Source organism: Polaribacter sp. Z014, assembly GCF_023555435.1.
In the GTDB taxonomy this organism is placed as follows: domain Bacteria; phylum Bacteroidota; class Bacteroidia; order Flavobacteriales; family Flavobacteriaceae; genus Polaribacter.
In genome coordinates this window covers 230,686-288,356 of sequence record NZ_JALCZP010000003.1, presented here as the reverse complement: position 1 = coordinate 288,356, position 57,671 = coordinate 230,686, and the positions used below count along the sequence as shown (strand labels likewise).

The following is a 57,671-nucleotide window of genomic DNA, read 5'->3' as shown; positions in this document are numbered from 1 at the left end:
AAACTATTATGACGTATGGAGCCGGAGAAAGTAGCATTGCAGAAAGAATTGAAGAATTCGAAAATAATTTACCTTCTTATATTAAGTTGGCATATTTACCCTCATTTGGTAAAGTAAGGCTGCGTTTATCCGCCAAAGGCGAAGACAAAGAAATTTTAGAAACTGAGATAAATGAGAAAGTAGCTGAAATTTACCAATTACTGCCAGAAATTATTACGGGTTTAGATGATGATAGTTCTTTAGAAAAAAGAATAGGGGAGTTGTTACAAAAGAAAAATAAAACTATTTCTACCGCAGAAAGCTTAACAGGTGGGCAAATTTCTGCAAATTTAGTTTCTGTACCAGGTGCTTCTACTTATTATAAAGGTGGTTTTGTAACTTATTCTGCCGAAACAAAAATTAATTTATTAGGTGTTTCTGCAGAAACCATCAAAAAATATAGTGTTGTTAGTAAAGAAGTTGCTTTAGAAATGGCTAAAGGAGTTAAGGCTAAATTACAAACAAATTATGCAATTGCAGTAACGGGTAATGCGGGGCCAACAACAGATCTTACAGATAAAAGTGTAGGGATAGTTTACATTGCTGTTATTTCTGATGATAAAGAAATTGTAGAAGAATTTAATTTTGGCCAACCAAGAGAAAAGGTAATTAATAGAACGGTTAGTAAAGCGTTAGAAATAGTGTACAAAGAGTTAGTATTATAAATCTTTTAAGTCTTCTAATGTTTGGAAGGAAATAACATAAAATGAAAGATAAAGAAATTATAGAAACTTCTAATAGTCTTTTAGAAGTAGGTAGTTTGTTAATGGAGTCTGGAGCAAGTACTCATAGAATTAGGTTGACTATAGAACGTTTAGGAGCTGGTTTAGGGTATAGTAGCGAAACATTAATAACTCATAAAACGGTGTTTTTATTACTAAGAAATAACACAACGGACGAACTTTATAATAGTTTTAAAAAAACACCTCCGCACAGTGTAAATTTTACTCTAGTATCAGAAATAAGTAAATTAAGTTGGAAAGTTGTAGAAGGTAAATTATTATTAAAACAATTACAAAATGAGATTGTTAGAATAAAAAACATTCCTCGTTACTCTTTTATATCGGTTTTAATCTTTGTAAGCTTTGCAGATGCAGGGTTCTGTAGATTATTTGGAGGGATGTATTTAGATATGCTTATTGCTTTTGTAGCTACATTTTTTGGTTTTATTGTAAGGCATTATTCGGCAAAAATAAAATTTAATGTTTATTTAAGTATTGCTTTTGCTGCATTAACAGCCAGTTTAATTGCTGGTGGAAGTACTTTTTTAAATGATAGTAGCACAAATCATTTGGCTTTTGCTACCTCCGTTTTATTTCTAATTCCTGGCGTACCTTTAATCAATTCATTTTCTGATTTAATGGATGGTTATACCATGAACGGAATTGTTAGAGGTACTCATGCCATGTTAATAGCACTATTTATTTCATTAGGCATGTTTGTTGCCATGTTAATTTATAATTTTTAAAGATGAAAATTTTCCACTTTTTAGAAATGGCAGTTTGGTTGGCTGTTGCTTCTGTAGGTTTTGCTAAATTATTTAATGTACCTAAAAAAGCATTAATTATGGCAGCTGTGTTAGCAGCTATTGGCGGTACTTGTAAGTTAATTTTAATTCACTTTGGGGTACATATAACGCTAGCATCATTAGTAGGGGCTATTGTTGTTGGGTTTTTAAGTATTCCAGCAGCACATAAACAACATGTGCCACCTCTAATTTTATCTATTCCGGCAGTTATACCTATGATTCCAGGGGCTTTTGCGTATGAGGCTATGTTAGGTTTTTTTAAGCTTACAACAGAGTTAGATGCAAAAACATATCAAATTATATTAAATCATACTATAAATGATGGCTTAAAAGCTATTTTTATTATTTTTTCTCTAACGGCAGGCGTTTCTTTTCCCATGTTAATTAGCCGTAAAGAGTCTGCAAAAAACATACATTTTTAAGCAATTGAAATTATTTGATAAATAATAGTAAAATAGTTTTGTTCAGAATTAGAATTATCTGTATATTTGCACCTCGTTTAGAGATAACACTATAAATACTGTCGAAAAGATGTCTAGAGTTTGTGAATTAACAGGTAAAAAAGCAATGGTTGGGAACAATGTATCTCACGCTTTAAATAGAACTAAGAGAAAGTTTGACGCTAATCTAATGACCAAGCGTTTTTATATCCCAGAAGAAGATAAATGGATAACATTAAAAGTATCTGCTTCTGCATTAAAAAATATTAACAAGAAAGGAATTTCTACAGTTATAAAAGAAGCGAGAGCTAACGGATTTTTAACTAAATAAGCTTAAGCGATTTAAAATTTTATACAGATGGCAAAAAAAGGAAACAGAGTTCAGGTAATTTTAGAATGCACAGAGCATAAAGCTTCTGGTAAAGCAGGTACTTCTAGATACATTACAACAAAGAACAAAAAGAACACTCCAGATAGAATGGAAATTAAAAAATTCAATCCTATCTTAAAGAAAATGACTGTTCACAAAGAAATTAAATAATTAAACTATCTAGAACTCAGAATAGAGCACATAGATTTAAAAAACTTAGACAATGGCAAAAAAAACAGTAGCATCGTTACAAACATCTTCAAAAAGATTAAGTAAAGCTATCAAAATGGTAAAATCTCCAAAATCTGGAGCGTATACTTTCGTAGAAGCAATTATGGATCCATCAAAAGTAGATGCATTTTTAGCAAAAAAGTAATATTTACTATATAAAATATATAAAACTACTTTCTAATTTAGAAAGTAGTTTTTTTTGCGTCTTATAATTCCGTATTTTTGAGCGTTACCTAAAAAGGTCGCGCTTTACATTATATCTTTTCTTATGCTGTTATAGTTAAGATAATTTTGTGTTTTAATGAAAACCTTTTACTAATAAGTAAATAAGTTGCTTTTTAAGAGAAAAGGATGCCATTTCAATCGCTAACGCAAGCTTATTTAGTGACAATTTGACCAAACCCAACAAATGGCACGTTTTTTAACGTATTGCTATTATAGTATAAAAGATAAAAATGAGTTTTTTTAAAAAAATATTTTCAAAAGAAAAAAAAGAAACCTTAGACAAGGGGTTAGAAAAGTCTAAAGAAAGTTTCTTTGGTAAATTAACAAAAGCAGTTGCGGGTAAATCTAAAGTAGATGACGCGGTTTTAGATAACTTAGAAGAAATTTTAGTAGCCTCAGATGTTGGTGTAGATACAACTCTTAAGGTTATTGAAAGAATAGAAGCTAGAGTTGCCAAAGACAAATATGTTGGTACAGATGAGTTAAATAGAATTCTGCGCGAAGAAATTGCAGGCTTACTTTCTGAAACCAATGTAGGTAACGAAACCGAATTTGTAATTCCGGAAATACCTAAAGATAAAGACGGTAATAAAATGCCTTATGTCTTAATGGTAGTTGGTGTAAATGGAGTTGGTAAAACAACTACTATTGGTAAGTTAGCAGCACAATTTAAAAAACAAGGATTAAAAGTTGTTTTAGGAGCAGCCGATACTTTTAGAGCAGCAGCCATAGACCAATTACAAGTTTGGGCAGACAGAACAGATGTACCAATTGTACGTCAAGAAATGGGGTCTGATCCTGCTTCCGTTGCTTTTGATACCTTAAAATCTGCAGTAAATCAAGATGCAGATGTTGTAATTATAGACACCGCAGGTCGTTTACATAATAAAGTTAATTTAATGAATGAGTTAACGAAGATAAAACGTGTAATGCAAAAAGTGGTTGACAATTCTCCACATGATGTATTATTAGTTTTAGATGGTTCTACAGGTCAGAATGCCTTTGAGCAAGCTAAACAATTTACTTTGGCTACAGAAGTTACTTCTTTAGCAGTTACTAAATTAGATGGTACGGCAAAAGGTGGTGTTGTTATTGGTATTTCAGATCAATTTAAAATACCTGTAAAATATATTGGAGTAGGAGAAGGAGTTGATGATTTACAAGTGTTTAATAAACATGAATTTGTAGATTCATTTTTTAAATAAACCTTACTCATTAAAATAAGACATAATCTTGTGATACAGAAATTGTTTCAGTATTTCAATTTATTAGAATATAAGAATCTGGTGTAATTTTAGATTTAAAAAAAGCCTCACAATTTGTGAGGCTTTTTTAATAATAATAATTGTATTTTTTTAATCTGTTAAAAGACCTTCTACAGAAAGGTAACGTTCTCCTGTATCGTAATTCATAGTTAATATGATTTCTTCTCCTTGTAATGTTGGCAGTTGTTTTCTAACAGCAGCTAAAGAGGCTCCTGTAGAAATACCTACTAAAATTCCTTCCGTTTTTGCAATGTTTCTAACCTCTGCAAATGCTTCTTCATTTGTTATTTTAACAGCACCATCAATTATATTTCTATTGAAAGTTTCAGGAAAAAACCCTGGGCCAATTCCTTGTAATTTATGAGGTCCTGGTTCTCCTCCAGAAATAATAGCAGAGCCGCTAGGTTCTACAGCCAATACTTTTATACTTGGAAATTTTTCTTTTAAAACTTCAGCCATACCAGTAATATGTCCACCAGTTCCAACTCCTGTAATTAAGTAATCTAAACCTTCTGGAAAATCATTAACCACTTCTTGAGCAGTTGTTTCATGGTGTATTTTTGGGTTTGCTGGGTTTGTAAATTGAGATGGCATCCACGCATTTTTATTTTCTGCTACCATTTCGTTTGCCTTTGTAATAGTACCTCCCAAACCAAGTTCTTTTGGAGTAAGCACAAGATTTGCTCCATAAGCTTTCATTAATGCACGTCTTTCTATAGACATAGATTCGGGCATTACAAGGGTAAGTTTTAAGTTTTTTACCGCTGCAACCATGGCTAAACCAACACCAGTGTTACCAGAGGTTGGCTCTATGATTTCGGTATCTTTATTAATAAGGTTTTTACTTTCAGCATCTTCAATCATTGCCAATGCAATTCTGTCTTTTATACTTCCACCTGGATTCGCTTTTTCTAGTTTCATCCAAACATTTGCGTTTGGAAATAATTTTGCCAATCTTACAACGGGTGTATTCCCAATGCCTTCTAAGATATTATTTATTTTCATGTGGTTATTATATTTAGATTGTGTGATTATTTAAATGTGTTAGCTAAATTAATTTTTTATGCTGAAATAGCCTTATAAAAAATCCTAATTTAATGCTAAAATAGGAGGTTAGTTTATAATTTTAAGATTGCAGTCCTTGCGTTTTAAAACGATTTTTTTAAGGAAATTAAATTTATTTTTTATGGTTATATATGATGAGCCGTTTTTTCTTACAATTGGCTTTAAAATAATTGCATAATAAACAATTATAGTAAAATGTTTAATGAGTTTTATTATAAGAATTATCAGCATAAAAAAAGCCACACAAACGTGAGGCTTTTAGTGTAAGAAAACAGTAAGTAATTTATTGTTTTACTTTGTTTTTAAATTTATCAAAGGCATTAGATTCTTTCTTAGGCCAGCTATTGTTAGAGGTATCTACATCTGCTGTTTCAAAATCTGGATCTACGGTGATACTTTTAATTTCTTGACTTGATGCAAATACTCTTTTAACAGTATCATTTTTCATCCATATTTGAGCCGGAAATGTTTGTTTTTCAGTAGTACCATCTGCATAGGTTAACTCTATAATTAGTGGCATTATTAGTCCTCCTTGTTTTTTAAACTCTACAGAATAAATAAAAGAAGGTACTTCTTTACCTTCTGCATACGCATCCATTGCTTTAGGATTGGCATCTTCTTTTTTATCGGTAATGTAAACTAAGTCTCCTAAACCATCAAAATATTGCTTGTATTGTTCTTTTAGTTTTGCAACTCTTTCGTTAGGCTTGTCTGTTAAAAATAAAGGTTTTACTGTTTTAATAGCAATGTCATTTACATCTGTGGTATAAAACCAACCTCTCCAAAACCAGTCTAAGTCCATCGCAGATGCATCTTCCATAGATCTAAAGAAATCTGCAGGAGTAGGGTGTTTAAACATCCAACGTTTAGAATAAGTTCTAAATGCATGGTCAAACAATTCTGGTCCCATAATCGTTGTACGTAAAATATATAAAGCCGCCGCAGGTTTTGTATAAGCGTTAGGGCCAAATTGTTTTACATAATCTCCTTGAGACATAATCGGAGAGATGTTACTTTGGTCTCCGCTCATATATCTTGTAATTTCTTTTGCTGGGTTACTTGCAAATAAGTCATAATCATAACTGTACTCTGCTAAAATTTCAACAAAAGAGTTTAATCCTTCATCCATCCAAGTCCATTGTCTTTCATCAGAATTTACTATCATAGGAAAAAAGTTGTGGCCTACTTCATGTATAATTACACCTAACATTCCTTTTTTAGTTCTGTCAGAATATGTTCCATCTGGTTCTGGACGCCCAAAGTTGAAACAAATCATAGGATATTCCATTCCTTGTCTTTGGGAATGAACAGAAATAGCTTTAGGATACGGGTAATCGAATGTTAATTTAGAATATTCAATTAATGTATGTGCAACAGCTCTTGTAGAGTGCTCTTCCCATAAAGGGTTTCCTTCTTTAGGATATAAAGAAACAGCCATTACCGTTTTACCATTTATTTTGGTTGCCATGGCATCCCAGATGTATTTTCTAGAAGATGCAAATGCAAAGTCTCTTACTTTTTCTGCTTTAAATTTCCACGTTTTTGTATTTTTAGCACGTCCTTTTTCTGCTTTTTCAGCTTCCGCTTGCGTTACAATTATAACGGGTTTGTTATAAGATGTTCTTGCTTGTTCCCAACGTTTACGTTGTGTTTTAGATAATACATTTTTTTCGTTTTGTAAAACCCCAGTTGCATCTACAATATGATCAGCAGGCACTGTTAAGTTTACTTCATAGTCTCCAAATTCTAAAGCAAATTCACTACGACCCCAGAATTGCATATTTTGCCATCCTTCTACGTTGTTATACACGGCTAATCTTGGAAAAAATTGAGCAATTGTATAATTATTGTTTCCGTCAGGAAAAGTTTCTAAACCAGAACGTCCACCATCTTTGTTGATGTCGTTAATTTTGTAATTCCATTTTATGCTAAATTTAAAAGTATCTCCAGAAGCCAAAGGTGTTGGTAAATTAATACGCATCATGGTGCTGTTTATAAAGTGTGATAAAGGTTTACCATTACTTTCTACTTTTTCGATATGAAAACCAAAGCCTTTTCCTTCTTCCATAAAAGTACTTTTAAACTTATCCGGACTAATAAAAGGTGAAGCACCTGTAGATTTAGCTAAAGGGGTTTTAGAGTCGTCTGCTCTCATGTTTTGGTCTAACTGTACCCATAAATATTCTAATTGATCTTTAGAATTGTTGTGATATGTAATTGTTTCATCACCATAAATCTTATTAGTACTTTCTTCTAAACGAATGTCCATTACATAATCAACTTTTTGTTGACTGTATTGACTTCCAGGAGCACCAGATGCTGTGTGTTGATCATTAGGAGTTGCCAAAACATCTTTTAGTTGTCTAAATTTGTTTTGGTCTGTGTGCCCTTGTGGAGCGCTATTTTCTTCTTTTTTTTCTTGAGCAAAAATACCTGTTGCAACAAAAAATAGAGAAAACATCATTAAAGAGAGTTTTTTCATTTGATTTAATTTGAATTTAATTGTGGATAAAATTAGTGATTAGTGTATAGATAGGTGGGGAAATGTTAAAAAATTAACAAACTTTTATAAGAAAAAGCGATATGTTGATGTATCGCTTTTTTTGGTTAAAAATTATGGTTATCCCTTTATTTTGCTTTTAAATTTTTCGAACTTATTACTTTGTTCTTTTGGCCAGCTATTGTTAGAGGTATCTACATCGGCGGTTTCTAAATTAGGGTCTATAATAATTTTAGAAACTTCTTTGTTAGAAGAAAAAACTTTGGTGATTTCTTGATCATTAAGTCTCCAAATTTGTGCCGGATATACTTTTCTTTCAGTTGTACCATCTGTATAATTAAATTGTACAATAATTGGCATTACTAATCCACCTGGTTTGTTATAGGTAATTTCATAATGAAATTTAGATTTTTGGTTTTTCGCAGCTCCAAAACCTAAGCCTTCTGTGGTATCTTCAATAAAATCTACATTATCTCCATTTGCTTTTGTGTAGTATTTTTTCACACTTTTAATACCAATATCAGTTACATTTGTAGTGTAAAACCAACCTCTCCAAAACCAATCTAAATCTACACCAGAGGCATCTTCCATAGTTCTAAAGAAATCTGCAGGTGTTGGGTGTTTAAACATCCAACGTTTCGAGTAGGTTCTAAAAGCATGGTCAAACAATTCTTTTCCCATAATAGTTTCTCTTAAAATCCATAGAGCGGTAGCTGGTTTGGCATATGCATTGTTACCAAATTCATACACATTATCTCCTTTGGTCATAATAGGTGCAATCTTAGATTGATCTCCAGCCATATATTTTACAATATTTTTAGGATAGCCTCTTGTAATAGGAAAATCTTTATCATATTCTAATTCTGCTTGCATTTCTACATAAGAGTTTAGTCCTTCATCCATCCAAGTCCATTGTCTTTCATCAGAATTTACAATCATCGGAAAAAAGTTATGACCAACTTCATGAATAACTACTTTTATCATTCTGTATTTCACTCTGTCAGAATACGTACCATCTACATCTGGTCTTCCTGGGTTAAAACAAATTTGTGGGTATTCCATTCCCATTTGTCCATCTACAGAAATTGCTTTGTGGTACGGGTAATCAAAAGTATATTTAGAATATGTTTTTAAGGTTTGCGCAACTGCTCTTGTAGAATGTTTGCCATATAAAGGATTTGCTTCTTTAGAATATAAAGAATATGCCATTACCGTTTTACCGTTAATGTCTACTGCCATAGCATCCCAAATAAATTTTCTTGAAGATGCAAAAGCGTAATCTCTAACATTTTTAGCAACAAATTTCCAGGTTTTGGTTTCTTTAGATTTGCTTTTTTCAATTTTTGTAGCCTCTTTTTGAGTGCGAATAACAACAGGATTGTCAAAAGTTTGTCTAGCTTTTGCTAATCTTTTTAATTCTGTTTTTGTAAAAACTTCACTTTCGTTTTGTAAATTACCTGTTGCACCTAACATGTGGTCTTTAGGGGTTGTGATATTTACGGTAAAATCTCCAAATTCTAATGCAAATTCACTTCTTCCCCAAAACTGACCATTTTGCCATCCTTCTACGTTGTCATACACGCACATTCTTGGATAAAATTGTGCAATTACATAATTGTTGTTATTATTTTCTGTAAAATGCTCAAAACCAGATCTACCACCTTGAGTTCTATGATTATTAATATTGTACCACCAACTTACTTTAAAAGAAAAAGTTGTTCCAGCAGCCAAAGGTTGTGGTAAATTAATACGCATCATTGTTTGGTTAATGGTGTGTGATAATTTACTACCATTAATGTTTGATACACTCGTAATTTTAAAACCACCCTTAAAAGGTGTTTCTGGAAAACTACGATTAAAACTACTTTTAGATAAGGATTTAGAAATTTTATTTGGTTGAATATCTGGCGTTTTAGAATCTGCAGCTCTCATATTCTGATCTAACTGCACCCATAAATAAGTTAATGCATCTTTAGAATTATTATGATATATAATAGTTTCTTTACCCGTTATTTTTTGATTGTTGTCATCTAAAATAATATCCATTACATAATCTACTTTCTGTTGTGTATAATTTACACCAGGTGCTCCAGAAGCAGTTCTTTGACTATTAGGAGTTGCTAATTCGTCTTTAAGTTGTTTAAACTTATTCTGATTGATATGACCTTGCTGGGTAATATTTTTTTCTTGGGCAAATATATTTGTCCCAATAAAAAAAACACTAATTAGTAGTAATGTAATTTTTTTCATTTGTACCTGAATTGAATTAGCGTACAAATTAAGGATAAGTAGTTAAAAAAGTTAAAAAGAGTTAAAATTTTAACAAACCTTTATCGTTTTTAGCATTTAGTAAAATACTTTTGTGTTTTTCACCAACTTTAGACTTAATTAAATTTTGTTGTTGTGGAAAGTGATTTGTTAAAATTTTATTGGTAATTTCTATAGTATGCACTTGTTTTACATCTTCAATTTCCAAATAAAAATACACTAAATCTCCATCATATTCTTTACCAATATAATTAAAGTTCTTAGAAACAGTATCAATTTTTAAATGCAATTTTTCGTTTAAATATTTTATAAAATAAACATCATTGTCTTTTAATTCCTTTTTTGTGTCTAATTGTAAGTCTATATTATATTTCTTGTTTAAAGCATCTTCTATATCATCAATAAAAACATTAATTGTTATTTGTACAACTTGTTTTTCGTTTCTGTATTCAATCTGAGTTAAGCTTAAATAATACTTGTGAGCAGAGAAGGAGAGCAATGGAATTATAAATAAAAGTAAAAAAGTTTTTTTAGAATTCATATTGATATTAAAACAATTATTGCGCCAAATTACTCTTTTTTTATGATTTTTAAATACGGAATACTTTCTTTCTGAAAGATTTTTATAAGTTCTAAAACCTTGTTTTCTTTATGTAGCTGTTCTATGCCTAAAGGATTGCAGTATTCTGAAAAATGATTGTAATTTTTTTAGGAATTTTGAACAGCACCTAAAGAGTCGGTAACTTTGCCAGAAAGCAATATTTTTGTTTCTTGTGATAAAGAAGTAAAAGTTATGATGAGTATAAAAAGTAGAAGCAGTCTTTTTACCATACATTTTTAACTTATTCTTCTTTTAGGATTTTTAAATACGGGATACTTTCTTTCTGAAATATTTCTATCAGTTTTAAAATTTTATTTTCGTTATATATTTTATAGAGATCTAAATAATCACAATAGTCTAAAAAATGAAAATATTTTTCTTTCGGTATTTTTAATTTTTCAAAGAAAAAATCTTCTCCAAGTTCTGATAGTATTTTGTTTCTAAATGCTTTTTTACGATCGAATTTTTCATCAAGTAATTGTGATTTTTCAAATTTCTTAGAAGAAAACAGGCCTTGTATGAGTCCTCCTGCATTAATGCCAGAATAAGAATTAGCAACGGTATTTACTGGGGTAGATTTTACTCTATCATTAGCGTCTATTCTATGGTCTACTATAGAAAAATCTACATTAGAAAAATCCATATTGCTTTTTAATAAAGCATACTTTTCTTCAGTAGGTATGTTTTTAACATCTAAAGCCAATTTACCAGTTAAATTATTTCTTTTTAATTCAAATTCATCCAAAACATACGTATTAAATTTTAGTCTTACTATTAGGGCTTTGTTATCTATTATTTCTTTATTGATGGTTATTATTTGGGTAACGTGTTGTATCGTAGAAAACCTTAAAGAATCGCCCAAAGAAACATGAATTTGAAAACGACCATCATCATAAGAAAAAGTACCTTGATTTGTTTTTAGGTTGATGATATTTGCTCTTTTAACAACCCCCAAAGAGTCCAAAACTCTTCCAGCTATTAACGTTTGTCTTTCTTGGGCCAAAGAAGTTAGGGTTGTAAAAAATAAAAAAAGTTGAAATAGTTTTTTTTCCATTGAGTGGTGCTAATGATCGGTTAAATATAAATCTTCATTTACTATTTTGCGAGGAAAAAGTTTACTTTCCTTCATTAATAATTTTAGTACATCTAATTTATTATCTCTTTTAAAAATACGAATTATATTTTTATCGATGCAATCATTTAGAAATTGATTTATATAAACTTTTTGAATTTTTAAGTCTGTAATAAAAAAGTCATCAGTAAAATGTTTCCTAATTTTTTCTAGTTCAGTATCTTCTAAAGCCATTTCCTTTAGCTGTTTTTCTCTTTTCTTATTTCCGTTAATAGTATTTATTAAATTGCCTAAATTTATGGAAGCACCAGAGCGGAATTTCACAAGAGATTTATCTTCATTTATAGTGGTATTTGCATAAGGCAAATTCAGTTTTGCTGCATTTACAACAGGTCCTTTATAAGTGGTTATTTTTGGATCTCTATAAAAAATACTTTCTTGTTTTTCTAGTACAATTTCTTTTAAAACAATGGTATTTTCTTCTAGTTGAATGTTTAAGTTTCTAGCAGAAATTATGCTATCGGTAATTACAATTTGCTTGTGTTTGTATTTTAAATGAGAGTAAAATAAGGTATCTCCAATTTTAACAGGTATTTCAAAAAAACCATGATCGTTGGTAATCGTACCAATGTTGGAGTTTTTATTTACAATATGTACATCTGCAATAGCCAAACTATCTAAAACAGTTGTACCTGTAATAAAAGTCCTTTTTTCTTGAGCCTCTAAAATAGGAATGCTAATAAGAAAAGTGAATATGGCTAACAATTTTTTCATTCTTACAAAGAACGTCGTAAAGTGTCATAAAACTCTATTAAGAGAATTGTAAACTTGTGTTAAAAGAACGCTTAAAATTCTTATTTTTGGTATATGAAAAAAATGATTATTGCTAGTACATCTACAGTACATGGAAGTACTTATTTAGAATATTTATTACCTACTCTAAAATTACACTTTAAAGGAGTAAAAGAACTATTATTTATTCCGTATGCAAGACCAAGTGGAATTTCTTACGACACTTATACTGCGATAGCCAAAAAAGCTTTTTCTAATCTTAATATTGATGTAAAAGGGATTCATGAGTTTGAGAATCCTAAAGGTGCTATTAAAAATTCTGAAGCAATTTTTACAGGAGGAGGAAACACATTTGAGTTGGTAAATCAATTATACAAAAATGAGGTTTTAATTGTTTTAAAAGAAGTTATAGATAATGGTACTCCATATTTAGGCACAAGTGCCGGAAGTAATATTTGTGGTATAAATATGAAGAATACTAATGATATGCCAATTGTATATCCACCGAGTTTTACAACTTTGGGCTGTATTCCTTTTAATATAAATGCGCATTATTTAGATCCAATTGAAGGTTCTACTCACATGGGCGAAACGAGGGAAACTCGTATAAAAGAGTTTCATGTATTTAATGATACTCCGGTTTTAGGTTTGCGAGAAGGAAGTTGGCTAGAAGTTGCTAATGATGCTATTTTTTTAAGAGGGAAATTGACTGCTCGTTTGTTTGAACAAAATAAGCAGCCAATTGAATTAAAAAGTGGGGGACTAATTAATGAATTTTAAATATTTTATACCATTGCTCCGTTTGCACCAATAACTTGTCCGGAAATCCATTGAGATTCATCGCTAGCCAAAAACAAAACTACACGAGCTATATCAATAGGTTTTGCCAAGCGGTTAAAAGCGTTCATGGCACTTAATGTTTTAATAAATTCTGGCGACTTTCCTTTTAAAAATAAGGTTGTTTCTGTAGGGCCAGGAGCCAGGGCGTTTACAGAAATGCCTCTACCAATTTCTTTAGAAAATACACGTGTCATTTGTTCTACAGCAGCCTTGGTTGCAGAGTAAATAGCGTATGTTGGTAACATTAGTTTTACGGTGCTAGAAGAAATATTTATAATACTTCCATTATCTGCAAGTTTGCTTTCTGCTTCCTGTAATGTGTTAAAAAGTCCTTTAACATTTACATTAAAATGAGTATCAAAATCTTCTTCTGTGTTATCTTTTAGTTTTTTAGAATTCATAACACCTGCATTGTTGACTAATACATCTATTTTGCCATAAATTTCTATGGTTTTATCAAAAAGGAAAGTAACTTCTTTTCTTTTACTAACATCTGCTTTTATAGCAAATGCTTGCCCTCCGTTGGTAATAATAGTACTAACGGTCTCATTTGCTTCTGCTTCACTATTCGCATAATTAACAATTACTTTCGCTTTATTTTCAGCTAATAGTAGTGCTATTTCTTTACCAATTCCTTTGGATGAACCTGTTACAATAACTACTTTGTTTTTTAATTTCATTATTTAGTTTTTTATAATAGATACTATTTGGTATGTTTTTATTGAAAAAAAAATCAAGCTTTTAATTGATTGATGTACAATGATAACCCTAATAGGTATTCATTAAAAATTTCATCACTTTCATATAATTTACGTATTCCTCTTATACCTTCATAAGCACTTATTAAATAAATGGCAGTAGACGTACTTGAAATAGATTTTTTAATATAATTTTCTTTTTTTCCTTTTTCTATGAGATGTATTAGTGCAGATTTCCACTCTTCAATAATCGATTTTAATGCAATTTGATACACTTTTTCTGAATTTCCAATTTCATTGATAAAATTATTCATTGGACAACCCTGTTGTTTTTCTTCTAGAGAAAAAGATTTAATTCTGTCTAAAAAAGTGGAATTTAAAATTTTAATAGCATTACCAGAAGTGTAAAGAGGAGCAATCATACTGTTATAAGCTGTCTTTTGTAATTTTAGCTTAATTATAGCAACTCCTAATTCTTTTTTGTTTTTGTAATGATGATAAAAAGCTCCTTTTGTTAGCTTTGTTTTTAGCATTATTTTATCTACACTAGTGGCTTTAAAGCCATCTTTATAAAATAATTTAAAGGATTCATTAAGAATTAATTCTTTCGTAGATTCCGATTTTTGTTTCTGTAACATTTTTCGAATTTAATAAAAAATACTAAGTAGTATGTTTTATCAACCTTATTTAACATTTACTTATTTAATAGTAAATGTTAAATAAGGTTGATATACAAAATGAATGTAAGTGTATTAATAATTTACATAATCTACAATCTCTAAACCATAACCAATCATACCTACACGTTTTGTTTGTTGCGTATTTGTAATTAATTTTAATTGACGAATGTTTAAATCATGTAAAATCTGAGCTCCAATTCCGAAATCTTTGTTGTCCATTTTGATTTCTGGAGCTTTAATGTTCCCGTTTTTCTGATTCTCTTTTAAAACAGACAATCTACTTAATAAATTCTGAGAATGATTCTGTTGATTCACAAAAATAATAGCGCCTTTTCCTTCGTCATTAATCACCTGAAACATTTGGTCTAATTTCTTGTCGGCATTATTTGTTAAGGTTCCTAATATATCATTATTAACTAAAGTAGAATTTACTCTGGTTAAGGTTGCTTCATCTTTAGTCCAAGAACCTTTTGTTAAGGCAATATGAACTTGGTTATTTGTAGTTTGTTGGTAGGCTCTTACTCTAAAATCACCAAATCTAGTTTGTAGATTAAAGTCTTCTTTTATTTCAATTAAAGAATCATGCTCCATTCTGTAAGCCACTAAATCTTCAATAGAAACAATTTTAATATCGAATTTTTTAGCAACTTCTAAAAGTTGAGGTAAGCGTGCCATTGTTCCATCCTCATTCATTATTTCTACAATAAAACCAGCAGGTTGTAATCCTGCTAAACGGGCAAAATCTATAGCAGCTTCTGTGTGACCGGTTCTACGTAAAACGCCACCTTCTTTGGCTATTAAAGGAAAAACATGTCCTGGTCTTGCTAACTCAAAAGGTTTTGTGTTTTTGTCTACTAATGCCTTTACTGTTAAAGCTCTGTCTCCTGCAGAAATACCTGTTGTAACACCTTTACCGCGTAAATCTACAGAAACGGTAAAAGCGGTTTCCATAGGATCCGTATTGTTATTAACCATTACATGTAAGTCTAATTCTTTACAACGTGTTTCTGTTAATGGAGCACAAATTAAACCTCTACCATGTGTTGCCATGAAATTAATCATTTCTGGTGTTACTTTGTCTGCAGCGGCTAAAAAATCACCTTCATTTTCTCTGTTTTCATCATCTACAACAATAATAATCTTACCGTTTCTAATGTCTTCAATCGCTTCTGAAATAGAATTTAATTGCGTGCTTCTCTTGGTATTTTGAACTGTCATAATTAGTTATGCTTCTTTTTTTGAAAATATTTTTTTAAAGAAATTAATAATGGGTTGCGTAAAGGCATCTACATTAAAAATTCCTTTGTCTTTTGTTGCTCTTCTTGTTAAAAGAATTCCTATTGGAATCATTATAAAAGCTGCTATCCAAGATCCCAAAAAGGATGAAATAGAACTTTCTTCGGCTAAGTTTTTACCAAATGTATTACTAAAGAAATAGGTTACATAAATAGCGATAGCCAAGATCATAGGCATACCAAAACCTCCTTTTCTAATAATAGAACCTAATGGGGCTCCTATAAAAAATAGAATTAAACAGGATAACGAAAATGCAATTCTGTTATAGTATTCTGTATCAAAGAAATTTAAATTTTTTCTTTTGTACTTAATGGAAGTCATATTGTTTTTTATAGAACTTATTGCTCGTTCCGTCTTTGTTGTGGCAGAATTTAGAATATTAATTTTAGATTTTAAATCAAAGTTTTCTATAATATCTATGTTAATGTTTGCTGTTTTTAAAGAGTCTGGATAGTTGTATAAATCTCTAGCAGTGGTTGCAGCATATAGGTTTTTAGATTTTAAAAGAAGCACTTCATCATAACTTGCTTTTAAATCTGGAATGGTATCTCCTAATTGATTTAAACTTAGCATCATAAAGTTTTTTGTATGATTTGTTTTGTCTAAATCATTATCTCCTGTTACAGAAGAAATATCAATGTTAAATTCATATTCTTTAAAGGTAGCATTAGAGGCTGCCATCTTTTTTCTTTGCAAGTTGGTTTTGGCAGATTTTACATGTTCTTCATAATAGTAGCCATCGTATAACACTAAGGTCATATAACGGCTTCCTTCTTCAGAAATAATTTTACCACTTTCTGCGGTAATAACTTTTTGGTTTCCTTTTCCTGCTGTTAAATCGTAGATTAATACTTTCTTTAATAAACTTACTTCTGTTCCATTCTTACCTTCTTCATCATGCTTTTCATCAAATTTAATTTGAAAGCCAGGTAAATCACTATTAAAACTCCCTGGAACTAATGCCAAAGCAGGTTGTTTCTTTTTTATATTTAAATATAAATTTTTTTGTTTTAAGACTGCGTAAGGGTAAATGTTATTTAAAAATAAGAAGTTAACACCACTAAGAATCAATGTTAAAACTACCAAAGGTCTTACCAAACGTTGTAAAGAAATACCTGCAGATTTTGCTGCTGCAAACTCGTAATTTTCACCTAAATTACCCAATGCCATTATAGAAGATAATAGCACGCCAATAGGCAATGCTTGTGGTGTAATAATTAAGGTAGAGTAATATAAGAATTTTAAGATAAAAGGGACACTAATTCCTTTACCTGCAATGTTTTCGAAGGTTTGCCATAAAACTTGCATCACCAAAACAAAAAGCACAATTAGAAATGTAGCTACAAAAGGAACTAAAAATGTTTTTAGGATGTATCTATCTAAAATTTTCATCTCGGCAAAAGTAGTTTCTTATGATGAAAGAAGCTACTAATTTTCTGTTAATTGGACAATTATTAATCTATTGAAAAATTTAGCTTTTTGTATTTTTCTTCATCAACAGAGAAAAAACTATTAGATAGTGTTTGATTGCTTTTAAATTCTGTAATGGTAAATGTAGTTTTAGAAGTATTGCTACCTGTCTGGATTAACTTATAAATATGCTTTGTTTTTGCATCTATAGCCAATTCTACCTTTACAATATCAGAATCACTATCTATTGGGTTTAAGGTAACTAATTGTATTTTTCTGCCGTTTAAGTTCTTTAAATCTCCCATTTCAAAATTATAACCTTCTTTGTAAAAAGTTAATAATTTAGAAGGATAAATAAAACCATCATCTCCACTCATATCGCCATCTGTAATTGAAATTTCTTTTTCATCATTATTGATGACATACAGTTTTTTACCATCAAAAATAAATTGATTTCCTAAGTAATTTAGACTATATTTTTCTCCTTCTAAGGTTATTTGTCCTCTAATTGGTGGTTCATCACCTTCCATAATGCCTGCATCTTCATTACTTAATGTTTGACTAAAGCTAATAGACATGTTTTTATAAGCTCCCATTGTGGCAGAAACTTCATCTAAAAGAGATTTTGCTTTTTCTGCATTTTGAGAAAAAGTAATGGTAGTTAAAAATAAACTTAAAAATAATACTCCTATTTTTTTCATAATTTTATTTCTTGTCATCTCGATTGTTGTCGAGAGGCTATTGGTTCTTTTCGTTTTCTAATAATTGCTCTAAAGCTATAAAATCTGGCACTAAAACTTGTCTGGCTTTACTTCCTTCAAAACCACCAACAATACCGGCAGCTTCTAATTGATCTATTAACCTACCAGCTCTATTATATCCTAATTTTAATTTTCGTTGTAATAGAGATGCAGATCCTTGTTGTGCTGTCACAATAATTTCGGCAGCATCTTTAAAGAGTTTATCTCTATCGGCTATATCTATATCAAGACTCGTGCCACTTTCATCATCTACATATTCTGGTAATTGGTAGGCTTCTGCATATGCTTTTTGAGACCCAATAAAATCTGTAATTTTTTCAACTTCTGGTGTATCTACAAAGGCACATTGAATTCTGTTAAGGTTGTTACCTGCTGTATATAATAAATCTCCACGACCTATTAATTGATCAGCTCCACCAGCATCTAAAATGGTTCTAGAATCTATTTTAGAGGTAACTCTAAAAGCAATTCTTGCAGGGAAGTTGGCCTTAATAATACCGGTAATTACATTTACAGACGGTCTTTGTGTTGCTACAATTAAATGAATACCAATGGCTCTAGCCAACTGAGCTAAACGTGCAATTGGAGTTTCTACTTCCTTACCTGCAGTCATAATTAAATCTGCAAATTCATCAATAACCAAAACAATATAGGGTAAATATTGATGCCCATCATTAGGGTTTAATTTACGTTGTTTAAACTTAACATTGTATTCTTTAATATTACGAACCATTGCAGCTTTTAGCAAGTCGTAACGATTGTCCATTTCTATACAAAGCGAATTTAAAGTATGCACCACTTTTGTGGTATCGGTAATAATTGCATCTTCTACATCTGGCAATTTTGCTAAATAATGGCGCTCTATTTTATTAAATAAAGTAAGTTCTACTTTCTTTGGATCTACTAAAATAAATTTAACTTCTGCAGGGTGTTTTTTATATAAAAGTGATGTTAAAACCGCATTTAATCCAACAGATTTACCCTGTCCGGTTGCTCCAGCCATTAAAAGGTGAGGCATTTTAGCTAAATCTACTACAAAGGTTTCATTAGAAATGGTTTTACCCAAAGCAATTGGTAACTCCATGGTAGATTCTTGAAATTTCTTTGATGAAATTACAGAATGCATAGAAACGATGGTCGATTTTTTATTAGGTACTTCTATACCAATAGTTCCTTTACCAGGAATAGGCGCAATAATTCTAATTCCTAAAGCAGATAAAGAAAGCGCAATGTCGTCTTCTAAATTTTTAATTTTAGAAATTCTAATTCCGGCTTCTGGTACAATTTCATATAAGGTAATGGTTGGCCCAACAGTTGCCTTAATTTCTGCAATACCAATTTTGTAGTTCTTTAAAGTTTCTACAATTCTATCTTTATTAGCTTCTAATTCTTCTGGATCTATAGAAATAGATTCGTTGTATTGTTTTAAAAGATTAAAAGTCGGGAATTTGAAATTACCTAATTCTAGAGTAGGGTCAAACTCACCAAAATCCTTTACCAATTGATTAGATAAATTTTCTGTAGAATGTTCTTCGTCTCTGCCAATAGCTACATCAATCTCTACATCCATTTCTACTTCTTGTTCTTCTTCTACAGGAATTTCTGTTTTTAATATAGGACCCGTAGCTTTATCAACCTTTAAAGAAATTTCTTCTTTTTTAGCGGTTACATCTGAGTATTTGGTAATAGTTGGTTGTTGTTTTTCTAGTGATAATTCTACCACAGATTTTTCTTTTTTATCTGTTTTTAAGGAGATAGTCTCTGTGTTTTCTACTGTTTTAACAGGTGCGATTTCTTCTGTTTCTGTTTCACTTAAAATAGCCTCTTGCTCTCTTCTTATTTCTCTTTCTTCTCTTTTCTTTTTTAAATCTTCTATATATTTATCAAAAGTTACTTTATAACGTATTACTAAATAAGTAATTAAAAAGAAGGTTAAAAGTATTACCAAACCTGTATTGCCTATAAAGGCTTTTAAATAACTATTAATTTCAAAACCAACTACACCAGATAAAAGAGCGTAATTGCTTTTTACAAAACCAAGTGTTACAGAAATCCATAACATAGCGATTAAACCCCAATTCCAAGAAATAATTATGGCAGCAAACTTCTTTTTAATAAGGATATACGAACCAGTTAAAAGTATTTGAAAAGCAATGATAAAAGCCGCAATTCCGAAACCTTTATAAATAAAAAAGTTACTTAAATTTGCGCCAATTTTACCTAATAAATTTTTACTTCTAACCGTTTTATCTGCCAACTCTGTAAGTGTACTTTGATCTTCTTGCCAATTAAAGAAAAAAGAAATAAAAGCAATGCATAGAAAAGCCGAGAATAAAATTAAAAAAGATCCTAGAATTGTTTTAGCCTGTCTTGTTTTAAAAAAGGCAAAAATACTCGGAGTTTTTTCCGTAGAATTTAGGGGTGTTTTGGTACTTGTTTTCCTTTTAGCCATTAATAATTTTTGGTCTATTTTAGCAGTAAATATAAGTTTTACCTAAAATAATAAAGCTATTTTAGGTATGTATATAAAGCCTGCAATAATTAATGAGGTAAAAGCTGCAAAACTGGGTGCGCCTGCAGCGATATCTTTTATAAAGCCTATTTTTTCATGATAATCTGGATGCACAAAGTCTGCCACTTTTTCGATAGCGGTATTTAAAGCTTCAGCCACTAAAATGAGGCCAATTACTATAATTTGAAACATCCATTCTATACTAGAAATATTAAAATAAAATCCTAAAACAGTAGCAATTCCGGCAATAAAAAGTTGTGCTTTTATGCTGTCTTCCGTTGTTATTAAAAGCCACATTCCTCTCAATGCAAATTTAAAACTGCGAAGTCTTCCTCTTAAAAAGCTATCATTAGGATTTTTCATAAATTAAATTGCGTTTAAAGCAGCTGTATAATTAGGTTCATCAACAATCTCAGAAACTTGTTCTGTATACACTACATTTCCGTTTTCATCAACAATAACAATTGCTCTAGAATGTAAATGTGCTAAAGGTCCATTTGCTATTTCTAATTCGTAAGATTTTCCAAAGTTTCCATCAGCAAAATCAGACAACATTACTACATTATCAATACCTTCTGCACCACAAAAACGAGCTTGAGCAAATGGTAAATCTTTAGAGATACATAAAACAACAGTATTTTTTAAATCGGCTGCTTTTTTATTAAATTCTCTAACAGAGGTAGCGCAAGTACCAGTGTCTACACTTGGAAAAATATTTAAAATCACTTTTTTACCAGCAAAATCTGATAAGCTTTTTTGAGATAAATCTACAGCAGTTAGTTTAAAATCAGTAGCTTTAGTACCCACTTTTGGTAAATTACCAATTGTATTTATTGCGTTTCCTTTTAATGTGATATTTGCCATTTTTGTATGTTTTTTTAGAACATCAAAAGTAACATTTTTTATTTATAAAACTTTATCAGAAAATGGATAACTTCAAGATATAATCATCTTGCTTTAATACTTATCTTTGCAATCTTAAAAATTAGAAATTATCTTGAATATTACCCAATACACTTCAGAATTTAAATACAACTGGAAACTTGCAGCACCTGTAATGTTAGGTATGTTAGGACATACTTTTGTGAGTTTTGTTGATAATATTATGGTTGGCCAAATGGGAACAGCAGAATTAGCGGCGGTTTCTTTAGGGAATAGTTTTATGTTTATAGCCATGTCTATTGGTATTGGTTTTTCTACAGCTATTACACCTTTAATAGCAGAGGCAGATTCTTCAGATAATTTAGAACAAGCAAGGTCTATCTATAAAAGTGGATTGTTTTTATGTACAACATTAGGTATTGTACTTTTCTTGGGCGTTTTCTTTTCTAAGCCGATAATGTATTTAATGAAACAGCCAGAAGAGGTAGTGGAATTGGCAATTCCGTATTTAGATTTAGTAGCATTTTCATTAATTCCTTTGGTTATTTTTCAAGCAATTAAGCAATTTAGTGATGGAATGTCTATGACAAAATATCCAATGTATGCAACCTTAATAGCAAATGTAATAAATGTAGTTTTAAACTATTTATTAATTTTTGGTAAATTTGGTTTTCCAGAAATGGGTATTGTTGGTGCAGCTTATGGTACATTAATTTCTAGAGTTGTAATGGTTTTATACTTGTGGTTATTGCTCCGTTATAAAGAAAGATCAGCGCAAATTGTAAAAAATATAAAATTCTTTGTTTTAGATATTTTTGCGATAAAAAAAATTGTCAATTTAGGTTCTTTAAGTGCTATGCAAATGCTTTTTGAAGTTGCTATTTTTACTGCAGCAGTTTGGTTAAGTGGTATGTTGGGTAAAAACCCGCAAGCAGCAAATCAAATTGCGTTAAATTTATCTTCTATGACATTTATGGTTGCAACCGGTTTAAGTGTTGCTTCTATGGTAAGAGTTGGGAATCAGAAAGGATTACAAAATTATAAGGAGCTTCGTAGAATTGCTTTCTCAATCTTTTTATTAGGTGTGTTATTGGCTGTGTTCTTTGCTTTATTATTCTTTATTTTTCGTAATAGCCTACCAAATATATATGTAGACCTAAAAGATTCTGCAAACTATGCCGATAATATGGAGGTAGTTTCAATTGCTTCAAACTTATTGTTAGTCGCAGCCTTTTTTCAAATTTCAGATAGTATTCAAGTAGTGTTTTTAGGAGCTTTACGTGGCTTGCAAGATGTTAAAATACCTACAATTCTAACTTTTATTTCCTATTGGGTGGTTGGTTTTCCGGTTTCTTATTATTTGGGAAGTGAAGAAATGTACGGTAGTTTTGGTATTTGGTTAGGTTTGTTAGCAGGTTTAACAACAGCATCCATTTTATTATTTATCCGTTTTAATTCGTTAACTTTAAAGTTGATAAAGGGCAAACAAGATTTATTAAAAACAATATAAGGGGGCTAAACTTCTTTAGAATACAAGGGGTTAAACACCTTGCTTAAAAAAAAACATAAAAAATGACTTTACCTAAATTTTTATTAGCAGATAACAGTAACTTTCCGGATGATATTTTTGTATTACATACAGAATTTCCTCGTTTTTTAATCAATTTAAAAGATGATGAAATAGAATGGTTTGAAGATTTAACAGGGGAAAGTGAAGAGGATATTGCAACAGAATTAGCCGACCTAATGGATAAAGCAGGTGCTTTTTATGATGCAGAAATGAAAGATTACGAGTAGTCGTTTTTAGCCTTAAAGCTGCTGAATGCTTTAAGGACTTAGATAAATTTACTTTTTCTGATAAAAAAAAATAGGGGTTTATAGCCCCTTATTTTTTGGGACTTCTTTCTCTAAATGTACCTGCAAAAAGCAGTCCGCCAATGATTCCCATAAGAATAAAAGTAACTTGCTCAAATAAATTTACAGATCCCGTGGTTGTAGATGGGTTAAAAAAGGAATTACTTAAGCCCATAAAAGATTTACTTCCTGGTACAAGCATAATAATACCTTGAATTAAATAGACTGTTTTTGGAGTTTTTGAAATCAGACCAAATAAACGGCTAATTCCTACTACTGCTAAAGTTCCAATAAAAGTACTTATCAATACTCCGTATCCAGATAATAAAACAGTTATAAAAAAGGCTGTAATACCTGTAATCGCTCCAAATAGCATATTTTTTTTTCGAACTTGAAATATGGGTAAAAGAGTAATTGAAAATATAGGAATGGCCAAAAATATGGTCCATTTTGGCATTTCGGAAACATGATAGGTTAAATCAATATCAACGATAGAGGTCATTAAGGAGATGCCTAGTATTACTCCAAAAAATTGTTTAAATAATAAAAGAATTGAATCGAATAATTTTGCTCCACCAGAAACTAAACTTTTAGATGTTATTTCTTCTAAGGCCGTTGTAATAGCTAAACCTGGAATAAAAATAATAATAGAAGCCAATATGGTTAAACCTAAATTAAAGTTAGGAAAAATTAAAGATAAAGCACAACAAATAATAGTTACTAGTAAAGCACTTAATGATTCAAAAACATTTTCTAAATATTTAGATTTTGTTGATAAATACACTAAAAGGTATATAAATGCACCAAGTAATAATGAAAATATAAAAGAGATCCAATTGGTACCAATCATAATGCTAAAACAACCCGCAGAGAAAGCGTATGCTAAAGTTAAATGTAAATGATTTACAATTTTGGTTTTAGAGTGAATTATTGTCAATTCATTACTTATGGAATCATTGTCAATTTTTAAATCAATAACCTTATTGGTCAATTCTGCTATTCTAGAAAAAGCTCCTAAATTTAATGATCCCGGAGGAATACATTCTATATAATTATAAGAATTTTCATCTTCATAAAAAACATAATTTATCCATGTTGGAGAATCCATAAAACTACCTGTAATGCCTTGTGTCTTGGCTACTTCTGTAAGGTACGATTGAATTTTATAGGAAGGAATACCGTATATATGTAGTGCTTTTCCTAATTCAATGATGAAATAATATTTTTCTGGAACTTTCATTTTACGTATTAAATAATCTATTTGATTGATTATTAGAGCCAAAAAAAGGGCTTTGAAAAAAGCCCTTTTAGATATACTTTTTTTGAGAAATTATTTCGTTAACCAGTTTTTAGCATTTACAAATGCTTCTAACCAAGGTGTAACTTCATCTTTTCTATTTGTTGGATAATTTGCCCAATTCCATTGAAAAGTAGAACGCTCAATGTGAGGCATTGTTACTAAATGTCTTCCAGACTTATCACACATCATTGCTGTGTTAAAATCAGATCCATTTGGGTTATTCGGGTATCCTGCGTAACCATACTTGGCAACAATATTATAGTTTTCTTCAGATTCTGGTAAGTTAAATTTTCCTTCTCCATGAGAAATCCAAACACCTAATTCAGTTCCTGCTAAACTAGATAACATTACTGAATTGTTTTCTTGAATTTTTACAGAAGTAAAAGAACTTTCGTGCTTCTGAGAATCATTATGACCTAATTTTCCATGAACTTTATGTTCAGGATTAATCAATTCTAATTCCATCCATAATTGAGCACCATTACATATACCAACAGATAAAGTATCTTCTCTTTCAAAGAAATTCTTTAAAGTTGTATTTGCTTTTTCATTGTATTTAAATGCTCCTGCCCAACCTTTTGCAGAACCTAAAACATCAGAATTAGAGAAACCACCAACGGCACCAATAAACTGAATATCTTCTAACGTTTCACGACCAGAAATTAAATCTGTCATGTGTACATCTTTTACATCAAAACCAGCTAAATACATAGCATTTGCCATTTCACGTTCTGAGTTAGAACCTTTTTCACGGATAATTGCCGCTTTAGGTTTGTCTTTTCCAACTTTAGGAAGTTTACCAGTAAAGCTCTCTGGGAATTTATACGTTAAAGGCTGATTTTTATAATTATCAAAACGGTCTTGAGCTAAATTATTAGCCGTTTGTTTTTGATCTAATAAGAAAGAAGTTCTATACCAAACATCTCTCATTTCTGTAACATCAAAAGAGAAATTATCTTCGTTGTTTTTAATTGTAACTGTTCCTGAATTGTTTGCAGAACCAATATTGAAAAATTCAATATTATTTTTTGATAAAATACTGTCTACAGAAGCATCTGCTTGAAAAACAATACCTGAATTTTCTGAGAATAATACTTTTATAGCATCTTCTTCATTTAAAGAAGAGATGTTAAAGTCTGCTCCTAAATTTACATCAGCAAAACACATTTCTAATAAAGTAGTAATTAATCCACCAGAAGCAACATCGTGTCCTGCAGTAATTTTATCCGCTTTAATTAAATCTTGAATCGTGTTAAAAACAGTTTTTACATACGCAACGTTTGTAACATCTGGCGCTTCATTTCCGATGGCATTTAAAGTTTGGTTGAATGAACTTCCACCTAATTTAAATTCGTCTTGAGAAATATTGATATAATAGATATTTCCACCATCAACTTGTAAAAGAGGTTCTACAACTTTAGTAATCGCATTACAGTTTCCTGCTGCAGATATAATTACAGTTCCTGGCGCAATCACTTCACCATCGGTATATTTTTGTTTCATTGATAAAGAATCTTTTCCGGTAGGAACATTGATTCCTAAACCAATAGAAAATTCTGAAACCGCTTTTACAGCTTTGTATAAACGAGCATCTTCTCCTTCGTTTTTACAAGGCCACATCCAGTTTGCAGAAAGTGAAACACTTTTTAAGTTGTCTTTTAATGGTGCCCAAATTAAGTTGGTTAAAGATTCTGTGATGGCATTTCTAGATCCAGCTTCCGGACTAATTAATGCAGAAATAGGAGAGTGCCCAATTGAAGTAGCAACACCTTCTTTTCCTTTATAATCTAAGGCCATTACGCCAACGTTGTTTAACGGAATTTGTAACGGACCAACACATTGTTGTTTGGCAACTTTACCACCAACACAACGGTCTACTTTATTTGTTAACCAATCTTTACAAGCCACAGCTTCTAACTGTAAAACTTGTTTTAAATAGATTTCTAAATTCTTGGTTTTATAACGTGGATTTTTATATTTTCTGATAACCGTTTTATCTGTTAAAACAGTTTTTGGAGAAGAACCAAACATATCTTCTAAAGCTAAGTCCATTGGTTTTACACCTGTAGATTTAGACTCAAAAGTAAAACGATCATCACCTGTAACTACACCAACATCGTAAATAGGAGAACGTTCTCTATCTGCAATTTTGTGTAAAGTTTCTAAATGTTCCTCAGCAATTACTAATCCCATTCTTTCTTGAGATTCGTTACCAATAATTTCTTTTGCTGATAAAGTAGGGTCTCCAACAGGTAAAGCATCTAAATCGATTTTACCACCTGTATCTTCTACTAATTCTGATAAACAATTTAAATGTCCACCAGCTCCATGATCGTGAATAGAAACAATAAAGTTTTCTTCACTTTCTACCATTCCACGAACTGCATTTGCAGCACGTTTTTGCATTTCTGGGTTAGAACGTTGTACCGCGTTTAATTCAATTCCTGAATCTAATGCTCCAGTATCTGCAGATGAAACGGCAGCTCCTCCCATTCCAATTCTGTAGTTTTCACCACCAAGAATTACAATTTTATCACCTTCTTTTGGAGTGTCCTTTAAAGCTTGGTCTGCTTTTCCGTATCCAATTCCACCAGCTTGCATGATTACTTTATCGAAACCTAATTTTCTTGCAGGTGAATCACTTACAGAAGAATTTTCTTCGTGTTCAAAAGTTAAAACAGAACCTGTAATTAAAGGTTGTCCGAATTTGTTTCCAAAATCTGACGCTCCGTTTGATGCTTTTATTAAAATATCCATTGGAGTTTGGTATAACCAATCTCTAGCTTCAAATTTATTTTCCCAATATCTTGTATTTTTAACTGAATCTATAGAAGCTTCTAAACGAGAATACGAAGTCATATATACAGCTGTTCCTGCTAAAGGTAAAGAACCTTTTCCACCAGCCAATCTATCTCTAATTTCTCCACCAGAACCTGTTGCAGCTCCGTTAAAAGGCTCTACAGTTGTAGGGAAATTGTGTGTTTCTGCTTTTAATGATATTACAGATTCAAAATCTTGTGTTTGATAAAAATCTGGTTTATCCGCCGTTTTAGGCGCAAATTGTTCCACTTTAGGACCTTTTACAAAGGCAACATTATCTTTATATGCAGAAACAATATCGTTAGGAAATTGTTTAGACGTTTCTTTTATCATATTAAATAAAGAAGTAGGTTGTTCTACTCCGTCAATAATAAAAGTACCTCCAAATATTTTATGTCTACAGTGTTCTGAGTTTACTTGGCTAAAACCAAAAACTTCAGAATCTGTTAATTTTCTTCCTATTTTAGTAGCAACACCTTCTAAATATTCAACTTCCTCATCACTTAAAGACAATCCTTCTTGTGCATTGTAAGCAGCAATATCTTCAATATCTAAAATTGCTTCTGGCTGAATTTCAATGGTAAATGAATCTTGATGTAAACCATTGAACTTTTCAGAAATCATTGGGTCAAAATCGGTAAATTCTTCTGTAGATACAGTAAATTCTTCAATTCTTATGATGTCTGAAATACCCATATTCTGAGTGATTTCTACTGCATTTGTACTCCAAGGAGTAATCATTGCAGCTCTTGGGCCAACAAAAAAAGCATCGATTGATGTTTCTTCTATTTTTGGTTGATTGGCGAATAACCAAGTCAATTTAGAAACTGTTGTAGCGGTTAACTTTTTTGTTGTTTGAACAGCGAATATTTTGCTGTCTATATTTCCAAAGAAATGAATCATTATAGTGTTTTATTTGCGTATAGTTGTAAAAATGCAAATTTACTTTTTTTCAAGTTAAAACATAAGATTAATTTGCTTGAAATTATATAGTTACTACTTATTTTTTAACAAAAAAAAGACGGCTCATTAATTAGCCGTCTTTTTTTGATAAAATTAAGAAATAATGAATTATTTCTTAATCAGTTTTTTAGTAATAAATTGATTTTGAGTATTCAATTTAACTAAATAAACACCTTTAGAAAGATTAGAAATATCAATATTATTTTTAGTTTCTGTAATTTTAGTAGATTTTACTAGTTTACCTAAAACAGTGTAAACAGATACTTCAACATTTTTTCTAGTTTTAAAATACACTTTGTTACCTGTTACTGGGTTAGGGTACATGCTAAAAGAAATAAAGTCTGAAGTTTCTGTGCTAGCCGTTGCAGAATTGTAAACACCTATTCCGTCATAAGTTCCAACGTTAAATTGATCCCATTCTGCAGCAGTATAAGTTGTGTTTGGTTTGGTAACCGTTAACTTTCTTCTTAATGTCATGTTTCCAAAGTTTTTGGCAGTTTCGTTTAAAACTCCAATAATATCGATTAAAACTCCATTTTTAAATAAACCAACAGGATCGTTACCATTAAAATTTATTGGTGCTCCAAAGTTTGATGTTTGAAGGGTTAATAAATCGGCTTCTCTTGTTAAAGTAGCATCATCTGCTTGGAAATGTATTACAACAAAAATATCATTTGGGCTAAGTGTTCCACTTAAAGGGAATTCGTCTATCCAAGGACCAGATCCGTTAGATTGTTTTTTTATACTGTATGAAGATAAATCAATTGAGTTATCTGTAAGGTTGGCTATTTCTACAGCTTTATTGTTAGATGTTCCTTCTACATATTCAGAGAAAAATAATTCTGTATTGGTATTAACACCATCTGTAGTTGTTGCGGTTATTGCAGATGATTTAGCAGATTTGTTGTCTGCAGAATCTTTAGCTAAAACAGTTACACTATACGTAGTAGATATTGTTAAACCTGTAACATTGTAAAAATTATTAGTAGTGGTTCCATTAAAAGTACCATCAACAAAAACATCATAACCTGTAACACTAGCATTGTCTGTAGAAGCTGTCCAATTTACTTTAAAACTAGTTCCGCCTTCATTAGTAATTGTAATATTACTAGGTATAGTTGGAGGAGTAGTGTCTGATAATGTTGTAGCATTAACAGCTGCTGATTTAGCAGATTTATTACTAGCGATATCTTTTGCTAAAACGGTAATAGCATAACTTGTATTCGAGTTTAAACCAGAAACCGTATAATTTGTTGCTGAAGTTTGTCCTTTTAAATTACCATCTACAAAAATTTCATATTTAGTAACATTCACATTATCTGTAGAAGCTGTCCAATTAACATCAATAGTTGTTAAAGTAATATTACTTAAACTTACATTTGTTGGAGTAGTAGGTGCTTCACTATCATTAGAAGTATAAAGTCCCCAAGAATCTATCGCTGCATCTCCACCCCAAATTCTTGTTGCTAAATATGCATTATCTATAAAAGGATTTCTATTTCCTTGAGAATATTGTTGACCAGAAGTGTGATATATGTTTCTCTGTCTTTCAAAATCTGAAACAGGGTCTTCTACATTCCATTCTAAAAATAAATCGATCATATCATCTGGAGTAGAAGTAGAGTTACCAACACCAACACCAGTTGGTTTACATTGGTTTCCATAACGGATGTACATGTACATCATAATTCTAGCAACATCACCTTTCCATTCATCACCAGGATACCAACCACCAGAAACAGTACCAGCATTACCAGAACCATTGGCAAATTTTAAACTACCTCTTTGGCTATTAAACCCAACATCTGCAGGGCGTAAATGATGCCCGTCTGATCCAGGTCCAGAAGTACCAAGGTTTGGTGTTCCTAAAGATTTTGCATACACATGTTCTCTGTTCCAGTCTCCTTGATCTCCCCCATGATCGTTTATACCTCTTCTTCTAGATGTTGTACCAGTTGTAGAATCTGTATATCCATATATTAAGAGTACTTCTTGATCATTTTCTGGGTTTACATCTGTTGCTTGTAAAGCAGGCCAACCATAAGACAGTGTTTTGGTGTGTTTATTTATGGTAATGGTTGCTAATTCAGCTTTTAGATCAAGACCAGATTTTGTCCAATCGAGCCCGTTATAATATGGTTCTTGAGCAGAAATTATTGCTGTTAAAAAAAGGAATACTAAAAGTAGATTTTTTTTCATGATTGGTAATAATTAAAAAAACGATCCATTAAAAATGAATCGTTTTTGTTAAGATGTAATTGTATTAGTTTTTTATTAATTTTTTTGTGATAAATTGTTTACCAGAATTAATTTTGATAAGATAAATTCCTTTAGAGAATTCAGAAATATCAATATTATTTTTACTTTTTGTGACTTCTGATGTTTGTATTAATTTACCTAAAACATTGTAAATAGTAATAGTTGCATCTTCTGTAACACTAAAATAGATTCTGTTCCCGTTTGTTGGATTTGGAAACATTTTAAAAGATTCAAAAATGTTTGTTGCTGTACTTAAAGTAGAAGTAAAACTACCAATACCATCAAAAGTATTTTCAGGAAAAGAAGTCCATTCTCCTGCTTTATCAAAAGTGGTATTTGGTGCACTAATATCTCCATTTCTTCTTAGAGTTACATTTTTTGCGAAATTAGATGTGGTGCCAAATTTACCTATAATATCTATTAATATACCGTTTTTAAATAAACCAACTACGTCATTTCCATTAAAATTTACAGGTTGTCCCCAACCATTTTCTTCTATTACAGGTTGTACTAAGTCTACTTGACCATTAGGATTAGAAGTAGAGTAAGGTTGTAATTGAGATATATCGTTTTTACCATTACCTATCACAAAAACATCTCCAGGAACAATGTTTTTAACCGTTCCACTGTTTAATGCTAATGGAGTTATCCAACCATTGGCACCGTCTTTTTGCATCTTTAACACATACTCTGCAAGATCTACTGTACTACCTGTTAAGTTTACAATTTCTAAAGCCTTATTTGTGCCACCGTTACCTTCAAAATATTCAGAAAAGAATAATTCTGAAGCAGCACCACCAGATGCTCCGTCTGTTGTAGTTGCATTAACAACAGCCGTTTGGGCAGATTTATTATTGTCATTATCTTTTGCTAAAACAGTAACTCCGTAAGTAGTAGATGTAGCTAAACCGGTAATTACATAAGTAGTTGCAGTAGTTGTTGCTTTAAAAGTACCATCAACAAAAATATCATAACCAACTACTTCATTATTATCTGTAGAAGCAGACCAGTTTACGTTAAAAGAACTATCGGTTATGTCTGTAATAGAAATGTTAGCAGGAACTGTTGGTGGAGTTGTGTCTACTAAAGTTTTTCCTGTAACAGTATTACTTGCTTCAGATTTGTTAATTAAATCTTTAGCAATTACTTTAAAATTGTAAGTAGTGTTTGTTTCTAAACCTGTAATAGAAACAGTTGTAGATGTAGCTGTTTGTTTAGTTAAAACATCATTAACATAAACCTGGTATTGCGTAACACCAATATTGTCTGTAGAAGCGGACCAAGAAATATCTATAGAAGTTAAGGTTGTATTACTTAAAACAACATTTGTTGGTTTGCTAGGTGCTTCTGTGTCACTGCTTGTATAAATCCCCCAAGTATCTTCTGCGTTTTCTCCTCCCCAAATTCTTGTAGCCAAAAACGGATTGTCTATAAACGGGTTTCTGTTACCTTGGGCGTAGGTGTTTGAGGTGTTTTCATGATATGTATTTCTTGCTTTTTCAAAATCAGAAACAGGATCTTCTCTATTCCATTTTAAGAATAAATCAATCATATCATCTGGCGTAAATTGAGAGTCACCAACACCAACATAGGTAGGTAAACATTGGTTTCCGTAACGAAGGTACATGTACATTATAATTCTAGAAACATCTCCTTTCCATTCATCTCCAGGATACCAACCTCTTGTATTAGGACCGTCGGGACCATTGTAGCTAATAGAAGAACGACCAGAATTTCCGCTACCTAAGGCAAATTTGTAATTATTTCTTTCTGAGTTTCTATTTTTATCTGCAGGTCTTAAATTATGAGCATCGGTTCCAGAACCTTTTTGGTCTGTAACTAAACTTGGGTTTGCAAGTGATTTAGAAAATACATGTTCTCGGTTCCATACAAAGTTTTTACCTTCTCCTCTATCTTGTAAAGCGCTTTCTCTCGTTCTGTCGTTAGTATCATCTTGGTCTGTTCCATTTTCCCATCCATACATTAAAACAACTCTATCTGGGTTTGTGTCTTGGTCTGTAATTTTAGAAGCTTCCCAAACACCAGGAGTATAATCTAGTTTATTAGTATGAGTACTGATAATCTTAGTAGCTAAAGCATCTTTTAAATCGATACCTGTTAATTGTAAATCTACATCACTGTAATAGGATTCTTGAGAAAAAGAAATTAAAGATGTAATTGTTAAAATAAAAAAAAGTAGTTTTTTAAGCATGTAAATTGATATTGGATTAATAAATAGATACTTTCTTTTTCAACAATTATAAGGCTACACTAGCAATTAATTATAGCCTTATGTTTTTATTTTCTTTCTAAAAGTGCCATGTAAAATCCGTCGAAACCAGAAATATGCGCTAACACTTTTTTATCGGATACAAATGTAAAATCTTTTCCCGCATCCGATGTTAAGAAATGATTAACTTGTTCTTGGTTTTCTGATGGTAATACAGAACATGTAGCGTACACCATTTTTCCCCCTGGTTTTACCATGGTAGAATATTGTTGTAAAACGTCTTGTTGTATTTTTTTAATATTTTCTATAAATTCTGGTTGTAATTTCCATTTAGAATCTGGGTTTCTACGGATAACACCTAAACCAGAACAAGGAGCATCAATTAAAACTCTGTCTGCTTTACCATGTAATTTTTTAATTGGTTTTGTAGAATCAATTACACGCAGATCTATATTGTGTGCTTTGTTTCTCTTTGCTCTCACTTTTAATTTACGCAATTTACTTTCGTAAATATCCATGGCAATAATTTGACCCTTATTTTCCATTAAAGCAGATAAATGCAAAGTTTTACCACCTGCACCTGCACAAGTATCTATAACTTTCATTCCTGGTTTTACATCTAAATATGCCGCAACTAGTTGCGATGAAGCATCTTGAACTTCAAAATAACCCGCATGAAAAGCTTCTGTTTTAAAAACATTGGCTCTTTCTGGTAAGATTAAAGCATCCGGATGATTGGGTACAAATTCTGTATTTACACCTTCCGCTTTTAATTTTTTCTGAAGAGCTCCTCTAGTAATATTTAAGGTATTGGTTCTTAAAATTACACTTGCTTGTACATTTAAAGCAGCAATTTCTTTAGTCCAAATTTCTTCTCCTAATTCTGTAGCACACATTTCATCCATCCAATCTGGTATAGATTCTCTATATTTTCTTGTTCTAGAAAGTTCTGCAAAACGACCTTTAATTTTTCTTTCTGGTACATCACCAATTTGATTCCAATCTGGTAAAGCAATTCCTCTTAAAATACACCATACAGAGAATAATCTCCAAATGTTATCTCTGTCATAAGGTACTTTTACTTCTGCAATTTCTGCATATAAACGATTCCAACGAACTATGTCGTAAATGGTCTCAGCTACAAATTTTCGGTCTCTAGCTCCCCAACGTTTGTCTCGTTTTAAAGCTTTTTCTACAGCTTTATCAGCATAAACACCTTCATTAAATATATCTCTAATACTATCTATAACTGAAAAAGTTAAGTTTCTGTGTAATCTCATTATTTCTTTTGAATATGGGCGCAAATGTACGAAATCTGCTTTATGAATCCTTGATTTTAAGTTGTTTTTAAATGTATGGAATTTTTATGAAAAAGTTATTTTATTGGTGTCTGTTTCGTTTTTATAGAATAACTACTTTTTTATTGGATAGTAGCGTTTATTTTTGAAATATTGATATCTGATTGGTCCATATATTTTTGTGTTTTAATGTTCTAAAGGCTTGTTTTCTAAGGGTGTTAAAAATGTTATTTTATTTAGGTTCTAAATAACTATCAAGTAAATAACGTGATTAATTGGTGTTCGTCTAAAAATTCATTTATCGCATAATTATGTAAACCTAAATTGTCTTACAAATGCCAATTAACTTCATTTATTTGTATTTTAGAATGTTAGTATTTAAATGTCTCTGTTATAAAATCAATTGTGTTTTTTACATTTATAGCTACAAACACGGTATTAAAATACGAACGTCTTCAAAAGTTAAATTTTTATCATTTATTCTTATTGATTTCTGTATTTTCGTTCTTTATATTTTTTTAAATTGAATTTAAGCTACCCAATAACATATATTAAAGGTATTAGTGTACAAAGAGCAACGCTTATGTATGCGGAATTGGGTATAAAAACATGTAATGATTTACTAAACTTCTTTCCGTTTAGATATATTGATAAAACTACATTTTATGCAATAAAGGACTTACAGCCTAACTCTTCTGAGGTGCAAATTGTTGGTAAAATTACGCGTGTAAAATCAGTAGCACAAAAAAGAGGAAGTAGGTTAGTGGCAACTTTACAAGATGCCACAGGGTCTATGGAATTGGTTTGGTTTAAAGGTCAAAAATGGATTAAAGATTCTCTGAAAATTAATGAGCCTTATGTGGTTTATGGCAAACTAAATCATTATAATGGTAATTTTAGCATTCCACATCCAGAATTAGAGTTGGTTGCGGAATACAAGAAAAAGTTACAATCCAAAATGCAACCGGTATATCCGTCTACAGAAAGATTAGTAAATTCTGGTGTTTCTAATAAACTAATGCGGAATTATGTTCAGCTTTTATTACAGCAGTTTTTTGAAGTAATTACAGAAACATTATCACAAGAAATAATAGACGATTTTAAATTGATGTCTAAGCGTGATGCTTTGTTAAATGCTCATTTTCCTAAAAGTCAAGAAAACTTAGCCAAAGCACAAAATCGTTTAAAATTTGAAGAATTATTTTTTATTCAATTGCAATTATTGCGAAAGAAACTCATCAACAAAACCAAAATAAAAGGATTTGTTTTTGAAAACGTCAGCGATTACTTTAATACTTTTTATAAAGACCATTTACCTTTTAATTTAACCAATGCTCAAAAAAGAGTGTTGAAAGAAATTAGAAAAGATGTGGCTTCTGGTGCACACATGAACCGTCTTTTACAAGGAGATGTTGGTTCTGGTAAAACCATTGTTGCTTTATTAACCATGCTTTTAGCTATAGACAACGGTTTCCAAGCAACTATTATGGCGCCAACAGAAATTTTGGCAACGCAACATTATCATGCCATTTCAGAAATGTTGAAAGACATGGATATTAATGTCGATTTACTGACGGGATCTGTTAGAATAAAAAAACGAAGAGAAATTCATGCAAATCTAGAAGACGGTACTTTACATATTTTAATAGGTACACACGCGCTGTTAGAAGATAAAGTAAAATTTAAGAACCTTGGTATTGCAATTATTGATGAACAGCATAGATTTGGAGTTGCACAGAGGGCAAAATTGTGGGGAAAAGGCGGCCCATCCCAACCTTCTAAAAGAGAAGGAGCCCAAGCTGTGCGGAATCGTTATGAAACTGCTCGTCCTTCTGTTTACGCTTTGATGAAGGAAATGCAAGTAGAGCGTAAAAAACAAACTACACCTGCAGAACAAGTTCTTTGGCAACAATTAAAAACCAAAAAACTAGATTCTAAATTTAGAAGGCAACACATTGTTGATGAGTTTATTGTCGATTTTATTTGTATTGAAAAAAACTTAATTATAGAGGTTGATAGGAAATACCACAACACCAAAGAACAGCAAGAAGCAGATCATTTAAGAACCGAAATTTTACAAGAATTAGGTTTTAAAGTAATAAGATTTACCAACGAAGAAGTTATTGGAAACATAGAAGGAATTACCCAAAAGATAGCACAAGAATTACACAACAGTGAGAAAAGGGAGGCTGAAGGGGTTTCTTCTCTTCCTCCACACATTCTAGTGATGACGGCAACACCAATACCAAGAACTTTGGCAATGTCTGTCTATGGAGATTTAGATATTTCTGTAATAGATGAATTACCTCCCGGAAGAAAGGAAGTAAAAACGGTACATCGATTTGATAAAAATAGATTATCTGTTTTTAAGTTTATGCGAGATGAAATTGAAAAAGGAAGGCAAGTATATATTGTATATCCTTTAATTCAAGAATCTGAAGCCATGGATTATAAAGATTTAATGGATGGTTATGAAAGTATTTCTAGAGATTTTCCTACACCAAAATATCAAATAAGTATTGTACACGGAAAAATGAAACCTGCAGATAAAGAACACGAAATGCAGCGTTTTGTAAAAGGAGAAACTCAAATTATGGTTGCCACAACGGTAATAGAAGTTGGTGTAAATGTACCGAATGCCAGTGTAATGATTATTGAAAGTTCAGAACGTTTTGGGCTTTCACAATTGCATCAATTAAGAGGAAGAGTTGGGCGGGGAGCAGACCAAAGTTATTGTATTTTATTGTCTAGTTATAAGCTTTCTGAAGAAGGAAAAACACGTTTAAAAACCATGGTAGATACTACAGACGGTTTTAAAATAGCTGAGGTTGATTTAAAGTTACGTGGACCAGGAAATTTAATGGGTACCCAACAAAGTGGAGTTTTAAACCTTAAAATAGCCGATGTTGTAAGAGATTCTAAAATTTTAGTTGCTGCAAGAAATACAGCAATTTCCGTTTTGCAAGAGGATTCTAATTTATCGCAACCAGCAAATATCAACATTAAAAAAGCATATGTAGAGTTGTCTAAAAACTCTAAAATTTGGAGTGAGATTAGTTAGATTTTTTTAGTGTGTTTTAAGTTCTAAAAAAATATACCACAAATTTATTTTTAATCATTTTAAAATTTATTTGGGTTACAAATTTTGCCAAAAAAAAACCGAGCAATCTGCTCAGTTTTTTTATTCAATATTATAAAAATAAATAAGTTACTATTTTTTCTTAATTGTATTTAGGTAATCTTGAAAACGTTTCCCGTATTCAGAACTTTTTACGTTGTCTGATAACGAATTATTAACAGTATCTAACATTTTTAAACTAGCATCATACATTTCTGTTAAGGCAATATAAGGAGCTACTTCTTTGTCTGCATTTGTAATAGCGAAATTAGTAGTATATAATACCCTTTTTCTTGTTAGTTTTTGATAATCTTTTTCTAATTGAGCAATTAATTCTTGGTCGTTTGCTTTTTTTGCTTCAAAATCTTTTTTGATGAAGTTTAAGCGTTCATCTTGAAATTTATTTTTTACTTTATTATACTTATCTAAAATTTCTTGGTTTTTAGAACCTGTAATTTCTGGGGTATATCCAAATTGTTCAACATTATCATTAATGGTGATTGTTCCTTTTTCTCCAAAAAATAAAATTCTTTTATTGGTTGTATTTCCATCAAAAGTTAAATAATATAAGACAGGAGATTCTACATTATCTGTTAAAATGAATTTATCATTTCCTAATAAGTTTACAGAATCTACAGATACTAAAAGCGTATCTTTCATTTTTTGAAGGTATAAAGTCCCCTTTTTAAGACCTTTAATTTGTCCTTGTACAGTCATATTTCCTTCTTTTTTAGAAGAACATGCTGTAATTAAAATGGATAGGACTAAAAGTGTAATAATTTTCTTCATAAATCTATATTTTTCGTCTGCAAATATCTTCATTATTATTTAAAGTGTTGCAGATAATTCCATTAAAATGGTACATAAAATAGCACCGATTGTTCCTATAGCATAACCAAAAACTGCCAATAAAACACCAACCGTTGCCAAAGAAGGATGAAAAGCTTGTGCTACAATTGGGGCAGAAGCAGCGCCACCAACATTTGCTTGGCTACCAACAGCTAAAAAGAAATAAGGCGCTTTAATTAATTTGGCAACTAAAATTAATAATCCCGCGTGTATAGACATCCAAACAAGTCCAATTGCAATTAAGCCTACATTGTCAAAAATCATTGCTAAATCCATTTTCATACCAATAGTGGCAACTAAAACGTAAATAAAAACACTTCCAATTTTACTAGCACCTGCACCTTCGTAATTTTTGGCTTTTGTAAAAGATAAAATAACAGCAATTATTGTAGAAATACTAATTAGCCAAAAGAATCCTGAGTCTAAAAAAGTAAAGATATTTCTCCAGGTTTCAGATTCAATACTTGCTACTAGATTGCTGAAAAAAGAACTTAAATAAGCAGAAGCAAAATGACCAAAACCTACAGTACCAAAAGCAATTGCAAGAATAATCATAAAGTCTGTTACCGTTGGAGTTCTTTTTACTTTTTTAGCAAAAGTAGATACTTTTTCTTTTAAATCTTCAATAGCAGAGGTATCTGCCCCCAACCATTTGTCTATTTTATCCTTTTTACCAATTCCTATTAATAAAATAGCCATCCAAATATTAGCAACAACGATATCAACAAAGACCATTCCTCCATATTTTGCCGGATTGTATTTGTAAATTTCTAACATGGCAGTTTGGTTTGCACCACCTCCAATCCAACTACCAGCAAGGGTAGATAAACCACGCCAAACGGCATCAAAATCTGATCCACCAACAGTTTCTGGTGAGAAAATTGAAATTAGTAAAATGGCTATTGGTCCTCCAATAATAATACCCACAGTTCCGGTAAAAAACATAATTAATGCTTTAGAACCTAAGTTAAAAATTGCTTTTAAATCGATGCTTAGTGTCATTAGAACTAAGGCAGCCGGTAATAAAAATCGACTAGAAATATAATACAATTGAGTTTTTCCTTTTATTATTTCTCCTGCAGAATTTAAGGTTTCCCATTCTGGGGATATTATTCCTGCAGTTGTAAAGATGGCAGGGATAAAATATGCCATAAATAAACCTGGTACAATTTTGTAAAATTTATGCCAAAAACCACTGGTTTTACTTTCTGTATAGAAAACAAAGCCGAGTGATAACATTAAGATTCCAAAAACGATTGCATCATTAGTAAAAGTGGGTGTGGTCATACTTATATTGTTTTTTTAGTAAAGTCTGTATTTATAAGAACTCCTAATTGAAGTCTGTGAAGACCACTGTTAGAAAATTTTGTGTAAAAATAACCTAATTTTAGTTTTAGATTTTTGCTGATTTTTTTAAGCAGGCCTACTCCAGTTCTGTTTTGACTGTATGCTTTTGATGCAAATTTTATAAAGAGCTCACTAAAAGCATAGGTTTCTAAGTTTTTAGAAATTGGGTAGTTTAAAAACAACCCATATCTTATTCTATGTGCTACCGTATTTATTAAGTTTTTTCTTTTAAACCTTTGTGCTAATCGCACACGATGTTTTACTTTAATTTTCCCCCAATTATCTTTGATATTTAGATCTTGATAAAACCGATATTCATATAAAACGGGAGCATCACTTTTGTAAGATGTATCTGTTATTGAATATACACCACCAGCTGTAACATTAATTTTAGGATTAAAAGTATAGTTGATACCAACCCTATAAATTTCTTGTTGGTATTCTGTAGCTAGTTCATAATATCTAAAATGCGCGCTTGTTTTAAGTTTTACATTTTTAGATAATTTATGAGTACCATTATACATATACCAAGTTCCTAATTTGTCTTCTGCTGTAGATTGTGCTTGTAGTTTAAAGCAACAAAACAATAAACATAGAAATCCTATTTTTTTATTCATAAAAGGGTAAGTTGAAAAAAATTAGTTTCATAGATTTTGATCAAGGAGCCAATATACAAAATTGCAAACGCTCAATATAAAATGAGGGTTTATTTTTAATGGTTATGTTGTTTTTATTTTTAATGAAATGAATTTATGAGGTTTTGTGATAGTAGATAATTAATTTTTAAGATACTTTGGTTGTACTCTAATTTAAGAGATGTTTTTTTAATGCATTACCTTCAATTTCTTATATTTGGGTAACGATGTAATTCGCTATAGGTAAAAATATATCTATTTCAATTTTTTTTATTTTCATCGTTATAATAAAGTAAGAAATAGTGTTGATATGTTTTGTCTAAACGGTAGTTTCTGAGATTGTATTGTAACTAAGGGAGATTATAAGTTTTAAATTTAAAGTAATTAACAATTAATAATATAGGTGTCAAAAAGCTAAATAATAACTTAAAAAATGGATTTTTATACAGAAATATTTAAAGGCAAAAATAAAAGACTAATAGTTGAAGGAGATAAAGAGGTCCTTATTTATAGTTTAGATCAAGAAAAAACATATCGTGGGTTAAAGACAGAAAAACCAAATAAGCTAATAAATGCGAATATTTTAAATTCAGAAAAAAATAGATCTGGTAGAGGTACTTATTTAATTGATCCTCCTAGAATAAAGATACCGTTTTTTAAAATATACAAACGTACTTTACCTTCTGTTATTTGTAGAGCTGATGTAAAGTTTGATGGGGTAATAGATAATTGTGATTTTTCTAGTCTTACTATTGTATGGTTTCAAGATGATTTTGCATTTCCTATAGAAAATAAGATTCTTAAGAAAATCAAAGAGATACCTTATAGTTTAGTGTGTAATAAATATTCTTATTAAAAATTGAAGGTAAAAAGATGCGTCATAAAATAATAGTTGATGGTAATTTAGAAGTTTATATCAGTAGTATTGAGCAAAACTTAACGTATAGTAATTTGTTGGAAGGCTTTCCGAATCAAAGTTATAATGCGGAGATTATTTATAGAGAAGGCAAAGATAAATACTTCAATGAAATTTATGTTATTGATCCTAAACAGACTCAAATATTATATCTTTCAGAAGATAATTATGCAATACCTAAAGTTACCTGCAGAATTACAGTTCGGTCAAATAAAAACTTAAAAGATGCTGGTAAAGATTTTTCTTCTTTAAGAATTGTTTGGTTTCAAGATGATTATGTATTTCCAATCGATAAAGAAATAATTGAGAATCTAAAAGAGATACCTTATCACAAATTATGTGGTGAGTATGAAAATTGAAATTTATGATTACTACGGATTTGATGTTTTTTCAAAAATAAGTACGATTAAATAGAGTAGTTGGTATTATTTACACCAGGTGATCTACAGTATTTAAATGACATTAATTTAGTCCTCTTTTTTCTTAGGTTCTCTTTTTGCATTTTTAAGTGCTTGCATTAGCATCCATTCTATTTGTCCGTTTGTAGAACGAAATTCATCTGCAGCCCATTTTTCAATGGCTTTTATCATGTCTTCATTAACTCGCAACGCGAATGCTTTTTTCTTTGCCATGTTAGCTTTTTATAAATAAAACGATGGTTTTAATTAATTGTTCTGAAATTTGGAATTCTGAAGAATAATAAGACTTAATATTGTCTTCCTCTTTTTGAATGTCCTTTAAAACATGATTCATATTTTTTATAATCACCAATTCAGATGTTGGATTAGCTTTATGTAGTGCCTTTGCATCTTCAATTTGAACCTGAATATCTTTATCACCATTAATAATTAAAATAGGGATGTGTAGCTTTTTAATTTCTGTTTTAGGATTTAACTGCATCCAATCGTATAAAAAAGGTTGATTTCTTTCACCAAATATGCTCATTAAAAACGGATGTACCGTTTTAATTTTACCTTTTACTCTTAAAGTGTCAAATTGCTTTCTTGCAGCAATACCTAAATTAGGATTATTTTTTGAAATTTGTTTTATAATGGTTTCATCAATCTGTTCTCCTGCTCCAGCAATAGAAATATATTTGTCAACGTTTTTTGCTGCCATCATAGCAATTAAAGAACCTTGACTATGACCAACTAATATAATTTCAGAAAAACGATTGTCGTTTTTAAAATGAGAAATTACTTTTTCTACATCAACGGTAAAATCTGTAATCTTGGTATCTTTTAATAAAGCCCTATTATTCTTGTTGGCCGTTCTTTTATCATAACTAAAAAAAGCAATGTTTTCTTTATTGATGGAATCTCTAAATTGTTTAATATAATTAGCTTTCACGTTTTGTGCAGGTTGATTTCCATTTCTATCTACAGGTCCAGAGCCATGAACCCAAATAATTAAGGGCGTATTTTCTTCCATAAAAGTTAACGTTCCAGGAAGTTCTATGGTTCTATTTTTTATTAAAATTTCTTCGGATTTTACTTGTGCAAAAGAAACCGATATTCCAAAAAGGGTGACTACTAAATAGGTAATTATACGAATCATATTAATTTATTTTTAAACTATAAGTTTCTAAAACTCTTTTTGCTTCTTCCTTTAATTGTGTTCCTATTAATAATTTTTCGCCATCTTTTAGGAGTAATTGAATGCCAATATTTCCAGAAACATTTACAGCTTTTTCTCTTCCTTTGTTAAAGAAAAAACCACCTTTTATACCCCAACCACCAAATTCTGTAATAGGTTGATATTTTCTTACATAAGCCTTAGAAATTTCATTCCAAGGAATTGTTTTTACTGAAAAATGTAAAGGAAAAAATTGGTAATGAATTCCTTTTTCATCAATTCTAGAGGTTAATTTAAATAAAAAAATTACGGCAATAGAAACTACAATGGTAATAATAGTTGTTAGAAAATCTTTGATAGTTACAGGTGTGTTTTCTTCTATATGTTTTTTTATAATTATTGCTATTGGCACAATTGTACTAAAAATCAAAACTAAAATCAACCAAGTTTGTCTAAAGCGCTGTTTTTCTTTAAAAACTTTCATATTATCTGTTTTTGTCTTTTTCTAAAACAGCATATACACCACCATTAGTATTGGCATATACATTAATTACACGCCAACCTTGTTTTGCATATGAATTAATCTCCTCTTCAAACTTATTTTGGCTATTAGACCAAAACATTTTTTGTTTTAAAAATTTATATTCTTTCATGTTTTTAATTTTGTTAAAAAAATAGATTTTAATTTAAAATTTTTAGTCTTTCTAACTGTATTTAATGACTTAAGGTTCCTGCGTTTACAACAGGAGACGCTTCTTTGTCTCCACATAAAATAACCAACAAATTGCTTACCATTGCTGCTTTGCGTTCATCATCTAGCTCAACAATTTGCTTTCTGTTTAATTCATTCAAAGCCATTTCTACCATTTCCACAGCACCTTGTACAATTTTATGTCTAGCAGCAACAATTGCAGTTGCCTGTTGTCTTTTTAACATGGCAGAAGCAATTTCTTGAGCATACGCTAAATACCCTATTCTTGCTTCTAAAACCTCTATCCCTGCAATAGATAAACGCTCGTCAATTTCTTTTTCTAAAGCTTCAGAAACTTCATTAACACTAGAACGTAAAGTAATATCTTCATCATGGCCTTCATCAGCAAAATTATCATATGGATACATACTTGCTAACTTTCTAACGGCAGCATCTGTTTGTACGCGTACAAAGTTTTCGTAATTATCAACATCAAAAGCAGCCTTGTAAGTGTCTGTTACTCTCCAAACCAAAATAGTGGAAATCATTATTGGGTTTCCTAATTTATCATTTACTTTTAAACGTTCACTATCAAAATTACTAGCTCTTAATGAAATAGATTTTTTTCTGAATAGTGGATTCGCCCAAAACAAACCATTTTCTTTTATAGTACCTACATATTTACCAAATAACAAAATAACTTTAGAAGTGTTTGGGTTTACCAAGATAAAACCGAAAAAGCCAATAAAACCTATTAAAGAAACAATGATGTAAAGAATAGTTTCATTTAAAACGCATAATGCAATTCCTCCAAAAAATAGTACTAATACAATTAACAACATTAGATAACCGTTGGCAGGTTTAATAATTTTCTCTTCTTTCATAAGGTTTTATTTAAAATGATATTAAAATGATATCACAAAGATATAGTATATTTTTTGTTATTTACAAAATTGGTGAAGATTATTTTTTATAAATTTGTAGAAACTTAATTATACAAGATCAAGATGCATATTAAATTATTTTTAATGATATCGTTATTTTTTTTCTCAAAACCTACAACAGTAGAAACTGTGTTTTGGGGGCCTACAGGACATAGAACTACGGCTAAAATTGCTGAAAAACATTTAACAAACAAGACGAAAAGAAAAATTGATAAATTGTTAAAAGGGCAAAGTTTAGCTTTTGTATCGACATATGGAGATCAAATAAAATCTGATAAGAAATACAATAAATTTTACTCTTGGCATTATGTAAATATGGATTTGGATGAAAAGTATGCGGATGCAGAAAAAAATCCTAAAGGAGATTTGGTTACAGGAATTCATAAATGTGTGCAAGTTTTAAAAGATAAAAATAGTTCTGAAGAGGATAAAGTTTTCTATTTAAAAATATTGGTTCATTTAGTGGGAGATTTACATCAACCATTACACATCGGACAAAGAGAAGATAAAGGAGGAAATGGAATACAGGTTCAGTGGTTTGGTACTGGTACAAATTTACATACCGTTTGGGATTCTAAAATGATTGAAGAATGGAATATGAGTTATGGAGAATTGGCTGATAACGCAAAAGATTTATCTAAATCAGAAATTAAAGCCATAGAAAACGGAACGGTTGTAGAGTGGGTAGATGAAGTACATGAAATTACAAAAGATGTATATAGTTCTGCAAAAGTAGGAGAAAATCTAAAATATAGATATTCTTATGATTATTTAGGTACTGTGAGAACGCAATTACAAAAAGGAGGAATTAGATTGGCTAAAATTTTAAACGAAATATTTGGTTAAAAACCGTCAATACTTTATACAAAAGCCTCATAAATTTATTTTTATGAGGCTTTTTAGTTAAGGATTAGTTAATTGTTTTTTATTAAGATATCTTCTTTGTAATTTTATAAAATGCTAAAAAAATGTTTTTATTCTTTATTTTTTTTCGCGCTTTTATTTTCTTGTAAAAAGGAAGCGATGAAAAAGGAATCGGAAAAGGTTTCTTCGGTTACGTCTTATACTTACAATGAATTAAAACCTTTGTTAGAAAAAGATGATGGCAAAACGTATGTAATAAATTTTTGGGCAACATGGTGTGCACCTTGCGTAAAAGAATTACCAGCGTTTGAAAAATTGAACCAAGAATATGCCGCTAAAAACGTAGAAGTTATTTTAGTAAGTTTAGATTTTCCGAAACAAGTAGATAAAAGATTAATTCCTTTTATCAATAAAAATAATTTGCAATCTAAAGTTGTTTTATTAAATGATGTAAATGAAGATGTTTGGATAAAAGCAATTGATTCTACATGGTCTGGAGCTTTGCCAGCAACGTTAATTTACAATGCAAAAGGTAGAAAGTTTTATGAGCAATCTTTCGATTATGAGAAATTAGAAACTGAATTACAATCCATTTTATAAACTTAAATGAATCCATATGAAATTTACAAAATCCATTTTATTGCTATTAGTAATTATTGTTGCAAGTGCATTTACTATTAAAACTGCAGGTGGTTATAAAGTAGGTGATACTGTAGCCGATTTTAAATTAAAAAATATTGATAATAAAATGGTTTCCTTATCGGATTATAAGGAAGCAAAAGGGTTTGTTATTATTTTTACATGTAACCATTGTCCGTATTCTATGGCAAATGAAGATAGAATAATTGCTTTAGATAAAAAATATAAGAAATTAGGATATCCTGTAATTGCTATAAACCCAAATGACCCAAAAGCCTCGAAAGGAGATAGTTTTGAGGATATGAAGGTTAAGGCAAAAGAGAAAGGATTTACGTTTCCTTATTTATATGATGAAGGTCAGACTGTATATCCAAAATTTGGAGCAACAAAAACTCCGCATGTCTTTATTGTAAGCAAGCCAACAATGAAGGTAGAATATATTGGGGCTATAGATAATAGTTCTAGAGACGCAGATGCAGTGACAGAAAAATATGTAGAAAATGTAATTGATGCTTTATTAGCAGGGAAAAAACCTACAAAAACAACAACAAGAGCAATAGGTTGCTCTATAAAAACTTTATAAGAAAAATGATTTGGATGATTAATTGAACTTTTTCCTCTAATAATTAAAAACCCCAAGTTTTAACTTGGGGTTTTTTTATGGCTTATTTTAAATTAAAAAACAAATTGGTTTTTTTAATACCAACGTTTTTTATTCTTTTTAGATGCTTCAGATTTTCTTCCTTTAGTGTGTTTACTAACAGTGTTTGGTTGTTTTTTTCTGTGTTTTGGTGGTGCAATAGGATACGGATGTTCTGCAATCACTTTAATTGGCTTTTCAATTAAAGTTTCAATTAATTTAATGTAGGCATTTTCATCTGGAGAACAGAAAGAAAAAGCAATTCCAGATTTTCCTGCTCTACCGGTTCTACCAATTCTATGAATATAGGTTTCTGGTATATTAGGAATATCAAAATTAATAATAGCATCTACATTTGTAATATCAATACCACGTGCGGCAACATCAGTAGCAATTAAGATATTAGCTTTCTTATTTTTAAAATCTTCTATTGCTTTATTTCTTATCGCCTGTGTTTTATCACCATGAATACTGGTAACTTTATATCCATTTTTATTTAAAGATTCCTCCAGTTTGTCAACACCAAATTTTGTACGTCTAAAAATAATTATTTTCCCATTTATGGTATTTCTTAGCAAGTGTAAACATAAATCTGTCTTGTTTTTTTTAGGAAGATAATATAATAATTGACCAATATTTTTTGCTGTAGTTTCTTCTGGGTTTATTTCAATTTTAATAGGACTTTTTAAAATCCTTTTAGCTAATTCATCTATTTTTTCTGGTATAGTAGCAGAAAAAAGTAAGGTTTGCTTTTTCTTAGGACATAATGCTTCTATCTTTTTTACATCGGCAATAAAGCCCATGTCTAACATTAAATCTGCTTCATCTAATACAAAAATTTCAATAGCACTTAAATCGATGTTACCTTGTAATTGTAAGTCAATTAACCTACCAGGTGTTGCTACTAAAACATCTACACCTTTTGCTAATATTTCTTTTTGAGGTTCTAAAGAAACACCTCCAAAAACAGCTGTAGTTGTTAAATTTGTGTATTTGCTATAGCTAACAAAGTTTTCTAGAATTTGAATTGCTAATTCTCTAGTTGGTGTAATAATTAAAGATTTTATCTTCTTTACTTTTTGTTCTGCAGCTTCATTATCTAGCAAAAGTTGAATAATTGGCAATGCAAAAGCGGCAGTTTTTCCTGTACCTGTTTGTGCAGAAACAATTACATTTTTTTTAGCTAACACTAAAGGAATTGCTTTTTCTTGTACTTGTGTTGGTGTATGAAATCGCTCTTCAGCAACTGCTTTTAAGATAGATTTATGTAAGGGTAATTCAGAAAACTGCATTTAAATATTTTTAATGCAAAGATAGTTTAATTGTATCTATAGTTTTTGATGATTTTTGTGTTTTAAAAAGCTGTTTTTTTTGGTAGATTTTATAGGAAGGATTCTTTAATACATCAACTTTGTAAAAGTCAAAAAACACTTAGTTTTCAGTTTGAGATGGACATAGAGTGTGAAATGTCAATATTATTTATAGCAAAAAACACAAAAAAAACTTAAGTAATACATTGTAGAAAAGTGAAATACTTTACTTACTACATCATAAAATGCTGTTTAGAACAGCATCGCATTTGATAAAGTTTTACATCAATTTCTTGTTTGGTATAAAAAATAAATCAATCTTTTAGCTTTTTTGCAGCTTCTTTTTGTGCTTTTCGTTCTAGTTTTCTAAAATAACCTCGAGTTAGAAAATTATGTTTTAAAGCTTCCATATTTTGGTTGAATTTATCTGAACCTTCATTAATATTTTTAAGTGTAGATTTTAAATTATTTACCAGCATGGTATCTTTTACAACATAGTTATAAGCACCATTACTAGTATTAAAATTATCTACTAAAGCATTCACATTTTTCAAAAGGCCTTCCATTTCTAAACTAGATGCTTCTAGATAGTTTACGGTGTGTTTTAGTTTTTTACCAGAAATAGTATCATTTAAAAGCATACCCAAAACGGTATTATCATTTGTTTTTATAGAAGAAACGATTGCTTTTAATTCAAAAATGGTATTTGTTGCACCTAGACTTGCTATTTTAAGATTGGCTATGGATTGTTTTAAATTGTTAGCCATAATGGTATCATTAAGTAAAACACCAATTGTACCTTGTCCTTGGGTTATACGTTTGGTTATTTTTAATAAGTCTGATGTTAGTATCGCTGCATTTTCAGAACTAGTATTAAGCGTATTCAAAATGTCATCAGTTCCTATTTTACTGTAAGATTCTATAATGTCTTCATCTTCTATCATTTTAGAAACTCCCTTACCCGGAACAATATTAACAATCATGTTACCAACCAAACCATCTGAACCAATAGTTGCAATGGCATTTTTTTTGATACGTGAAATAATTTTTTGTTGAATGGCCATTTCTACTTTTATAATGGAATCATTAACCATAGTAATATCTTTAACAGTACCAATATCAATACCAGAATATCTTACATTATTTCCTGTTTGTAGCCCATTTACATTCTTAAAATTAGAACTTAACGTAAATGTTTTTATAAACAAATCTTTACGTTGCCCAATAAGATAAAGACCAACTATAAATAGAATGGTGCCTATAAGAACAAAAGAACCTAATCGTATTTTTTGTGTGTTTGTTTTTTTCATGATCATTAATTTTTAAAAAAGGCTTTAATCTTTGGATCTTTAGAACTTGATAATTCCTGAAAGGTTCCAACGGCATAATCGATACCATCGATAAGCAATATCATTCTGTCAGAAATTGCACGAGCGCAATCCACATCATGAGTTATAATAAGTGAAGACGTATTGTATTTTTTCTGTATGTCTTGCATCAATATTGTAATTTCTTTGGATGTAATAGGGTCTAATCCTGTAGTAGGCTCATCATAAAGAATTATTTTTGGTTGCAGTATTAGTGTTCTCGCTAAAGCCACACGACGTTTCATACCACCTGATAATTCAGAAGGCATTAAATCTACCGTATTGGCTAAATCTACATTGGTCAATGCTTCCATTACAAGTCTTTCTGTATTTGAATCTGTTTCCGTTTTTTTAGAATGGTGTCTTAATGGGAATTCTAAATTTTCTCTCACTGTCATTGAATCATATAAAGCACTACCTTGAAACAGAAAACCAATATCTGCCCTTAAAACATCTAAAGCTTCTTGGGTTAATTTAGTAAGATCTTGTCCCATAACGGATATTATACCACTATCAGCTTCAATTAAACCAACAAGACATTTTATCATAACTGATTTTCCGGATCCCGATTTTCCCATGATCACTAAATTTTCACCTTTATAAAGTTTCATATTAAAACCGTTTAGGACATGGTTTTTGCCAAAGCTTTTATGCAGGTTTTTAACTTCTAGAACGATGTTATTGGGTGATATTATTTTTTCTTTTTTCATTAGTCATAGAAAATATTAGTTACAAAAACGGCAATAAAATCGATAATAAATAATAATAAAGAACTGATAACTACCGCAGAATTAGCAGCTTTTCCAACTCCTTCTGTACCTTTTTCGCAGTAATAGCCTTTATAGCAACCCACAATACCAATGGCTGCACCAAAAAAGAATGATTTTATGGTAGCGGGAAGTATATCTCCAAATTCTAACGAATTAAAAACTTCATTAAAATACAATGTAAATGATACATTTCCTTTAATATTTTCAATTATATAAGATCCCAATAGCGCAAATGCATCACCAATTACAATTAATAATGGTAACATAAGGGTAATTGCTAGCACACGAGTAACTACTAAATATTTAAAAGGATTAGTGCCAGAAACTTCCATAGCATCAATTTGTTCGGTAACGCGCATAGAACCTAATTCTGCACCAATACCAGAACCAATTCTACCAGCACAAACCAGCGCGATTATTATAGGACCAATTTCTCTTACAATAGATATGCTAACCATAGAAGGCATCCAAGATACAGCACCAAATTCCATTAAGGTTGGTCGTGTTTGTAAGTCTAATACTAAGCCAATAATAAAGCTGGTTATACCCACTAGTAATAAAGAACGGTTTCCCATATTGTAACATTGGCGCAACAATTCTTTGGTTTCAAACGGGCGCTTAAATGTTTCTTTGAAAAAGTGACTTGTAAAATAGGTTAAATCGCCTAGTTCAATTAAGAGTAGATTTAATTGTGTTTTAAGTTTAGCAATACCCAAAATAATTTATTTAAAAATTTAATTAAAAGTATTTAAATAATGCAATTTATAAAATGATGCAGGTCAGTTTAATAAAGTTTATACCTATTTTTTTATGGATATTAGTTTCTATATGTATTTGGTGTTATGTAAAAAAATCTCATCTGGTTTAGATTATTTTTATGCTTTTAGTTTTGTTGTAATTGTTTGTTTGTGAGTTATTTATTTTATTGTGTGAAGTCGTTTTGTGAACTGATCTAAGTCATTCATAGAATACTTTATTTATAATAATTTAGCATAAAAATGAATTATTATTAGTGGGTATACTTTTAATCGTATCAACATTATAAAAAATAATTACTTGTTTAAACGTTTGTTTTAAAAAAGTAACCTTATTACATTTTATTCATAGAAAATAATATTAGTTAACTAATGACGATAGCGCTCGTTCTATATTTTATTTTAGCATTAGCTCTAATGGGGAGACTCTTGCTTTACGGAATACGACCAACCAAAACCTTAGCTTGGTTGTTGGCAATTTTTACGATTCCGGTTGGTGGAATGCTGTTATATTTTATACTTGGTCGTAATCGAAGAAAAAATAAATTCTATACCTTAAAAAAAACAAAATCAATTTCTAAATACTTAAATAAGGTTCACGAATATTATAAAACCATAGATTCAGACTCAGACATTCCTGCATCCATAAAAAAGCATATAAAACTAGTAAAACTCATTATTAAAGGAGCAAATTTTGTTCCTACTGTTGGCAATGAAATAATTCCACTTAAAAATGGAGCAGCTACTTTCGAAGCTATTTTTAAGGCTTTAGAAACTGCAAAAAAGTTCGTTCACATTCAGTATTATATTTTTGAAGAAGGCGATTTGGCTGAAAAATTTAAAACCATATTAATTAAAAAAGCCAAAGAAGGTGTTGAAGTGCGTTTGCTTTATGACGCTTTGGGAAGCAGAACATTAAGTCATACATATATAAACAGTCTAAAAGCAGAAGGCATAGAAGTATTTGGTTTTTTACCTATGAAATTAGGTAGGTTTTTATCATCAATAAATTACCGAAATCATAGAAAAATTGTGGTAGTAGATAGCGTGTATGGTTTTACTGGAGGCATTAATGTTGCAGATAAATACATCTCTGGAGATCCTGATTTAGGTAATTGGTACGATATGCATTTGCAGTTAAAAGGAACGATTGTAAATAGTTTACAATCTGTTTTTGCCATGGATTGGAGCTTTGCGAGTAATTCGGATAATTTATTAAACACACAATATTTCTTGAAACATTCAACCTCTGGAAAAACAGTTGCTCAGGTTGTTGCAGGTGGACCAGATTCAGAATTTTCTGCTATTCAGCAACTTTATTTTTCTATAATTAATAGTGCAAAAAAGTATGTATACATTACCAATCCGTATATTATTCCGGGAGAGGCTTTAAAGGAAGCTATGCAAGTTGCTGCACTAAGTGGCATCGATATTAGATTACTTCTCTCTACAAAATCTGATAGTTTTTTGGTAAAATGGACGGTTCGTTCAATTTTTGAAGATTTACTAGAATCTGGAGTTAAAATTTTTTTATTTCCAGATGGATTTTTACATAGTAAAGTTATTATTTCAGATGATGAGCTTACGACTATTGGAACTGCAAATCTAGATATTAGAAGTTTTGAGCAAAATTATGAAGTCAATGTTTTAATGTATGACAAGGAAATAACAACAAAATTAAAACTAGATTTTATAATAGATTGTAAAAAAAGTAATCAATTAAATTATAATCAATTTCTTAAAAGACCAAAAATAGAACGTTTAAAAGAAGGTTTAGCCAAAGTGTTTAGTCCGGTTTTATAAGAAACTGACCTAAATCAGTATCCGTTCAAAATCAACCTTGTATCTTTATCTATTAAATACAAATCATAAAAATGAATATAGGCTTAGTCCTTTCTGGTGGTGGCGCTCGTGGAGCTGCTCATATAGGAGTAATTAAAGCATTAGAAGAGCAAGGTATTTTTCCTACACATATTGCAGGTACAAGTTCTGGTGCTATTGTTGGTGGCTTATATGCAGCAGGTGTTTCTTGGCCAGAGATATTAAATTTCTTTAAAACCATCACTATTTTTAGTACATATAGATATGCGCGAAATAAACCTGGTTTTTTAAATTCGGCTAATTTTTATGATGACCTCAAAACCTTTTTTCCAATCGACAATTTTGATGCTTTAAAAAAAACATTATTTGTTACTGCTGCAAATATAATTGATGGGTCATCTAAGATATTTAGCCAAGGGCAAGTTATAAAACCTATTATTGCCTCTGCTTCTTTTCCGGGTGTTTTTACGCCTACGGAAATCAATGGTAATTATTATGTTGATGGCGGAACGTTAAACAATTTCCCTGTAGAACCCTTAAAAACAATTTGTACTAAAATTATAGGTGTTTACGTTAATCCCTTAAAAGAAGTTAGTATCAACGATTTAAAACATTCTTATTCTGTAATTGAGCGCGCTTATAAAATTAAAGTAGCAGCAGAATCTATGAACAAATTTCCGGAATGCGATTTAGTTATAACACCCCAAGAATTAGTAGATTATGCAACTTTTGATATGAATAATATTGATACTATTTTTAATTTGGGCTATACAAACACTAAAAAAATATTAGAAAAAAATACGGATTTATTTGTTTCATAATATCAAAAAATTAAATAAGGATATTAAAATATCACGTAGGTTATTTTCTTTAGAAGACAGTTAACATCTCTTAAAAACGAAACGAATTACCAAATGAAGCACATAAAACTTGATACGCTCATTCATAACTTACCAGGTATTGTGTATCGTTCAAAGAACGATGAAAATTTTACTGTAGAGTTTATGAGTGAAGGTTGCTTTGCATTAACAGGATACAAAAGCGAGGAGTTTGTAAATGGAAATGTATTATTTCCTCATTTAATTTTTAAAGAAGATAATAAAGCGATAGCAGAAGATGTACAAAAGGCAATTGCTAACAAAATAGCATTTCTTTTAGAATATCGTATAACTCATAAAAACGGAACAATTAAATATTGTAGAGAAAAAGGTCAAGGAATTTTTGATGTTAATGGAAATCTAATTGCTATGGAAGGGTTTGTACAAGATATTACAAAACAAAAGGAAACCGAACTGCAACTACAAGAAGAAAAAGCAAAAAATAGGGCATTGTTAGAAGCAATTCCAGATATGATGTTTATTCAAGATTTTGAAGGAAATTATACAGATTGTTTTGCGCCAGAATTAGAAAAGTTCTCTATGCCTGTTAAAACTTTAATAGGTGAGAATATGAATAATATATTACCACCGCATGTATATAAAGTAATAAAAAAAGCCCACAAACGTGCTATTAAAAGTGGAGTGCTGCAGGTAGTGGAGTATCACGTAAAGAATAAAAATAAAGAAGATTTTTTTGAAGCGCGCGTAATTCATTTAAATCACCATGGTATTTTAACAATCGTTAGGGATATTACAGAGAAAAAGGCAGCCGAATTAAAGATTATAAAAAACGAAGCCAGAATTTCTGCTTTGTTAGAAACCTTACCAGATGTAATTATTGTTTATGATAAATATGGTAACCTTATAGAACTTCATGCCCCCGATAATTATCAGTTTTCAGTCCCTTATAATGAGCATATTGGAAAAAACATAGATGCCATTCTTCCAAAAGATATTTGTGAAATAATTAGACATGGTTTTTCAGATTGCGAAAAAACAAAGAAACCTAAAACTGTAGAGTATTCCCTTATCATTAATAATAAATTAACACATGTTGAATCTCGAATTATTAAAACATCCGAAGGAAATTTTTTAACCATTATACGAGATGTTACCCAACGTAAAAGTACAGAAATAGAACTCAAAGAAAACGAAGAAAGGCTTCGACTTGCCTTAGAAGCGGGTGAATTTGGCTCTTGGGATTGGAATTTGCTTACCAATAGAATTATAAGAGATGAAAACGAACACTTATTATTTGGTGCAAATTTCAAAAATCAAGCACCTACATTTGAATCATTTATGGCTATGGTTCATGCAGATGATAAAGTGCGGATAAAATTAGCAATCTCTAAAGTTTTAAAAATTGATAGTACGTATACAAATGAATATAGAATTGTATTACCAGATAAATCCATTCGTTGGTTAAAAGCAAAAGGAAAGGTTTATAAAAGCATTAACGGAAAACCTATTAGGATGCTAGGTATAACTCATGATATTACAGCACAAAAAAGAGCCGAACAAAAATTTAAAGAAAGTGAAGATAAGTTACGTAATTATACAGAAGAATTAGAACGAGAAATAACGGAACGGACCAAAGAACTCACTACAACGGTTCAAAAATTAATAGAATCTAATTTAAGTTTAGAAGACCAAATTTTAGTTACAAAAGCCGCAGAGAATAAAATAATACAAAGTAAATTTTTACTAGATAATATTTCTAAAAATTTCCCGAAAGGATTTGTAGTTGTTTGCGATTCTAATTTTAATATTCTTTTGGTTGAAGGAGAAGAAGTAGATGAACTTGGTTTTAGAGGTTTGGCAAATGAAAAAACTTTAATAGATAATGTTATTGGGGTTCCACAAAGCGTAAAAATCAAAGTAAAGGAAAATGTTCTAAAAACATTTAGAGGTAAGCATTGCTCTTTTGAGGTAGGATATCAAAATCGTATCTTTTTAATTAATTCCTCGCCTTTAAGAGATCAAAACAATAACATTACACAAGTTTTATTGGTACATCATAATATAACCAAACAGAAGCAGATAGAATTAAATATTCAAAATAGTTTAAAACAAGAAAAAGAGTTAAGTGAATTAAAATCTCGGTTTATCTCAATGGCATCACATGAGTTTAGAACACCTTTAAGTGCTATTTTATCCTCCGCTATTTTAATAGAGAAACTAAATGCACCAGGAAAAGAAGATAAAAGGTTAAATCATGTATCAAAAATTAGGTCTAATATAAAAAACTTAGTCATTATACTTAATGATTTTTTATCATTAAGTAAATTAAACGAAGGCAAAGTTATAGCGCAACCTTCAACCTTTAATATTATTGATTTTTCTAAATCTGTCATAGAAGAAATGGAAGGGGTTAAAAAAAGGGGGCAAATTATTTTATTTAAGCATCAACAAGAAAATTTAGAAGTGTTTTTAGATTTTAAACTAATGCGCCATATTATTTTCAATTTAATATCAAATGCTATTAAATATTCCGAAGAAAATAAAGAGATTACCTATCAAATAGCATCGAATAATAAACAATTATTTATAACGGTTGTAGATAAAGGTATTGGCATACCTAAAGAAGATTTAGACAATATGTTTAGACGTTTTTATCGAGCCAATAACACAACAAATATACAAGGCACTGGTTTAGGGTTAAATATAACCAAACAATATACCGAACTTATGGGGGGAAAAATTGCCTTTAAAAGTGAATTAAATGTGGGTACCACTTTTTACCTTGAGTTTCCTTTAAATATAGAATGATATGAAAAAAATACTATTAATTGAAGACAGTAAAGATGTTAGAGAAAATACAGCCGAAATTCTTGAATTAGAAAACTACGAGGTATCCACTGCCGAAAATGGTAAAATAGGTGTTGAAAAAGCACTTAAAATACATCCAGATTTAATTATTTGCGATATTATGATGCCAGAATTAGATGGTTATGGTGTTTTTAAACAATTACAAAGTAACCTAAAAACAGCTAGTATTCCATTTATATTTTTAACAGCAAAATCAGAAAAATCAGATTTAAGAAAAGGAATGAATCTTGGTGCAGATGATTATTTAATTAAACCATTTGAAGAAGCAGAATTACTTGACGCTATAGCCTGTAGAATCAGCAAAAATGATTTTTTAAAGAAAGAGTATTCTAAAAATATGCAAGGTATGAATCAATTTTTAAATGAAGCTTCAGATTATTTAAATCTAGAAGCTTTATCTAAAGATCGTAGCCTACAAAGTTATAAAATCAAAGAGCGAATTTATGATGAAGGCAATGCTGCGCATCAGTTGTTTTATATAGAAAGTGGTACTGTAAAAACATACAGAACTACAGAATCTGGTAAAGAGTTTGTAATAGGAGTGTATGGTGCTGGCAATTTTATTGGCCAATTATCTTTACTAGGAGATACCGGAACTTATATAGAAACAGCTAGTGTTTTAGAAGATGCAGAGGTATGCGGCATCCCAAAAGCAGATTTTGTAAATCTAATACATGGTAATAGAGACGTTTCTAATAAATTTATTGGAATGATCTCTAATAATTTAATTCACCTACAAGAGCAGTTAGTGGATATGGCATTTGCTACCGTACGTCAAAAAACGGCCAAAGCATTATTAGAACTAGATACTAAAGGTTTAATGAAAGATAAGCAACATGCCGGAATAAGTATTCCGAGAGATGATTTTGCAGGCTTAATAGGTGCAGCCACAGAAACAGCAATTAGAATGTTAACCGAGTTTAAAAACGAAGGTTTAATTGCTATAGAAACCAATAGAAAACTCATTTTGATAAATAAAGAAGGTTTAAAGAAAATTGCAGAGTTTGGGTAATAATCGTTAAAAGTAATAACAAGTTGTACTATCTGTAAATCTGTATAAAATAAAGCACCTATAATTAGTATTTTAGTGATTAAAATAATACTAATTATAAGTGCTTTAAAACTTTTTTGGTTAATATATTCTTCATTACTTTTTATATAGTTATGAGTATTAACATCGATTCTTAAGATGTTTGATTTTAATGCTTCAAAAAATCAAAATTAGTTTTTTTGAAGGTGCGCATTTTTACGTTTAAGTTCTTCTAACTTACTTTCTAAAGCCGTAATAATATCATCTGCCTTACCGCTCATATCAGAAATGGCATCATCTAATTTTTGATCAAATTCTTCTTTTTTATGATTTACGGTTTTTGTAAGTTCTTCTTTAGCATGAGAAACACGTTCTGCAATGTCGTGCTCAAGATTCTCTGCTTTTTGTTTAATTTTTTTTCTAGTTTTTGCACCTTTATCTGGTGCGTACAAAATTCCAATTCCTGCACCTATTGTTACCCCAGTTAATAAAGC

52 protein-coding genes (2 of these 52 only partly in view) are annotated in these 57,671 nt (G+C 30.5%); 20 read left to right on the top strand and 32 right to left on the bottom strand.

Going from position 1 to position 57,671, the window contains the following annotated elements; translation table 11 throughout:
• From MPF19_RS06480 to ftsY, 7 genes are all read left to right on the top strand, one after another.
• On the top strand, window positions 1-704 hold the 3' portion of the coding sequence (locus tag MPF19_RS06480; RefSeq protein WP_249987313.1) for a competence/damage-inducible protein A. It extends 541 nt beyond the left edge of the window; the window shows 704 of its 1,245 coding nt (coding positions 542-1,245); its start codon lies off the left edge, out of view; the stop codon is at window positions 702-704.
• A 41-nt stretch (window positions 705-745) separates the two neighbouring features.
• Window positions 746-1,507, top strand: a complete 762-nt coding sequence (locus tag MPF19_RS06475; protein ID WP_249987311.1) for a threonine/serine exporter family protein — start codon at window positions 746-748, stop codon at window positions 1,505-1,507.
• Window positions 1,508-1,509: 2 nt separating this feature from the next.
• Complete coding sequence (locus tag MPF19_RS06470) at window positions 1,510-1,989, top strand: threonine/serine exporter family protein (RefSeq protein WP_203393573.1); 480 nt, start codon at window positions 1,510-1,512, stop codon at window positions 1,987-1,989.
• A gap of 109 nt (window positions 1,990-2,098) precedes the next feature.
• Complete coding sequence (rpmB, locus tag MPF19_RS06465; RefSeq protein WP_105049176.1) at window positions 2,099-2,338, top strand: 50S ribosomal protein L28; 240 nt, start codon at window positions 2,099-2,101, stop codon at window positions 2,336-2,338.
• A gap of 27 nt (window positions 2,339-2,365) precedes the next feature.
• Complete coding sequence (rpmG, locus tag MPF19_RS06460) at window positions 2,366-2,548, top strand: 50S ribosomal protein L33 (protein ID WP_068449915.1); 183 nt, start codon at window positions 2,366-2,368, stop codon at window positions 2,546-2,548.
• Between the two features lie 52 nt (window positions 2,549-2,600).
• Window positions 2,601-2,753 carry a DUF4295 domain-containing protein gene (locus MPF19_RS06455; RefSeq protein WP_203393572.1) on the top strand — a complete coding sequence of 51 codons (153 nt, stop codon included), beginning with the start codon at window positions 2,601-2,603 and terminating at the stop codon, window positions 2,751-2,753.
• A 310-nt stretch (window positions 2,754-3,063) separates the two neighbouring features.
• On the top strand, window positions 3,064-4,038 hold the full coding sequence (ftsY, locus tag MPF19_RS06450) for a signal recognition particle-docking protein FtsY (protein ID WP_249987310.1): 975 nt from the start codon (window positions 3,064-3,066) through the stop codon (window positions 4,036-4,038).
• 150 nt (window positions 4,039-4,188) lie between these two features.
• On the opposite strand, the gene cysK is transcribed toward ftsY, so the two are convergent.
• The 6 genes from cysK to MPF19_RS06420 form a co-directional block, all read right to left on the bottom strand.
• Window positions 4,189-5,103, bottom strand: coding sequence for a cysteine synthase A (gene cysK / locus MPF19_RS06445; protein ID WP_203393570.1), 915 nt, complete (start codon window positions 5,101-5,103; stop codon window positions 4,189-4,191).
• Between the two features lie 343 nt (window positions 5,104-5,446).
• Window positions 5,447-7,645, bottom strand: coding sequence for a M1 family metallopeptidase (locus MPF19_RS06440; RefSeq protein ID WP_249987308.1), 2,199 nt, complete (start codon window positions 7,643-7,645; stop codon window positions 5,447-5,449).
• 138 nt (window positions 7,646-7,783) lie between these two features.
• The gene (locus tag MPF19_RS06435) at window positions 7,784-9,913 is read right to left on the bottom strand and encodes a M1 family metallopeptidase (protein ID WP_249987307.1); all 2,130 of its coding nucleotides are present in this window, start codon (window positions 9,911-9,913) and stop codon (window positions 7,784-7,786) included.
• A gap of 61 nt (window positions 9,914-9,974) precedes the next feature.
• Window positions 9,975-10,472, bottom strand: coding sequence for a DUF6702 family protein (locus MPF19_RS06430; RefSeq protein WP_203393567.1), 498 nt, complete (start codon window positions 10,470-10,472; stop codon window positions 9,975-9,977).
• Window positions 10,473-10,773: 301 nt separating this feature from the next.
• Entirely contained in the window at window positions 10,774-11,586 is an 813-nt protein-coding gene (locus MPF19_RS06425) for a hypothetical protein (RefSeq protein ID WP_249987305.1), read from the bottom strand.
• Window positions 11,587-11,595: 9 nt separating this feature from the next.
• Window positions 11,596-12,378, bottom strand: coding sequence for a carboxypeptidase-like regulatory domain-containing protein (locus MPF19_RS06420; protein WP_249987303.1), 783 nt, complete (start codon window positions 12,376-12,378; stop codon window positions 11,596-11,598).
• Between the two features lie 93 nt (window positions 12,379-12,471).
• Here MPF19_RS06420 and pepE point away from each other — a divergent pair, with 93 nt between their 5' ends.
• Window positions 12,472-13,176 carry a dipeptidase PepE gene (pepE, locus tag MPF19_RS06415; protein ID WP_249987302.1) on the top strand — a complete coding sequence of 235 codons (705 nt, stop codon included), beginning with the start codon at window positions 12,472-12,474 and terminating at the stop codon, window positions 13,174-13,176.
• A 5-nt stretch (window positions 13,177-13,181) separates the two neighbouring features.
• On the opposite strand, the gene MPF19_RS06410 is transcribed toward pepE, so the two are convergent.
• The 8 genes from MPF19_RS06410 to tpx all read right to left on the bottom strand — a co-directional run bounded on the left by MPF19_RS06410 (window position 13,182) and on the right by tpx (window position 21,457).
• Window positions 13,182-13,916 (bottom strand): SDR family oxidoreductase, encoded by a 735-nt coding sequence (locus MPF19_RS06410; RefSeq protein WP_249987300.1) that lies wholly within the window; start codon window positions 13,914-13,916, stop codon window positions 13,182-13,184.
• Between the two features lie 53 nt (window positions 13,917-13,969).
• Window positions 13,970-14,572 carry a TetR/AcrR family transcriptional regulator gene (locus MPF19_RS06405; RefSeq protein ID WP_249987299.1) on the bottom strand — a complete coding sequence of 201 codons (603 nt, stop codon included), beginning with the start codon at window positions 14,570-14,572 and terminating at the stop codon, window positions 13,970-13,972.
• A gap of 114 nt (window positions 14,573-14,686) precedes the next feature.
• Complete coding sequence (ribB, locus tag MPF19_RS06400; RefSeq protein WP_249987297.1) at window positions 14,687-15,832, bottom strand: 3,4-dihydroxy-2-butanone-4-phosphate synthase; 1,146 nt, start codon at window positions 15,830-15,832, stop codon at window positions 14,687-14,689.
• 6 nt (window positions 15,833-15,838) lie between these two features.
• Window positions 15,839-17,302 (bottom strand): LptF/LptG family permease, encoded by a 1,464-nt coding sequence (locus MPF19_RS06395; RefSeq protein WP_203393560.1) that lies wholly within the window; start codon window positions 17,300-17,302, stop codon window positions 15,839-15,841.
• A gap of 62 nt (window positions 17,303-17,364) precedes the next feature.
• Window positions 17,365-18,021: an outer membrane lipoprotein periplasmic chaperone LolA1 gene (gene lolA1 / locus MPF19_RS06390; protein WP_249987295.1), complete on the bottom strand. Its 657-nt coding sequence runs from the start codon at window positions 18,019-18,021 to the stop codon at window positions 17,365-17,367.
• A gap of 37 nt (window positions 18,022-18,058) precedes the next feature.
• Entirely contained in the window at window positions 18,059-20,533 is a 2,475-nt protein-coding gene (locus tag MPF19_RS06385) for an FtsK/SpoIIIE family DNA translocase (protein ID WP_249987293.1), read from the bottom strand.
• Window positions 20,534-20,575: 42 nt separating this feature from the next.
• Window positions 20,576-20,956, bottom strand: coding sequence for a diacylglycerol kinase family protein (locus tag MPF19_RS06380; RefSeq protein ID WP_203393557.1), 381 nt, complete (start codon window positions 20,954-20,956; stop codon window positions 20,576-20,578).
• Window positions 20,957-20,959: 3 nt separating this feature from the next.
• Window positions 20,960-21,457 carry a thiol peroxidase gene (gene tpx, locus MPF19_RS06375; RefSeq protein WP_203393556.1) on the bottom strand — a complete coding sequence of 166 codons (498 nt, stop codon included), beginning with the start codon at window positions 21,455-21,457 and terminating at the stop codon, window positions 20,960-20,962.
• Between the two features lie 133 nt (window positions 21,458-21,590).
• On the opposite strand from tpx, the gene MPF19_RS06370 reads away from it, so the two are divergent.
• Window positions 21,591-22,985, top strand: a complete 1,395-nt coding sequence (locus tag MPF19_RS06370; protein ID WP_203393555.1) for an MATE family efflux transporter — start codon at window positions 21,591-21,593, stop codon at window positions 22,983-22,985.
• Window positions 22,986-23,047: 62 nt separating this feature from the next.
• A complete protein-coding gene (locus MPF19_RS06365) occupies window positions 23,048-23,272 on the top strand; it encodes a DUF8828 family protein (protein ID WP_203393554.1) in 225 nt (74 codons plus the stop codon).
• Between the two features lie 88 nt (window positions 23,273-23,360).
• Here MPF19_RS06365 and MPF19_RS06360 read toward each other — a convergent pair whose 3' ends face one another.
• The 5 genes from MPF19_RS06360 to MPF19_RS06340 all read right to left on the bottom strand — a co-directional run bounded on the left by MPF19_RS06360 (window position 23,361) and on the right by MPF19_RS06340 (window position 34,181).
• Window positions 23,361-24,611 (bottom strand): threonine/serine exporter family protein, encoded by a 1,251-nt coding sequence (locus MPF19_RS06360; protein WP_249987292.1) that lies wholly within the window; start codon window positions 24,609-24,611, stop codon window positions 23,361-23,363.
• A gap of 48 nt (window positions 24,612-24,659) precedes the next feature.
• Complete coding sequence (gene purL / locus MPF19_RS06355) at window positions 24,660-28,352, bottom strand: phosphoribosylformylglycinamidine synthase (RefSeq protein ID WP_249987290.1); 3,693 nt, start codon at window positions 28,350-28,352, stop codon at window positions 24,660-24,662.
• A 168-nt stretch (window positions 28,353-28,520) separates the two neighbouring features.
• A complete protein-coding gene (locus MPF19_RS06350; protein ID WP_249987289.1) occupies window positions 28,521-30,611 on the bottom strand; it encodes an endonuclease in 2,091 nt (696 codons plus the stop codon).
• A 64-nt stretch (window positions 30,612-30,675) separates the two neighbouring features.
• Window positions 30,676-32,883, bottom strand: a complete 2,208-nt coding sequence (locus tag MPF19_RS06345; protein ID WP_249987287.1) for an endonuclease — start codon at window positions 32,881-32,883, stop codon at window positions 30,676-30,678.
• Window positions 32,884-32,969: 86 nt separating this feature from the next.
• Complete coding sequence (locus MPF19_RS06340) at window positions 32,970-34,181, bottom strand: RsmB/NOP family class I SAM-dependent RNA methyltransferase (RefSeq protein WP_203393549.1); 1,212 nt, start codon at window positions 34,179-34,181, stop codon at window positions 32,970-32,972.
• A 541-nt stretch (window positions 34,182-34,722) separates the two neighbouring features.
• On the opposite strand from MPF19_RS06340, the gene MPF19_RS06335 reads away from it, so the two are divergent.
• A complete protein-coding gene (locus MPF19_RS06335; protein WP_284041404.1) occupies window positions 34,723-37,260 on the top strand; it encodes a DUF559 domain-containing protein in 2,538 nt (845 codons plus the stop codon).
• A 150-nt stretch (window positions 37,261-37,410) separates the two neighbouring features.
• Here MPF19_RS06335 and MPF19_RS06330 read toward each other — a convergent pair whose 3' ends face one another.
• The 3 genes from MPF19_RS06330 to MPF19_RS06320 are packed head-to-tail and all read right to left on the bottom strand — an operon-like array spanning window position 37,411 to window position 40,130.
• The gene (locus MPF19_RS06330) at window positions 37,411-38,106 is read right to left on the bottom strand and encodes a DUF4369 domain-containing protein (RefSeq protein WP_249987286.1); all 696 of its coding nucleotides are present in this window, start codon (window positions 38,104-38,106) and stop codon (window positions 37,411-37,413) included.
• 39 nt (window positions 38,107-38,145) lie between these two features.
• The gene (locus MPF19_RS06325) at window positions 38,146-39,453 is read right to left on the bottom strand and encodes a DUF819 family protein (protein ID WP_203393547.1); all 1,308 of its coding nucleotides are present in this window, start codon (window positions 39,451-39,453) and stop codon (window positions 38,146-38,148) included.
• A gap of 2 nt (window positions 39,454-39,455) precedes the next feature.
• Complete coding sequence (locus MPF19_RS06320) at window positions 39,456-40,130, bottom strand: DUF2490 domain-containing protein (RefSeq protein WP_249987284.1); 675 nt, start codon at window positions 40,128-40,130, stop codon at window positions 39,456-39,458.
• Window positions 40,131-40,581: 451 nt separating this feature from the next.
• Here MPF19_RS06320 and MPF19_RS06315 point away from each other — a divergent pair, with 451 nt between their 5' ends.
• Both MPF19_RS06315 and MPF19_RS06310 read left to right on the top strand, forming a co-directional pair.
• Window positions 40,582-41,004, top strand: a complete 423-nt coding sequence (locus MPF19_RS06315; protein WP_203393545.1) for a hypothetical protein — start codon at window positions 40,582-40,584, stop codon at window positions 41,002-41,004.
• A 17-nt stretch (window positions 41,005-41,021) separates the two neighbouring features.
• Window positions 41,022-41,423 carry a hypothetical protein gene (locus MPF19_RS06310; RefSeq protein ID WP_249987282.1) on the top strand — a complete coding sequence of 134 codons (402 nt, stop codon included), beginning with the start codon at window positions 41,022-41,024 and terminating at the stop codon, window positions 41,421-41,423.
• Window positions 41,424-41,531: 108 nt separating this feature from the next.
• On the opposite strand, the gene MPF19_RS06305 is transcribed toward MPF19_RS06310, so the two are convergent.
• From MPF19_RS06305 to MPF19_RS06285, 5 genes are all read right to left on the bottom strand, one after another.
• Window positions 41,532-41,696 carry a type II toxin-antitoxin system antitoxin gene (locus MPF19_RS06305; RefSeq protein WP_158838091.1) on the bottom strand — a complete coding sequence of 55 codons (165 nt, stop codon included), beginning with the start codon at window positions 41,694-41,696 and terminating at the stop codon, window positions 41,532-41,534.
• A 1-nt stretch (window position 41,697) separates the two neighbouring features.
• Window positions 41,698-42,621: an alpha/beta hydrolase gene (locus tag MPF19_RS06300; protein WP_249987281.1), complete on the bottom strand. Its 924-nt coding sequence runs from the start codon at window positions 42,619-42,621 to the stop codon at window positions 41,698-41,700.
• Window position 42,622: 1 nt separating this feature from the next.
• Complete coding sequence (locus MPF19_RS06295) at window positions 42,623-43,123, bottom strand: hypothetical protein (protein ID WP_249987280.1); 501 nt, start codon at window positions 43,121-43,123, stop codon at window positions 42,623-42,625.
• A gap of 1 nt (window position 43,124) precedes the next feature.
• Window positions 43,125-43,292: a DUF4177 domain-containing protein gene (locus MPF19_RS06290; protein ID WP_203393541.1), complete on the bottom strand. Its 168-nt coding sequence runs from the start codon at window positions 43,290-43,292 to the stop codon at window positions 43,125-43,127.
• A 61-nt stretch (window positions 43,293-43,353) separates the two neighbouring features.
• Window positions 43,354-44,214, bottom strand: a complete 861-nt coding sequence (locus MPF19_RS06285; RefSeq protein ID WP_203393540.1) for an SPFH domain-containing protein — start codon at window positions 44,212-44,214, stop codon at window positions 43,354-43,356.
• 144 nt (window positions 44,215-44,358) lie between these two features.
• Here MPF19_RS06285 and MPF19_RS06280 point away from each other — a divergent pair, with 144 nt between their 5' ends.
• The 3 genes from MPF19_RS06280 (at window position 44,359) to MPF19_RS06270 (ending at window position 46,360) form a co-directional block, all read left to right on the top strand.
• Complete coding sequence (locus MPF19_RS06280; protein ID WP_249987279.1) at window positions 44,359-45,120, top strand: S1/P1 nuclease; 762 nt, start codon at window positions 44,359-44,361, stop codon at window positions 45,118-45,120.
• Between the two features lie 177 nt (window positions 45,121-45,297).
• Window positions 45,298-45,738, top strand: a complete 441-nt coding sequence (locus tag MPF19_RS06275) for a TlpA disulfide reductase family protein (RefSeq protein WP_249987278.1) — start codon at window positions 45,298-45,300, stop codon at window positions 45,736-45,738.
• 16 nt (window positions 45,739-45,754) lie between these two features.
• Entirely contained in the window at window positions 45,755-46,360 is a 606-nt protein-coding gene (locus MPF19_RS06270; protein WP_249987276.1) for a thioredoxin family protein, read from the top strand.
• Between the two features lie 113 nt (window positions 46,361-46,473).
• Here MPF19_RS06270 and MPF19_RS06265 read toward each other — a convergent pair whose 3' ends face one another.
• The 4 genes from MPF19_RS06265 to MPF19_RS06250 form a co-directional block, all read right to left on the bottom strand.
• Window positions 46,474-47,709, bottom strand: coding sequence for a DEAD/DEAH box helicase (locus MPF19_RS06265; protein ID WP_249987275.1), 1,236 nt, complete (start codon window positions 47,707-47,709; stop codon window positions 46,474-46,476).
• Window positions 47,710-48,041: 332 nt separating this feature from the next.
• Window positions 48,042-49,037, bottom strand: a complete 996-nt coding sequence (locus tag MPF19_RS06260) for an MlaD family protein (RefSeq protein WP_203393535.1) — start codon at window positions 49,035-49,037, stop codon at window positions 48,042-48,044.
• Window positions 49,038-49,042: 5 nt separating this feature from the next.
• Entirely contained in the window at window positions 49,043-49,804 is a 762-nt protein-coding gene (locus MPF19_RS06255; RefSeq protein WP_203393534.1) for an ABC transporter ATP-binding protein, read from the bottom strand.
• The gene (locus MPF19_RS06250) at window positions 49,804-50,580 is read right to left on the bottom strand and encodes an ABC transporter permease (RefSeq protein ID WP_284041403.1); all 777 of its coding nucleotides are present in this window, start codon (window positions 50,578-50,580) and stop codon (window positions 49,804-49,806) included. The genes MPF19_RS06255 and MPF19_RS06250 overlap by 1 nt, the downstream gene beginning before the upstream one ends.
• Window positions 50,581-50,991: 411 nt before the next feature.
• Between MPF19_RS06250 and cls the strand changes: the two genes are divergently transcribed.
• The 4 genes from cls to MPF19_RS06230 all read left to right on the top strand — a co-directional run bounded on the left by cls (window position 50,992) and on the right by MPF19_RS06230 (window position 57,159).
• Entirely contained in the window at window positions 50,992-52,422 is a 1,431-nt protein-coding gene (gene cls / locus MPF19_RS06245; RefSeq protein WP_284041402.1) for a cardiolipin synthase, read from the top strand.
• A 71-nt stretch (window positions 52,423-52,493) separates the two neighbouring features.
• Entirely contained in the window at window positions 52,494-53,261 is a 768-nt protein-coding gene (locus MPF19_RS06240) for a patatin-like phospholipase family protein (protein ID WP_284041401.1), read from the top strand.
• A 93-nt stretch (window positions 53,262-53,354) separates the two neighbouring features.
• The gene (locus MPF19_RS06235; protein ID WP_249987272.1) at window positions 53,355-56,087 is read left to right on the top strand and encodes a PAS domain-containing sensor histidine kinase; all 2,733 of its coding nucleotides are present in this window, start codon (window positions 53,355-53,357) and stop codon (window positions 56,085-56,087) included.
• 1 nt (window position 56,088) lies between these two features.
• On the top strand, window positions 56,089-57,159 hold the full coding sequence (locus tag MPF19_RS06230) for a response regulator (RefSeq protein ID WP_249987271.1): 1,071 nt from the start codon (window positions 56,089-56,091) through the stop codon (window positions 57,157-57,159).
• A gap of 209 nt (window positions 57,160-57,368) precedes the next feature.
• Here the strand turns inward: MPF19_RS06230 and MPF19_RS06225 are convergent, their stop codons facing one another.
• A protein-coding gene (locus MPF19_RS06225) for a YtxH domain-containing protein (RefSeq protein WP_249987270.1) crosses the window boundary here: on the bottom strand, window positions 57,369-57,671 show its 3' portion. The gene runs 30 nt beyond the window's last position; 303 of the gene's 333 nt are visible here — the last part of the coding sequence; its start codon lies off the right edge, out of view; the stop codon is at window positions 57,369-57,371.

What these genes read in the sequence shown, in the direction of transcription:
- MPF19_RS06435 (WP_249987307.1), bottom strand. Translation starts at nt 9,913, where the DNA reads ATGAAAAAAATTACATTACTACTAATTAGTGTTTTTTTTATTGGGACA.
- ribB (WP_249987297.1), bottom strand. Translation starts at nt 15,832, where the DNA reads ATGACAGTTCAAAATACCAAGAGAAGCACGCAATTAAATTCTATTTCA.
- MPF19_RS06295 (WP_249987280.1), bottom strand. Translation starts at nt 43,123, where the DNA reads ATGAAAGTTTTTAAAGAAAAACAGCGCTTTAGACAAACTTGGTTGATT.
- MPF19_RS06275 (WP_249987278.1), top strand. Translation starts at nt 45,298, where the DNA reads ATGAAAAAGGAATCGGAAAAGGTTTCTTCGGTTACGTCTTATACTTAC.
- MPF19_RS06260 (WP_203393535.1), bottom strand. Translation starts at nt 49,037, where the DNA reads ATGAAAAAAACAAACACACAAAAAATACGATTAGGTTCTTTTGTTCTT.
- MPF19_RS06430 (WP_203393567.1), bottom strand. Translation starts at nt 10,472, where the DNA reads ATGAATTCTAAAAAAACTTTTTTACTTTTATTTATAATTCCATTGCTC.
- MPF19_RS06265 (WP_249987275.1), bottom strand. Translation starts at nt 47,709, where the DNA reads ATGCAGTTTTCTGAATTACCCTTACATAAATCTATCTTAAAAGCAGTT.
- MPF19_RS06470 (WP_203393573.1), top strand. Translation starts at nt 1,510, where the DNA reads ATGAAAATTTTCCACTTTTTAGAAATGGCAGTTTGGTTGGCTGTTGCT.
- MPF19_RS06345 (WP_249987287.1), bottom strand. Translation starts at nt 32,883, where the DNA reads ATGCTTAAAAAACTACTTTTTTTTATTTTAACAATTACATCTTTAATT.
- MPF19_RS06320 (WP_249987284.1), bottom strand. Translation starts at nt 40,130, where the DNA reads ATGAATAAAAAAATAGGATTTCTATGTTTATTGTTTTGTTGCTTTAAA.
- MPF19_RS06365 (WP_203393554.1), top strand. Translation starts at nt 23,048, where the DNA reads ATGACTTTACCTAAATTTTTATTAGCAGATAACAGTAACTTTCCGGAT.
- MPF19_RS06340 (WP_203393549.1), bottom strand. Translation starts at nt 34,181, where the DNA reads ATGAGATTACACAGAAACTTAACTTTTTCAGTTATAGATAGTATTAGA.
- cysK (WP_203393570.1), bottom strand. Translation starts at nt 5,103, where the DNA reads ATGAAAATAAATAATATCTTAGAAGGCATTGGGAATACACCCGTTGTA.
- MPF19_RS06240 (WP_284041401.1), top strand. Translation starts at nt 52,494, where the DNA reads ATGAATATAGGCTTAGTCCTTTCTGGTGGTGGCGCTCGTGGAGCTGCT.
- MPF19_RS06410 (WP_249987300.1), bottom strand. Translation starts at nt 13,916, where the DNA reads ATGAAATTAAAAAACAAAGTAGTTATTGTAACAGGTTCATCCAAAGGA.
- MPF19_RS06255 (WP_203393534.1), bottom strand. Translation starts at nt 49,804, where the DNA reads ATGAAAAAAGAAAAAATAATATCACCCAATAACATCGTTCTAGAAGTT.
- MPF19_RS06280 (WP_249987279.1), top strand. Translation starts at nt 44,359, where the DNA reads ATGATATCGTTATTTTTTTTCTCAAAACCTACAACAGTAGAAACTGTG.
- MPF19_RS06420 (WP_249987303.1), bottom strand. Translation starts at nt 12,378, where the DNA reads ATGAAAAAATTGTTAGCCATATTCACTTTTCTTATTAGCATTCCTATT.
- rpmG (WP_068449915.1), top strand. Translation starts at nt 2,366, where the DNA reads ATGGCAAAAAAAGGAAACAGAGTTCAGGTAATTTTAGAATGCACAGAG.
- purL (WP_249987290.1), bottom strand. Translation starts at nt 28,352, where the DNA reads ATGATTCATTTCTTTGGAAATATAGACAGCAAAATATTCGCTGTTCAA.
- MPF19_RS06330 (WP_249987286.1), bottom strand. Translation starts at nt 38,106, where the DNA reads ATGAAGAAAATTATTACACTTTTAGTCCTATCCATTTTAATTACAGCA.
- MPF19_RS06310 (WP_249987282.1), top strand. Translation starts at nt 41,022, where the DNA reads ATGCGTCATAAAATAATAGTTGATGGTAATTTAGAAGTTTATATCAGT.
- MPF19_RS06305 (WP_158838091.1), bottom strand. Translation starts at nt 41,696, where the DNA reads ATGGCAAAGAAAAAAGCATTCGCGTTGCGAGTTAATGAAGACATGATA.
- MPF19_RS06285 (WP_203393540.1), bottom strand. Translation starts at nt 44,214, where the DNA reads ATGAAAGAAGAGAAAATTATTAAACCTGCCAACGGTTATCTAATGTTG.
- MPF19_RS06440 (WP_249987308.1), bottom strand. Translation starts at nt 7,645, where the DNA reads ATGAAAAAACTCTCTTTAATGATGTTTTCTCTATTTTTTGTTGCAACA.
- lolA1 (WP_249987295.1), bottom strand. Translation starts at nt 18,021, where the DNA reads ATGAAAAAAATAGGAGTATTATTTTTAAGTTTATTTTTAACTACCATT.
- MPF19_RS06325 (WP_203393547.1), bottom strand. Translation starts at nt 39,453, where the DNA reads ATGACCACACCCACTTTTACTAATGATGCAATCGTTTTTGGAATCTTA.
- ftsY (WP_249987310.1), top strand. Translation starts at nt 3,064, where the DNA reads ATGAGTTTTTTTAAAAAAATATTTTCAAAAGAAAAAAAAGAAACCTTA.
- MPF19_RS06230 (WP_249987271.1), top strand. Translation starts at nt 56,089, where the DNA reads ATGAAAAAAATACTATTAATTGAAGACAGTAAAGATGTTAGAGAAAAT.
- MPF19_RS06455 (WP_203393572.1), top strand. Translation starts at nt 2,601, where the DNA reads ATGGCAAAAAAAACAGTAGCATCGTTACAAACATCTTCAAAAAGATTA.
- MPF19_RS06425 (WP_249987305.1), bottom strand. Translation starts at nt 11,586, where the DNA reads ATGGAAAAAAAACTATTTCAACTTTTTTTATTTTTTACAACCCTAACT.
- tpx (WP_203393556.1), bottom strand. Translation starts at nt 21,457, where the DNA reads ATGGCAAATATCACATTAAAAGGAAACGCAATAAATACAATTGGTAAT.
- MPF19_RS06385 (WP_249987293.1), bottom strand. Translation starts at nt 20,533, where the DNA reads ATGGCTAAAAGGAAAACAAGTACCAAAACACCCCTAAATTCTACGGAA.
- MPF19_RS06395 (WP_203393560.1), bottom strand. Translation starts at nt 17,302, where the DNA reads ATGAAAATTTTAGATAGATACATCCTAAAAACATTTTTAGTTCCTTTT.
- MPF19_RS06380 (WP_203393557.1), bottom strand. Translation starts at nt 20,956, where the DNA reads ATGAAAAATCCTAATGATAGCTTTTTAAGAGGAAGACTTCGCAGTTTT.
- pepE (WP_249987302.1), top strand. Translation starts at nt 12,472, where the DNA reads ATGAAAAAAATGATTATTGCTAGTACATCTACAGTACATGGAAGTACT.
- MPF19_RS06300 (WP_249987281.1), bottom strand. Translation starts at nt 42,621, where the DNA reads ATGATTCGTATAATTACCTATTTAGTAGTCACCCTTTTTGGAATATCG.
- rpmB (WP_105049176.1), top strand. Translation starts at nt 2,099, where the DNA reads ATGTCTAGAGTTTGTGAATTAACAGGTAAAAAAGCAATGGTTGGGAAC.
- MPF19_RS06235 (WP_249987272.1), top strand. Translation starts at nt 53,355, where the DNA reads ATGAAGCACATAAAACTTGATACGCTCATTCATAACTTACCAGGTATT.
- MPF19_RS06350 (WP_249987289.1), bottom strand. Translation starts at nt 30,611, where the DNA reads ATGAAAAAAAATCTACTTTTAGTATTCCTTTTTTTAACAGCAATAATT.
- MPF19_RS06270 (WP_249987276.1), top strand. Translation starts at nt 45,755, where the DNA reads ATGAAATTTACAAAATCCATTTTATTGCTATTAGTAATTATTGTTGCA.
- MPF19_RS06475 (WP_249987311.1), top strand. Translation starts at nt 746, where the DNA reads ATGAAAGATAAAGAAATTATAGAAACTTCTAATAGTCTTTTAGAAGTA.
- cls (WP_284041402.1), top strand. Translation starts at nt 50,992, where the DNA reads ATGACGATAGCGCTCGTTCTATATTTTATTTTAGCATTAGCTCTAATG.
- MPF19_RS06315 (WP_203393545.1), top strand. Translation starts at nt 40,582, where the DNA reads ATGGATTTTTATACAGAAATATTTAAAGGCAAAAATAAAAGACTAATA.
- MPF19_RS06405 (WP_249987299.1), bottom strand. Translation starts at nt 14,572, where the DNA reads ATGTTACAGAAACAAAAATCGGAATCTACGAAAGAATTAATTCTTAAT.
- MPF19_RS06290 (WP_203393541.1), bottom strand. Translation starts at nt 43,292, where the DNA reads ATGAAAGAATATAAATTTTTAAAACAAAAAATGTTTTGGTCTAATAGC.